40 protein-coding genes, 14 pseudogenes and 1 riboswitch (2 of these 55 running past the window's edge) are annotated in these 57,671 nt (G+C 67.3%); of the genes and pseudogenes, 35 read left to right on the forward strand and 19 right to left on the reverse strand.

Annotated elements, in window-relative coordinates; genetic code table 11:
* Positions 1 to 142: the end of an SOS response-associated peptidase gene (locus OL239_RS08200; protein WP_268911421.1), read on the forward strand. It extends 749 nt beyond the left edge of the window; 142 of the gene's 891 nt are visible here — the last part of the coding sequence; its start codon lies off the left edge, out of view; the stop codon is at positions 140 to 142.
* 78 nt (positions 143 to 220) lie between these two features.
* Here the strand turns inward: OL239_RS08200 and OL239_RS08205 are convergent.
* Positions 221 to 1,191, reverse strand: a pseudogene (locus OL239_RS08205) (aldo/keto reductase).
* Between the two features lie 159 nt (positions 1,192 to 1,350).
* Here OL239_RS08205 and OL239_RS08210 point away from each other — a divergent pair.
* The 4 genes and pseudogenes from OL239_RS08210 to OL239_RS08225 all read left to right on the forward strand — a co-directional run bounded on the left by OL239_RS08210 (position 1,351) and on the right by OL239_RS08225 (position 4,770).
* On the forward strand, positions 1,351 to 2,187 hold the full coding sequence (locus tag OL239_RS08210; protein WP_268911422.1) for an aldo/keto reductase: 837 nt from the start codon (positions 1,351 to 1,353) through the stop codon (positions 2,185 to 2,187).
* A gap of 70 nt (positions 2,188 to 2,257) precedes the next feature.
* Positions 2,258 to 3,046, forward strand: a complete 789-nt coding sequence (locus tag OL239_RS08215; protein WP_268911423.1) for a thioesterase family protein — start codon at positions 2,258 to 2,260, stop codon at positions 3,044 to 3,046.
* A 73-nt stretch (positions 3,047 to 3,119) separates the two neighbouring features.
* Positions 3,120 to 3,884, forward strand: a pseudogene (locus OL239_RS08220) (lipoate--protein ligase family protein).
* Positions 3,885 to 3,945: 61 nt separating this feature from the next.
* Positions 3,946 to 4,770 carry a pullulanase X25 domain-containing protein gene (locus tag OL239_RS08225; protein WP_268911424.1) on the forward strand — a complete coding sequence of 275 codons (825 nt, stop codon included), beginning with the start codon at positions 3,946 to 3,948 and terminating at the stop codon, positions 4,768 to 4,770.
* A 31-nt stretch (positions 4,771 to 4,801) separates the two neighbouring features.
* Here OL239_RS08225 and OL239_RS08230 read toward each other — a convergent pair.
* The 4 genes and pseudogenes from OL239_RS08230 to OL239_RS08245 all read right to left on the reverse strand — a co-directional run bounded on the left by OL239_RS08230 (position 4,802) and on the right by OL239_RS08245 (position 8,908).
* A pseudogene (locus tag OL239_RS08230) lies at positions 4,802 to 6,231 on the reverse strand (lipase maturation factor family protein).
* Positions 6,232 to 6,557: 326 nt separating this feature from the next.
* Positions 6,558 to 7,138, reverse strand: a pseudogene (locus tag OL239_RS08235) (MBL fold metallo-hydrolase).
* 66 nt (positions 7,139 to 7,204) lie between these two features.
* A complete protein-coding gene (locus tag OL239_RS08240; RefSeq protein WP_268911425.1) occupies positions 7,205 to 8,290 on the reverse strand; it encodes an S-(hydroxymethyl)mycothiol dehydrogenase in 1,086 nt (361 codons plus the stop codon).
* Between the two features lie 345 nt (positions 8,291 to 8,635).
* The gene (locus OL239_RS08245) at positions 8,636 to 8,908 is read right to left on the reverse strand and encodes a mycoredoxin (protein WP_152217934.1); all 273 of its coding nucleotides are present in this window, start codon (positions 8,906 to 8,908) and stop codon (positions 8,636 to 8,638) included.
* Between the two features lie 132 nt (positions 8,909 to 9,040).
* Between OL239_RS08245 and OL239_RS08250 the strand changes: the two genes are divergently transcribed.
* Positions 9,041 to 9,838: an SOS response-associated peptidase gene (locus tag OL239_RS08250; protein ID WP_268911426.1), complete on the forward strand. Its 798-nt coding sequence runs from the start codon at positions 9,041 to 9,043 to the stop codon at positions 9,836 to 9,838.
* A 6-nt stretch (positions 9,839 to 9,844) separates the two neighbouring features.
* Here OL239_RS08250 and OL239_RS08255 read toward each other — a convergent pair whose 3' ends face one another.
* Entirely contained in the window at positions 9,845 to 10,327 is a 483-nt protein-coding gene (locus tag OL239_RS08255; RefSeq protein WP_268911427.1) for a VOC family protein, read from the reverse strand.
* A gap of 168 nt (positions 10,328 to 10,495) precedes the next feature.
* Here OL239_RS08255 and OL239_RS08260 point away from each other — a divergent pair, with 168 nt between their 5' ends.
* The 5 genes from OL239_RS08260 to OL239_RS08280 all read left to right on the forward strand — a co-directional run bounded on the left by OL239_RS08260 (position 10,496) and on the right by OL239_RS08280 (position 13,978).
* On the forward strand, positions 10,496 to 11,188 hold the full coding sequence (locus tag OL239_RS08260) for a hypothetical protein (RefSeq protein ID WP_268911428.1): 693 nt from the start codon (positions 10,496 to 10,498) through the stop codon (positions 11,186 to 11,188).
* Positions 11,094 to 11,969, forward strand: coding sequence for an MMPL family transporter (locus tag OL239_RS08265; RefSeq protein WP_268911708.1), 876 nt, complete (start codon positions 11,094 to 11,096; stop codon positions 11,967 to 11,969). Before OL239_RS08260 ends, OL239_RS08265 begins: the two co-directional genes overlap by 95 nt.
* Before the next feature lie 184 nt (positions 11,970 to 12,153).
* Complete coding sequence (locus OL239_RS08270) at positions 12,154 to 12,918, forward strand: MMPL family transporter (RefSeq protein ID WP_268911429.1); 765 nt, start codon at positions 12,154 to 12,156, stop codon at positions 12,916 to 12,918.
* A 9-nt stretch (positions 12,919 to 12,927) separates the two neighbouring features.
* Complete coding sequence (locus OL239_RS08275; protein WP_268911430.1) at positions 12,928 to 13,269, forward strand: chorismate mutase; 342 nt, start codon at positions 12,928 to 12,930, stop codon at positions 13,267 to 13,269.
* 109 nt (positions 13,270 to 13,378) lie between these two features.
* Positions 13,379 to 13,978: a DUF2087 domain-containing protein gene (locus OL239_RS08280; protein WP_268911431.1), complete on the forward strand. Its 600-nt coding sequence runs from the start codon at positions 13,379 to 13,381 to the stop codon at positions 13,976 to 13,978.
* A 30-nt stretch (positions 13,979 to 14,008) separates the two neighbouring features.
* Here OL239_RS08280 and OL239_RS08285 read toward each other — a convergent pair whose 3' ends face one another.
* Complete coding sequence (locus OL239_RS08285; RefSeq protein ID WP_268911432.1) at positions 14,009 to 15,037, reverse strand: DUF2776 family protein; 1,029 nt, start codon at positions 15,035 to 15,037, stop codon at positions 14,009 to 14,011.
* 213 nt (positions 15,038 to 15,250) lie between these two features.
* Here OL239_RS08285 and OL239_RS08290 point away from each other — a divergent pair, with 213 nt between their 5' ends.
* From OL239_RS08290 to pdxS, 7 genes and pseudogenes are all read left to right on the forward strand, one after another.
* The gene (locus OL239_RS08290; RefSeq protein WP_268911433.1) at positions 15,251 to 18,595 is read left to right on the forward strand and encodes an MDR family MFS transporter; all 3,345 of its coding nucleotides are present in this window, start codon (positions 15,251 to 15,253) and stop codon (positions 18,593 to 18,595) included.
* Between the two features lie 188 nt (positions 18,596 to 18,783).
* Positions 18,784 to 19,095, forward strand: coding sequence for a DUF6504 family protein (locus OL239_RS08295; protein ID WP_268911434.1), 312 nt, complete (start codon positions 18,784 to 18,786; stop codon positions 19,093 to 19,095).
* A 7-nt stretch (positions 19,096 to 19,102) separates the two neighbouring features.
* Positions 19,103 to 22,595, forward strand: a pseudogene (locus OL239_RS08300) (DNA polymerase III subunit alpha).
* 77 nt (positions 22,596 to 22,672) lie between these two features.
* Positions 22,673 to 24,685 carry a threonine--tRNA ligase gene (gene thrS, locus OL239_RS08305; RefSeq protein WP_268911435.1) on the forward strand — a complete coding sequence of 671 codons (2,013 nt, stop codon included), beginning with the start codon at positions 22,673 to 22,675 and terminating at the stop codon, positions 24,683 to 24,685.
* 22 nt (positions 24,686 to 24,707) lie between these two features.
* A pseudogene (locus tag OL239_RS08310) lies at positions 24,708 to 25,315 on the forward strand (HIT family protein).
* A 3-nt stretch (positions 25,316 to 25,318) separates the two neighbouring features.
* Positions 25,319 to 25,921, forward strand: coding sequence for a phosphatidylinositol phosphate synthase (gene pgsA, locus OL239_RS08315; protein WP_268911436.1), 603 nt, complete (start codon positions 25,319 to 25,321; stop codon positions 25,919 to 25,921).
* Positions 25,922 to 26,173: 252 nt separating this feature from the next.
* Positions 26,174 to 27,012, forward strand: a pseudogene (gene pdxS, locus OL239_RS08320) (pyridoxal 5'-phosphate synthase lyase subunit PdxS).
* Positions 27,013 to 27,084: 72 nt separating this feature from the next.
* Here the strand turns inward: pdxS and OL239_RS08325 are convergent.
* From OL239_RS08325 to OL239_RS08335, 3 genes and pseudogenes are all read right to left on the reverse strand, one after another.
* Complete coding sequence (locus OL239_RS08325) at positions 27,085 to 27,513, reverse strand: GNAT family N-acetyltransferase (protein ID WP_268911437.1); 429 nt, start codon at positions 27,511 to 27,513, stop codon at positions 27,085 to 27,087.
* A complete protein-coding gene (locus OL239_RS08330) occupies positions 27,503 to 27,931 on the reverse strand; it encodes a hypothetical protein (RefSeq protein ID WP_268911438.1) in 429 nt (142 codons plus the stop codon). The genes OL239_RS08325 and OL239_RS08330 overlap by 11 nt, the downstream gene beginning before the upstream one ends.
* Before the next feature lie 6 nt (positions 27,932 to 27,937).
* Positions 27,938 to 29,954: pseudogene (locus tag OL239_RS08335) on the reverse strand (M3 family metallopeptidase).
* Positions 29,955 to 30,054: 100 nt separating this feature from the next.
* Between OL239_RS08335 and OL239_RS08340 the strand changes: the two are divergent.
* Entirely contained in the window at positions 30,055 to 31,326 is a 1,272-nt protein-coding gene (locus tag OL239_RS08340) for a CapA family protein (protein WP_268911439.1), read from the forward strand.
* Positions 31,327 to 31,369: 43 nt separating this feature from the next.
* On the opposite strand, the gene OL239_RS08345 is transcribed toward OL239_RS08340, so the two are convergent.
* Both OL239_RS08345 and OL239_RS08350 read right to left on the reverse strand, forming a co-directional pair.
* The gene (locus tag OL239_RS08345; protein WP_268911440.1) at positions 31,370 to 32,140 is read right to left on the reverse strand and encodes a type 1 glutamine amidotransferase; all 771 of its coding nucleotides are present in this window, start codon (positions 32,138 to 32,140) and stop codon (positions 31,370 to 31,372) included.
* Positions 32,137 to 33,408 (reverse strand): Mur ligase family protein, encoded by a 1,272-nt coding sequence (locus OL239_RS08350; protein WP_268911441.1) that lies wholly within the window; start codon positions 33,406 to 33,408, stop codon positions 32,137 to 32,139. The genes OL239_RS08345 and OL239_RS08350 overlap by 4 nt, the downstream gene beginning before the upstream one ends.
* Positions 33,409 to 33,490: 82 nt before the next feature.
* Between OL239_RS08350 and pdxT the strand changes: the two genes are divergently transcribed.
* The 9 genes and pseudogenes from pdxT (at position 33,491) to OL239_RS08395 (ending at position 43,711) form a co-directional block, all read left to right on the forward strand.
* Entirely contained in the window at positions 33,491 to 34,201 is a 711-nt protein-coding gene (pdxT, locus tag OL239_RS08355; RefSeq protein WP_268911442.1) for a pyridoxal 5'-phosphate synthase glutaminase subunit PdxT, read from the forward strand.
* Positions 34,202 to 34,204: 3 nt separating this feature from the next.
* On the forward strand, positions 34,205 to 34,960 hold the full coding sequence (locus OL239_RS08360; RefSeq protein WP_268911443.1) for a YebC/PmpR family DNA-binding transcriptional regulator: 756 nt from the start codon (positions 34,205 to 34,207) through the stop codon (positions 34,958 to 34,960).
* A 4-nt stretch (positions 34,961 to 34,964) separates the two neighbouring features.
* Positions 34,965 to 35,570 (forward strand): crossover junction endodeoxyribonuclease RuvC, encoded by a 606-nt coding sequence (gene ruvC, locus OL239_RS08365; RefSeq protein WP_268911445.1) that lies wholly within the window; start codon positions 34,965 to 34,967, stop codon positions 35,568 to 35,570.
* Positions 35,571 to 35,667: 97 nt separating this feature from the next.
* The gene (ruvA, locus tag OL239_RS08370; protein WP_268911446.1) at positions 35,668 to 36,297 is read left to right on the forward strand and encodes a Holliday junction branch migration protein RuvA; all 630 of its coding nucleotides are present in this window, start codon (positions 35,668 to 35,670) and stop codon (positions 36,295 to 36,297) included.
* Position 36,298: 1 nt separating this feature from the next.
* Positions 36,299 to 37,380, forward strand: a pseudogene (gene ruvB, locus OL239_RS08375) (Holliday junction branch migration DNA helicase RuvB).
* A 275-nt stretch (positions 37,381 to 37,655) separates the two neighbouring features.
* Entirely contained in the window at positions 37,656 to 38,189 is a 534-nt protein-coding gene (gene yajC / locus OL239_RS08380; protein WP_442864289.1) for a preprotein translocase subunit YajC, read from the forward strand.
* A 91-nt stretch (positions 38,190 to 38,280) separates the two neighbouring features.
* Positions 38,281 to 40,001, forward strand: a pseudogene (gene secD, locus OL239_RS08385) (protein translocase subunit SecD).
* Positions 39,998 to 41,050 carry a protein translocase subunit SecF gene (gene secF / locus OL239_RS08390; RefSeq protein WP_442864254.1) on the forward strand — a complete coding sequence of 351 codons (1,053 nt, stop codon included), beginning with the start codon at positions 39,998 to 40,000 and terminating at the stop codon, positions 41,048 to 41,050. The pseudogene secD and the gene secF overlap by 4 nt, the downstream one beginning before the upstream one ends.
* 489 nt (positions 41,051 to 41,539) lie before the next feature.
* Positions 41,540 to 43,711, forward strand: a complete 2,172-nt coding sequence (locus OL239_RS08395; protein WP_268911449.1) for a RelA/SpoT family protein — start codon at positions 41,540 to 41,542, stop codon at positions 43,709 to 43,711.
* On the opposite strand, the gene OL239_RS08400 is transcribed toward OL239_RS08395, so the two are convergent.
* The 3 genes and pseudogenes from OL239_RS08400 to OL239_RS08410 all read right to left on the reverse strand — a co-directional run bounded on the left by OL239_RS08400 (position 43,641) and on the right by OL239_RS08410 (position 46,780).
* Entirely contained in the window at positions 43,641 to 44,255 is a 615-nt protein-coding gene (locus tag OL239_RS08400) for a type IV toxin-antitoxin system AbiEi family antitoxin (protein ID WP_268911450.1), read from the reverse strand. The genes OL239_RS08395 and OL239_RS08400 overlap by 71 nt on opposite strands.
* A 200-nt stretch (positions 44,256 to 44,455) precedes the next feature.
* A pseudogene (locus tag OL239_RS08405) lies at positions 44,456 to 45,879 on the reverse strand (DUF349 domain-containing protein); the annotation flags it as partial.
* Between the two features lie 61 nt (positions 45,880 to 45,940).
* Positions 45,941 to 46,780: a peptidylprolyl isomerase gene (locus OL239_RS08410; protein WP_268911451.1), complete on the reverse strand. Its 840-nt coding sequence runs from the start codon at positions 46,778 to 46,780 to the stop codon at positions 45,941 to 45,943.
* Between the two features lie 187 nt (positions 46,781 to 46,967).
* Here OL239_RS08410 and hisS point away from each other — a divergent pair, with 187 nt between their 5' ends.
* Positions 46,968 to 48,359 (forward strand): histidine--tRNA ligase, encoded by a 1,392-nt coding sequence (gene hisS, locus OL239_RS08415; protein ID WP_268911452.1) that lies wholly within the window; start codon positions 46,968 to 46,970, stop codon positions 48,357 to 48,359.
* A 9-nt stretch (positions 48,360 to 48,368) separates the two neighbouring features.
* Here hisS and OL239_RS08420 read toward each other — a convergent pair whose 3' ends face one another.
* On the reverse strand, positions 48,369 to 49,070 hold the full coding sequence (locus OL239_RS08420) for a response regulator (protein ID WP_268911453.1): 702 nt from the start codon (positions 49,068 to 49,070) through the stop codon (positions 48,369 to 48,371).
* The gene (locus tag OL239_RS08425) at positions 49,067 to 50,452 is read right to left on the reverse strand and encodes a sensor histidine kinase (RefSeq protein ID WP_268911454.1); all 1,386 of its coding nucleotides are present in this window, start codon (positions 50,450 to 50,452) and stop codon (positions 49,067 to 49,069) included. Before OL239_RS08425 ends, OL239_RS08420 begins: the two co-directional genes overlap by 4 nt.
* Positions 50,453 to 50,575: 123 nt before the next feature.
* Here OL239_RS08425 and OL239_RS08430 point away from each other — a divergent pair.
* Positions 50,576 to 51,600, forward strand: a pseudogene (locus OL239_RS08430) (adenosine deaminase).
* A gap of 31 nt (positions 51,601 to 51,631) precedes the next feature.
* Here OL239_RS08430 and OL239_RS08435 read toward each other — a convergent pair.
* Positions 51,632 to 52,648, reverse strand: a complete 1,017-nt coding sequence (locus tag OL239_RS08435; protein ID WP_329609378.1) for a hypothetical protein — start codon at positions 52,646 to 52,648, stop codon at positions 51,632 to 51,634.
* Here OL239_RS08435 and OL239_RS08440 point away from each other — a divergent pair.
* A complete protein-coding gene (locus OL239_RS08440; protein ID WP_268911835.1) occupies positions 52,532 to 52,777 on the forward strand; it encodes a hypothetical protein in 246 nt (81 codons plus the stop codon). The two genes, OL239_RS08435 and OL239_RS08440, sit on opposite strands and share 117 nt — an antisense overlap.
* A gap of 329 nt (positions 52,778 to 53,106) precedes the next feature.
* A pseudogene (gene aspS / locus OL239_RS08445) lies at positions 53,107 to 54,883 on the forward strand (aspartate--tRNA ligase).
* A gap of 189 nt (positions 54,884 to 55,072) precedes the next feature.
* Here aspS and OL239_RS08450 read toward each other — a convergent pair.
* Positions 55,073 to 55,558 carry a flavin reductase family protein gene (locus OL239_RS08450; protein ID WP_329609379.1) on the reverse strand — a complete coding sequence of 162 codons (486 nt, stop codon included), beginning with the start codon at positions 55,556 to 55,558 and terminating at the stop codon, positions 55,073 to 55,075.
* 52 nt (positions 55,559 to 55,610) lie between these two features.
* A riboswitch (SAM riboswitch) is annotated at positions 55,611 to 55,728 on the reverse strand.
* A gap of 128 nt (positions 55,729 to 55,856) precedes the next feature.
* On the opposite strand from OL239_RS08450, the gene OL239_RS08455 reads away from it, so the two are divergent.
* From OL239_RS08455 to OL239_RS08465, 3 genes and pseudogenes are all read left to right on the forward strand, one after another.
* A complete protein-coding gene (locus OL239_RS08455) occupies positions 55,857 to 56,669 on the forward strand; it encodes a PhzF family phenazine biosynthesis protein (RefSeq protein ID WP_329609380.1) in 813 nt (270 codons plus the stop codon).
* Positions 56,670 to 56,724: 55 nt separating this feature from the next.
* Positions 56,725 to 56,904, forward strand: a pseudogene (locus tag OL239_RS08460) (nitronate monooxygenase); the annotation flags it as partial.
* A gap of 140 nt (positions 56,905 to 57,044) precedes the next feature.
* On the forward strand, positions 57,045 to 57,671 hold the 5' portion of the coding sequence (locus OL239_RS08465) for a nitronate monooxygenase (RefSeq protein ID WP_268911457.1). Its footprint extends 111 nt past the window's final position; the window shows 627 of its 738 coding nt (coding positions 1-627); its start codon is at positions 57,045 to 57,047; the stop codon falls past the right edge of the window.

Here is a 57,671-nt window from a genome sequence, read left to right on the forward strand (position 1 = left end):
TCCCCAGCTGACCGAAACAGCCGAGGTGCACCAGCTGCTGGACGCCGTGCCGGAGCCGGTCCTGACTCCGCGCGTGGTGTCAGCCGAGGTGAACTCGGTCCGCAATAACGGCCCCCAGCTGATCCTTCCGGTCCCCGGCTGATCCTGCCGGCCGGCGGCGCCGAACCCGGCGGCGCCGAACCCGGCGGCGCCGCATCCGGCGCCGCCGGTGAGCGGCGGACTACCAGGCGTAATCCTCGGGCGCTGTGCGGTGTCCGGGGAAGATGGTGTCGAGCCGGCCGAGCGTTTCCGCATCCAGTTCAACATCAAGGGCCTTGAGCGCGTCGTCGAGCTGCTCCTGGATCCGCGGACCCACAATCGGTGCGGTGACCGCAGGCTGGTGCAGCAGCCAGGCCAGGGCGAGGATACCCGGTGCAAGGCCAAGCTCATCGGCAAAGTCCTCGTACTGCTGCAGGGCATCCCGGTGGGTTTCCAGGGCCTCTTTGGCACGGCCCTCCGTCCGCCGTCCGCCCTGTTCGCTCTTCTTCAGCACGCCGCCCAGCAGTCCGCCCTCCAGAGGGGACCACGGCAGCAAACCGAGGCCGTAGTGCTGTGCCGCTGGAATAACTTCCAGCTCCACGGTGCGGCTGATCAGGTTGTAGATGGACTGTTCACTGACCAGGCCGTTGAAGTTCCGGCGCCGGGCGGCCTCCTGCGCCTGGCCGATGTGCCAGCCGGCAAAATTCGAACTGCCGTTGTAAATGATCTTGCCCTGCTGGACAGCCACGTCCATGGCCTGCCAAATCTCGTCCCACGGCGTGTTCCGGTCCACGTGGTGAAACTGGTAGAGGTCAATGTAGTCGGTCTGCAGGCGCCGAAGGCTCGCGTCGAGAGCCCGGCGGATATTCAGCGCCGACAGGAAAGTGTCGTTGGGGCGCTCGCTCATCGATCCGTACAGTTTGGTGGCCAGCACGGTGTCTTCCCGGCGGCCGCCGCCCTTGGCGAACCAGCGGCCAACGATCTCCTCGGTCCATCCCTTTTATCCCCCCATCCGTACACGTTGGCTGTGTCAAAGAAATTGATGCCGGCCTCACGCGCGGAGTCCATGATGGAGTGTGCATCGGCTTCCTCGGTCTTGGGCCCGAAGTTCATGGTGCCCAGGCAGAGGCGGGAAACGCTGAGACCGGAACGGCCCAAATGGGTGTACTGCATGAAAGTCCTCACTTGATGTAGGAAACCGCGTAAAGCGCCTCCTCGGGGAGGCGCACGGTGCAGGATTCATTCTGCGTCGCCGGGAGGTGCTCCGGCTAGGGGTACCGTGCACCCCTGCCGGGGAAATAGGGTGGAGGTCAACCTCTATGAAAGGCACCGATGACGCACCAGAATGTTCCCGGACTAACGCTGAACAACGGGGTCCGCATTCCCCAGCTCGGCTACGGAGTTTTCCAGATCCCGGGAGAGAAAACGCAGGAAGCGGTCGAAGCGGCACTCGAAGCAGGCTACCGGCACATCGACACGGCGGCCGCCTACCGCAACGAGGCAGGGGTCGGTTCCGCCATTGCGGCGTCCGGCATTCCCCGGGAGGACCTCTTCATCACCACCAAGCTTCGAAACGGCGACCAGGCCAGGGCACGGGACGCGTTTGAGGAAAGCCGGGACGCGCTGGGCCTGGAGCGGGTGGACCTGTATCTGATTCACTGGCCGGTTCCATCCCAGGGGCTGTTCCTCCAGGCCTGGAACGACCTGGAGCAGATCTACTCCGACGGGCTGGCCCGCGCCATCGGGGTCTCCAACTTCCTTCCCGACCACCTGCAGGAGCTGACCCGGGCCGCCGACGTCGCTCCCGCTGTCAACCAAATTGAGCTGCACCCCACCTTCCAGCAGCGGGCGCTCGCTGACGCCACCCGCCGCCACGGTATGGCCGTGGAAGCCTACAGTCCCCTGGGGCAGGGCGAAGACCTGTCCAACAACGCGGTGGTGGAGATTTCGCTCCGGCACCAGGCGACCCCGGCGCAGGTGGTGCTGGCCTGGCAGCTGGCCTCCGGCAACATCGTCATCCCCAAGTCGGCCACACCGCAGCGGATGCGGGAGAATCTGGCTTCGGTGAGCGTGGAGCTCACCGCCCGTGACATGGAACAGATCAATGAGCTCGACGCCGGCAGGAGGATCGGCGCGGACCCGGCCACAGCATCCTTCAGCCAGTACTGATCCGGCGGTTCGGTGGCCCGCGCTGATGTAGCCTGAGACACAAACCTGAACCTGCAAGGAGGGCACATCCGTGGCCGAGTCGTACTACCGCGCCCTGGGCGAGGACACCTTTGAAGCCACTCTCCACACACAGGGCGCGTGGAATGAGCACGAACAGCACATGGCACCGGTTGCGGGGCTCCTTGCCTACGCGCTGGAGAACTGCAGCCCCCGGGCCGAAATGCGCCTGGCCCGGATCAGCTACGACATCCTGGGCGTCATTCCCCGCGGCAGCTTCGACGTGAGGACAAAAATCCTGCGCCCCGGCCGCACCATCGAACTGCTGGAAGCGGAGCTGATTGCGGAAGGCCGGACGGCGGTGCAGGCCACCGCCTGGCGGCTGGCCGTCGGGTCCACACAGGAAGTCGCAGCCCTCGAAGACGCACGGATGCCGGGCCCGGACGGCCTGGACACCGCTTCCGGAATGACCCAGTGGCCCGGGGACTTCATCGGGTCCCTGGACTTCCGCGCAGTGGAGGGCCTGCGGCCGGGCCGTGGCCGGGTCTGGATACGAACCCCGTACGAAATGGTGGAGGGGACACCGGCCAGCGACCTCGTGCGCCTGGTGGGCCTGGTTGACACCGCCAACGGCATTGCCGCCCGGGTTCCTCCGGGTGGAGACAGCTACATGTTCCCCAATGTCGACCTGCAGATCCACCTCCACCGTTCGCCGCGGGGTGAATGGCTCGGACTGGACACCCGCGTGACCTTCGGCACCGACGGGATCGGCCTCACCTCCTCGGTGCTGCACGACGTGGAGGGCCCTTTTGGCCGCAGCGAGCAGATCCTGACGGTGCGCCGGCTCGGCGGCCGGGCCTAGGCGGCGGCTACCAGTGCCCCGGGACGTACCCCCGCCCCCGGCTGCCGCCCCCGGGCCGGTTCCACTCGCCGTCGTGCGCCAAGACCGCAGCCTTGGCGCCGCCGGCGACCTGGATTTCGCCCTGGTGATGCTGGAGGCCGCGCGTGCCGGCACCCTGGGTCCCACGCTGCGCGTGTACCGCCCCGAGCCCACGGTGGCGCTGGGCCAGCGCGATGCCCGCCTGCCCGGGTTCGCCGCCGCCGCCGGGGCCTGCTGGCAGCTCGGCTTTGAACCGCTCGTCCGCAAGGCCGGCGGACGCGCCGCCGCCTATCACCGCGGCTGCCTCATTCTGGACCACGTGGAACCCGGCGGCGGCGGAATTGCGGACTCCCGGCCGCGGTTTGCGGCGTTCGGCGAGCTGTACGCCTCGGCGCTGCGGCGGGCCGGCATCAACGCCGCGGTGGGGGAAATTCCGGGGAGTACTGCCCGGGGAGTTCACCGTCCACGGCATCACGGAGACGGGGAGGAAACTCAAGCTCGTCGGAACGGCCCAGCGTGTGGTTTCCGGTGCCTGGCTTTTTCCTCGGTGGTGGTGGTACAGAACGCCGCTCCGCTGCGCCGGGTCCTCACCGGCTGCTATTCCGCGCTGGGACTGGACTGGAACCCCGAGACTGCCGGTGCCGCGGAGGATGCGGGCGAAGCGCCGGCGGACGGCGGTGTTCTGATGGACACGGTCCTGGCGGCGCTGATCGAAGCCTATGGTGCCCGCCGTCCGCTTGCTGCCGGGAGTTTTGCAGCGCTGGCCGACTCCCTGGCTGTCGACGGCGCCGCCGCGCGAAACGCCGCCCGGGTGCACTAATCCGTGCATCGATCAGTAAGCTTGCTTAAGGTCCTGCACACCGCCGTATAAAGGAAGACCATTGGCCAAGAACAGCATCATCACGAAAACTCCCAAGAACTCCGTTGAAAACACCGCCCTGCGGCTCAAGGCAGTCCTGGAGGTCCTGGCCGCGGAGGACCCGTCCGCAGACCGGCGGATTAGCCGCGGAGAAGTGCTGGCCGCTGCGATTTCCCGGGCGCCGTTGGAAGGCCGCGAGTCGGAGCTGCTTGCCAGCGGTGCGGCACGCGGGGAGCGTGCCCTTGTCAACGCCACCAGCAAGCTGGTTAAGGCCGGGTGGATCACCAAAGAAGGCCGTGCCGGGTGGAGCATCACGGCCCATGGACGCCGCGCCCTGACGGATTTTCCGGACACAGCCGACCTGCTTGCCGCCATGGACAATCCGGCTCCGGGCACAGCCGACGCTCCCGAAACAACTCCCGAAACGGCCGTCGAAGCAGTCATCGAAGAGGCACTGCAGGAGTCCGTCGTGGAGCCGGAGGCGCCGCAGGAACAGCACGGGGCACATCAGGGCGCAGACCCGTCCGAACCGTCCTTTCCGCAGCCCGGCACCGTAGTGCTGGCCGGAAACCTGGCCGTCCCGGGGCACGCGGACTGGGACCCGGCGGACAGTGGGCTGCAGTTCACCTTCGACCGCAGCGACGAGCTGTGGAAGCTCACCGTGGACCTTTCCGCCGGCACCTATGAGTACAAGGTGGCGCTGAACGGTTCCTGGGAGGAGAACTATGGCACGGACGGGCACCGGAACGGGGCAAACCTGCACATCGTGCACGACGGCGGCCCGCTGACCTTCCTCTACGACCACGCGACCCACCTGGTCATCACCAAGCCGGACGTCACCGGATAGGGCCAGCGGAAGCCGCAGGGCTCGCCGGGTATCACCGGCCGGTTCGCTGAACCGGATCCGTGAGGAACCCGGCCGGCTCCCGCACCCACCACGCGCCGTCGGCCCGGCGTTCGGCCGGAGTGGAAAACCGGTACCGGTAGACGCGGGCCCGAACCCAGCGCGGCGGCGGCCCCGGAAAGGGGTTGCCGCCGAGCAGGGCAAGGGTCCGGCGGTCGCCGTCGAGCAGTTTCTGCAGCAGGACCGGAAACCAGGAACCGCCCGAAGCGCCCAGGGCGAGGAACCACATCAACCAGTCCAGCCGCAGGTGGTACGGAGCGAACTGGCGCGGCATCCGGGACGGATCCCGGGCTTGCCCCGAAACCCGTACTCCAGCCAGCGGGCATCCGGGCCCGGGTCATCCATGGTGCCCTCAATCACCACCTCGCTGCGCCGGCGGGTGATGCTGCCGAACGCACCGTAGGCGTTGGACAGGTGCCAGCGGTTGAAGCTCGCGTTCATCAGCTGGTCCCGGCGGAACAGGTTCCGCAGCGGCGCCCACGCCCAATAGAGCATCAGCGCCGTGACAGCCAGCACGGCGGCGGCGAACCACACGGGGGTGGCGGCGGCGTCCGGGGAGCTGGAAGCCGGCCGCGGGCAGCAGCGCCTGCACCATAGCGTCCGGGACGGAGCCGACGGCGAGCAGGATGGTCAGGACATTGAGCCAGGCAAAGTTCCTGAAAGCACGAGCCAGAGCTGGGTGATGATCACGATGAGTGCCGCAAGTCCGGCGACGGGCTGCGGAAAGAAAAGGAAGAAGGGCACCACCAGCTGCGCGAAGTGGTTGCCGAGCACTTCGGCCCTGTGGAGCGGCTTGGGCAGGTGATGGAAGTACCAGCTGGCGGGGTTGGGCATGGGCTGGGTTTCGTGGTGGTAATACAGTGCGGTCAGGTTCCGCCAGGCTTTGTCGCCGCGGATTTTGATCAGTCCCGCCCCGAACTCCAGCCGGAACACCAGCCAGCGGAAGAGGACGAGCACCGTCACCGGGGGAGCGACGTCGTTGGAGCCCAGGAAAGCGGCCAGGAAACCGGCTTCGAGCAGCAGGGATTCCCAGCCGAAGCCGTAGAACGTTTGGCCGATGTTCACGATCGACAGGTACAGGAACCAGATCAGCAGGAAGGCCGCCATCGGCAGCCAGGGCGGGCCCAGCTGCGGCAGGCCCGCAAGCAGCAGTGCCGAGACGGCCGCGCCCGTCCACGCCGCGGCGAGCAGGAACCGGTCCGAGTAATGCCAGCGGAACAGCGTGGGAATGCCGCGGCCGGCGGTCCGGGCCAGGAACTGCGGCGCCGGCAGCAGACCGCGTTCACCCAACAGTGCCGGGAACTGATTGGCAGCCGAAATAAAGGCGATCAGGTACACCGCGGCGATGCCGCGCTGCAGCACCTGCCGCGCGAATTCGTACCCTTCGGCGCTGAAAAGATCCATGGCATGTCCACCCTAGCGCCGCCGTCCCGGGCATACCTGCCGCATGCCCGTTACCCGGTTCTCAGGACGGTCCGTCAATCCCGTCGTCGAACCGGCGGCGTGCTTCTTCGATGAGTGGCATCTGAGCCGCGGATCCGGCGCGGTGTGGGTTCGTACCGGAGCTGCGGCAGGAAAGTCCGGAATGCGGGGCTGAGCTGAAGTGCCGTTTCTTCAGTGTCTTGCGGCGATACGGCGGAATCAAGGCCGGAAAGGTTCCGTGGTCTTACGCCCGCACCCCCGGGGCTGATGCTTTCTCCCGGGAAGCACCAGCCCCGCAGGGCGTTCGGTCAGTGGCCCCGCGCGATCCATTCCTCCAGCTGCGGTGCTTCCGCGCCGATGGTGGTGGCGTCACCGTGCCCGGTCAGGACCCGGGTCTCCGACGGCAGCGTGAGCAGCTGTTCGCGGATGGACTTGATGATGGTGGGGAAATCGCTGTAGGACCGGCCGGTGGCGCCGGGTCCGCCGGCGAACAGCGTGTCACCGCTGAAGAGCACCGGTGCGCCGTCGCCCGGCGCGCCGGAGGCCAGCAGGAAGCACACCGATCCGGGGGAGTGCCCCGGGTGTGCAGGGCCTGCAGGGTGATGCCGGCGACCTCGAAGATGTCGCCGTCCTCGATGACGTCGTCGGGCCCTTCGTCCGGGAATACCGCGTCCCAGAGCATCCGGTCCGCGGCATGCAGGAAGACCGGGGCGCTGAATCGGTCCCGGGCCTCGCCCACGGCGCGGATGTGGTCATCGTGGCCGTGGGTGAGCAGGATCCCCTGGACCTCGCGGTCGCCAACCGCTGCCGCCACCGCATCGATGTCGTGGGCCGGGTCAATGATGATCACCTGGGCGTCGTCGCCGACAATCCACACGTTGTTGTCCACGTCCCAGGTGCCGCCGTCGAGGGAGAACGTCCCCGAGGTGATGACGTTGTCGATGTTCACGCTCATTTAGAGGACCACCACCGAACGCAGGACCTTGCCGTCGTGCATCTTGGTGAAGGCTTCCTCAATGTCGTTCAGGCCGATGCGCTCGGTGACAAAGGCGTCCAGATCCAGGCGGCCGAGCTTGTACTGCTCCACGAGCATCGGGAAGTCGCGCGAGGGCAGGCAGTCGCCGTACCAGGAGGACTTCAGTGAGCCGCCCCGGCCAAAGACGTCCGCCAGCGGCAGTTCGATCTTCATCTCCGGGTTGGGCACGCCCACCAGGACCACGCGGCCGGCGAGGTCGCGCGCGTAGAAGGCCTGCTTGTAGGTTTCGGGGCGGCCAACGGCGTCAATCACGACGTCGGCGCCGTTGCCTTCGGTGAGGGCGCGGATGGCCTCGACCGGATCCTCTTCCTTGGAGTTGATGACGTGGGTGGCACCCTGCGCCTTCGCCAGTTCCAGCTTCTTGGCGTCAATGTCCACGGCAATGATGGTGGTGGCTCCGGCCAGCTGCGCGCCGGCGACGGCGGCAATGCCCACGCCGCCGCAGCCGATGACGGCCACGGATTCGCCGCGCTGCACCTCCCCGGTGTTGATGGCGGCACCGATGCCGGCCATGATGCCGCAGCCGAGCAGGCCCACGGCGGCGGCGTCGACGTCGTCGTCCACCTTGGTGCACTGGCCGGCGGCCACGAGGGTCTTCTCCGCAAACGCGCCGATGCCCAGCGCGGCCGTCAGCTCGGTGCCGTCCTCAAGGGTCATCTTCTGGGTGGCGTTGTGGGTGTTGAAGCAGTACTGCGGTTCGCCCTTGCGGCAGGCCCGGCACTCGCCGCAGACGGCGCGCCAGTTCAGGACCACGCGGTCGCCGGGGGCAACTTCGGTGACGTCGGGGCCGACGGCGGAGACCACGCCGGTGGCTTCGTGGCCGAGCAGGAACGGATAGTCGTCATTGATGGCGCCCTGCTTGTAGTGCAGGTCGGTGTGGCAGACGCCGCAGGTGAGGATGTCCACCAGGGCTTCGCCGGGGCCGGGGTCCGGAACCAGAATGGTCTCCAGAGAGACCGGGGCGTTCTTTTCCTTGACGACTACTGCCTGAACCTTGTGAACCATATGCGTTGTGCTGCCTCTCGGGGGTGTCCGGGCGGGGCGCCGAAGTCCGGCATCCCGCATTCCATCCTATGAAGCGGGACGGTTGAGCGCGAAGTTGACGTGCGTTCCACGCCCGTGCGGATGGGGCCTGTGCCCGGTGCGTCAGGGCAATCCGTTGTACAGATACGGGTTTGCACAATTCCGTTGTACAGATAACGGGTTTAAACGCGGAGTTTGGCCCCGTTATCTGTACAACGGACGGGTGAGGGCGGGGTTTGGCCCCGTTATCTGTACAACGGACGGGTGAGGGCGGGGTTTGGCCCCGTTATCTGTACAACGGACCAGGAAGCGGCCCTCAGTGGAGGCTCAGAGGCCCAGGCGGGACTTCACTTCCGCGGCGGACGGGTTGGTGGCCGAGGAACCGTCCGGGAAAATCACGGTGGGCACGGTCTGGTTGCCGCCGTTGATTTCGGCCACCAGCTCGGCGGTGCCGTCCACGTCTTCGATGTTGACCTCGGTGTAGCCGATGCCGGCCGTGTCCAGCTGCGACTTCAGACGGCGGCAGTAGCCGCACCAGGAGGTGGAGAACATGGTGATGGACCCGGCGTCGGGGGTGAATGCTTCTGCTGTGGCGGCCATGGAGGGCTCCTTCTGCTGGAAATTCAGGGACTGCCCGGTACAACCGCGCAGCTGCCCTTCAATTCCCGCGCCCCGGCGCCCGGGCACGCCAACACCGGCAGCGGCCGGCTCAGGGGCTGGCACACTGGAAGCATGTGCGGACGTTACGTAATGGCAAAGACGACGGCGGACCTGGTGGCGGAAGCCGAAGCGGAAGCTGATGCCAACCTGGAGCTGCGCCAGTCCTGGAACGTGGCACCGACGTCGGACGTGCCGGTGGTGCTGGAACGCTTCATCGGCGGGCCGGCGGGAAACGGGCGTCCCGTGCGCCAGGTGCATGTGGCGCAGTGGGGGCTGGTGCCCGGATGGGCCCCGGACGCTTCGGCGGGGGCCCGGGCCTTCAACGCGCGCAGCGAAACGGTGCTGGAAAAGCCGACCTTCCGCGAAGCTGTTCGTTCACGCCGCTGTGCTGTCCCGGTGCAGGGATACTACGAATGGAAAGCCGGTCCGGGAAAAACCAAGCGGCCGTTTTACGTCCACCGGGCCGACGGAGCGCTGACGTTTTTCGCGGGTCTGTATGAATGGTGGCGCCCCGCGAGAGTTCCGGGCGAGCCGGGCAGCTGGCTGCTCTCGACGTCGATCCTGACCACTGCCGCACCGGACCCCGCGGACGTTCGTGCCGCCGGGGAACCTTCTGTGCTGGCCGAGCTGGGGGAACTGCATGACCGGCTGCCGGTGCCGCTCACCCGGCAGGGAATGGCCGCGTGGCTGGACCCCGCCGCAGGCAACCCCGCGGCGCTGGTGCACCGGGTGGTTTCCGAGGCTTACACCGCTGCGGCGCAGTGGACCCTGGCCGAGGTGGGGCCTGCGGTGGGCAGCGTCCGCAACGACGGGCCCGGGCTGCTGGCCGCCCCCGGCCCGGACCCGGCCGCTGAGCCTGCACTGTTCTAGCGGGCTTCAGCCCGGCTGATCGCTCGCCGCTGCCGGCACCGGCCCGGCAGCGGCGGCCTCGACTACCTCAAGGATGACCTTGCCGTTCGCGTCGATGCGCAGTCCGGGGTTGTAGCAAACCTCCCAGCGGTAGCCGTCGGGATCGGTGAAGTAGCCCGAATAGCCGCCCCAGCTCATCTGGGTTCCCGGGGCCGTAATGGATCCGCCTGCCGCGGCGGCTTCAGCCAGGACGGCATCCACTTCGGCGGGGGAGCCAACGTTGTGGCCCAGAGTGACCGGAGCGGCGCCCGCCTCGCCCATGGGACCGGCCTCGGCAGCCAGATGGTCACGGCGGAAGAAGGCCAGCAGAAGCCCGGGACCGACCTGGTAGAAGATCACTTCTTCCGGCACGTACTGGGCGGTCTCCCAGCCCAGCCGGGAGGAATAGAACGCGTACGTTACCTCGAGATCCCGTACGCCTACGGTAATCACGGATAGAGAAGATTGCATCCCCTGATCCTGCCACCGCCGGGCGGATATGTTCCCATTTTTACGCAGCGGATCAACGCACCGCTCTGCACCGGCCGGGGACGCGCATGGGTCACCGCCACGAATAGTGCATCCTGCGCGGCCCGCCCGCGGCCGGACAGTTGACGCGGTCCAAGGGAGCGGGCTGTCATGGACGTAGAGCCCGGCACGATTTCCGGCAGCGACCGCGGACCCGTTCCAGATTCCCGGCGCCGGGAAGCTGCGGCCAGCCCTCCAATACGAGAGGCCCAGCTGTCCATGAACGATTCCGCACCCAGTCATCCGGCGGGCAGCCACCGGGCAGCAGGTGCTGCCGGCGAACAGCAGCCCGGTGAACATCCTCCGCGCGGCGGCAGTGCAGGGCGCACGGTCTGGGCCCGGTTCCTGATCCCGGTGGCGCTGATCGTGCTCTGGTTTGGAGCGGGGGCCATTGGCGGTCCCTACTTCGGGAAGATCAGCGAAGTGGCCGACAACAACCAGACCTCCTACCTGCCGTCCAGTTCCGCCTCCACGCAGGTGGCAGAGCTGCAGGAAAAATTCACCGACAGCGATGCCATTCCCGCCGTGATTGTCTACGTGAACGACGGCGGCCTCACCGAGCAGGACCGAAGCTTCATCGACGGGCGAGTCCCGGCCTTGTCGGAGGTCAACGGCGTGGCCGGGGGAGTCTCGCCGGCGCAGATTTCAACGGACGGCCAGGCGGCCGAACTTTGTGCCGGTCCAGGACAACGACAACGCCTCCACCACGGTGGAGGACCTGCGCACCGCCGTCACGGACGGAATTCCCGCCGGGCTGGCGGGCTACGTCACCGGGCCGGCCGGGCAGCTTGCCGACATCAGTGAAGCCTTCAGCGGCATCGACACCTCGCTGCTGCTGGTGGCCGGGCTGGCGGTCTTCGTGATCCTGGTGGTCGTTTACCGGTCCCCGCTGTTGCCGATCCTGGTGCTGTTGACCTCGATCCTGGCACTCTCCGCCGCCATCCTGGTGGTCTACTTCCTGGCCAGGGACGGCATCCTCACCATTAACGGGCAGGTGCAGGGCATCCTGTTCATCCTCGGCATTGGTGCCGCCACCGACTATTCGCTGCTGTATGTCTCCCGCTACCGGGAATCGCTCCGGGACCACGCCGGCCGGTGGGACGCCACCCGGGCCGCGCTGAAGGGCACCTTTGAACCGGTTCTGGCCTCGGCCGCCACGGTCACCGCCGGCCTGCTCTGCCTGCTGCTCAGCGACCTGAACTCCAACAAGGCGCTGGGCCCGGTGGCCGCCATCGGCATCGGCTTTGCCTTCCTCGCAGCAATGACGCTGCTGCCCGCACTGTTGATGCTCACCGGACGAGCTGCGTTCTGGCCCCGCCGGCCGCAGTTCGGTTCCCCTCATCCGGACCGCGACGGCGACGCCCCCAGGGGATCTGGCCGCGGGTGGCGCGGGTCATCAGGGCCCATCCGCGGCGGGTGTGGGTCATCCCCGCCGTGCTCCTGCTGGCTGCGGCCGCGGGCATGCTGCAGCTGCGGGCTTCCGGGGTGCCGCAGAGCGACTTTGTGCTGGGCGAGACGTCCACGAAGGAAGGCCAGCGGGTGCTGGGGGAGCACTTCCCCTCCGGCTCCGGCAGCCCCGCGCTGATCGTGGCCCCGGAAGGTGAGCTCGACGCCGTCGCGCGCGCCGTACTGAACGTATCCGGCGTCCAGGCACTGACAGTGGACGCCACGGGAACCCCGCGGGCACCCTGCCGGTCACCGACGCCGGCCTCCAGCCGTCTCCGGTTCCCGGCAGCTCCGCGGCAGCGCCGAAAGTCGTTGAGGGAAAGGTGCTGCTGGAAGCCACACTGGCCGAAGCGGCGGAGTCGGACGCCGCGGAACAAACCGTGCAGACGATGCGCGACGACGTTTCCGGCATCAGCGGCGTGCTGATCGGCGGAGTCACGGCCACCACCATTGACACGAACGCTGCCGCCGTCCATGACCGGGACCTGATCATCCCCGTGGTGCTGGTGGTCATCCTGATCCTGCTCATGCTGCTGCTCCGGTCGATCCTGGCCCCGGTGCTCCTGATCCTGACCGTGCTCCTGTCCTTCGGCGCGACGCTGGGGATCTCCGCCCTGATGTTCAACCATGTCTTCAACTTCCCCGGAGCCGACCCGGCCGTGCCGCTGTACGGGTTCATTTTCCTGGTGGCACTGGGAGTGGACTACAACATTTTCCTGATGACCCGCGTGCGCGAGGAGAGCCTGCTGCACGGCACCCGCGACGGAGTCATCCGGGGGCTGATGATCACCGGCAGCGTTATCACCAGCGCCGGCATAGTCCTGGCCGCCACCTTCGCGGCGCTGGGCGTGATTCCCGTGCTGTTCCTGGCGCAGCTGGCCTTCATTGTGGCGTTCGGCGTCCTGCTCGACACGCTGGTGGTGCGGTCCCTGCTGGTGCCCGCCCTTTCCTATGACATTGGCCGCAGGATCTGGTGGCCTTCCAAGCTGTCCCGGTCGTCTCCGGGCCGGCACCGGACCGGGCCCGCCGGGCATGGCGCGGCCGCCGGCCACGGCCCGGGAACGGCGGGAGCATCAGAGGCCGGTTAGTCTGAAGGCATGGAAACCCATGATCAGCACCGATCCATGTCCTGCCAGCTCGACGACATCCGCACCGCGATAGACGAGATCGACGAGGAGATTGTTGCGCTGATCTGGCGCCGGGAGCGCCTGGTGCGGCTGGCCGGGCCGCTGAAGGACAACGATGCGCAGGTGAAGGCACCGGAGCGGGTGGAAGAGGTCCTTGAGCACGTACGCACTGCCGCGGGGGCCCAGGACGGAGACCCGACGGTGGTGGAGGCAACCTACCGGGCCATGATTAACGCCTTTATCGACTATGAGCTGAAGGTTCGCCGCCAGGCCGAAACCCAGGCGAAACTGGACGCCTTCGCGCGGAGCTAACGGAAAACGTAGTCCCGGAACGCCTCCGGGAGGCGGCCGGCGTGGGGTAGGGTACTTCCACATCACCGGTGCCCGCACCGTGACAGCACCCGGGGGGAGAGGGGCAGCGATGGACCAGGAGCAGCCGGCGGCGCCGGAACAGACACCGGCAGGCCTTGCGTCGCCGGAACAGTGGCGTGCCGTCGCGGCTGCGCTCGCCGATGAGCGCCGGCTGCGGCTGTACGCGCGCATCATTACAGCCGCGGAGCGGGGAACGCCGCTGGACGGGCAGGACCTGGAGCCCAAGGAACGCAAATCCCTGGCCGCGCTGCAGAAAGCCGGACTGGTGTCCGCCGGCGTATGCGATGTCCAGCCGGTGGCCGGCGTGTTTGCCCGGCTGCTGGCCGGCGGCAAGGAACCGCCCGAGACCTCAGTGCAGCGCTTCCTGGTCAACGGAAAGATCACGGCTTATCCGCGGCGGCAGGCCGACCGCTTGGAGCTGCTTCACTACATTGCCGGGCACGTCTTCGAAACAGCCCCGGCCCCGCCCGGAGAGGTGCCGGTGCTGAACGAACGGCAGATCACCGAACGCCTGGGCGGCTACTCGGCGGATCCGGCCGGAGTTCGGCGCTACCTGGTCGATGAGGGCATCGTCCGGCGTAATCGGGAGGGGTCGCGCTACTGGCTGGCCAGCCCGCGGCCTGCGGACGGCTGGGAATTCGCCGGCTGAGGAGCAGGCCCGCTCCCGGCTCGGAAGCTGCTACGACGTTCCCTCTTCGAGGATCGACACGATCGAGAAGAGCGTGAAGCAGACAGCTCCCAGTCCCACCAGTACATGCGCGGGGACAAAAAACGCCGGGTCAGTGCCTGCGGCTTCAAAGAGGAACGCGGCGAAGAACAGGCAGGTGAGCGCTGTTCCGACGGGCAGAAGCGGGATCCGGTTGGCCAGGGCAAACGTGCGGCGCCAGACAAGGGCGAGCAGCAGCACCTTCGACAGGATGCTGAAGCAGATCAGCCCGAGGCCGATCAGCACACACCCCGGGGCCAGCCGGTAGGGTTCGTGTGAACTGAACAGCACGAACAGCCCGAGCAGCAGGTTGACCGTACCCGCGGCAGCTACGAGCCAGGCCCAGGCGAAACGCTCGCGGTCGCTGAATTCGTTGCGCACCTGGCGCACGATGCTCGCGACGAGAGCGATGAGCGACGCGCAGATCGCCGACAGGCCGATTAGAACGTGGCCGGCCACGAAGCCGGGAGGGTCTCCGCGCACCAACAGCCCGGCCGCGAGGGAGAAACCGGCGGCGGCGGACACAGCCGGAACCGCGATCATCACCCCGCCGAGAGTGCGGGAGTGGGCGCCGTCCGGCGGACCGCCCAGAGGCTCGAGTAACTGTGCTGACTGGATCAGCGTAAATTTTGTGGACGCGGCCGCTACGGTGCTGACGCACGCGGCGACGAAGCCAACGCCAACCACCACGAAACCCGCCGTGAGGTTCTCCGCGGTGCTGTCCCGATTGACCAGGACAATGCCCCAGATGACGGCGGCGGCAGCAGCCACGTAGCCGGAGAGCGGCAGGACGATGCCCCACACGCGCCCGTAACGGCCGATGAGCTGCCGGATGATGGTGGCCGCCGTCGTGAACAGCGCATAACAGATGGCGGTCAGCCCGACGTTGACGTGTCCGGCGACAAAGTGATCGGCATCATCGGGCCCGGCCAGGATGTAGAGGCCGTAGGACAGGCAGACAGCGCCCATGAGAAGCGGTATGGAGCGAAAAATTATGCTCATTGTCCGGTTCATGCGTACCTCGGGGGAAACATGGATTCCGTGCGGCTGCGGCCTGGCGGCCGGTCCGCGTTTAGTGCCAGTTTGCGCCCGCCGTCCCCGCGGAACAACGCCGGAGGCCGCGGCGGACCGTTGACTTGGCAGTACGGCGGGCGTCGAATGGAAAGTGCAGCCCGGACTGCCGTCATCGGGGCGGAAACTTCCAAGGAGATGCACATGGCCGAGAGGTTTACCGCCCGCGGAACAACAGCAGCCCACCCGGCAGCAGGGATGACCGGCGCGATGGGCGCCCCCATCAACACCGTGGCGCTGGCGGCCCACTCCGGCGCGGCACTGGCCCCTCCGGCACCGCCGCATCCGGGCGCTCCGGCGGCAGGCACCGCCTCCCCGGACCTGCCCTCCGGCCGGCAGCCGGCACCGGAGCACTCCCGCCGCCGCGTCGCCCTCATCTTCGCCGGCCTGATACTTTCGGTGCTGCTCGCCGCCCTTGACCAGACCATCGTCTCCAGTGCACTGCCCACCATCGTGGGGGACCTGCACGGTCTGGACCATCTGTCCTGGGTGATCACCGCCTACCTGCTGACCTCCACCATCGGCCTGCCGATCTACGGCAAGCTCGGTGACCTGCTGGGGCGCAAGAACATCTTCATCTTCGCCATCGTGGTTTTCCTGGCCGGCTCGGCGTTGTCCGGCCAGTCGCACAGCATGGCCGAACTGATCACCTACCGGGCCATCCAGGGCGTGGGCGGCGGCGGGCTGATCATCGGCGCGCAGGCCATCATTGGAGACATTATTCCCGCCCGCGATCGCGGCAGATACATGGGCCTGATCGGCGCCGCGTTTGGCATCGCCTCCGTCAGCGGGCCGCTGCTGGGCGGGTACCTGACGGACAACTGGTCCTGGCGCTGGGTGTTCTACATCAACCTTCCCATCGGCCTCATTGCCCTGGCCCTCATCATCGGATCCCTGCACCTGCCGCGGAACAGCGCAAAGGGTATCCGTCTGGACTATGCCGGCGCCGCGCTGCTGGCCGTCGGCACAGCCGCCCTGGTACTGCTGACCAGCTGGGGCGGCAACAACTATGCCTGGACCTCGCCGACCATCCTGACACTGGGAGCGGTTTTCGCCGTCGCCGTCGCCGTGTTCATCCCCGTGGAGCTGCGGGCGAAGGAACCGATGCTGCCGCTGCGGCTGTTTTCCATCCGGAACTTCTTGATCTGCACACTGGTGGGCCTGGCCGTGGGCCTGGCGATGTTCGGGTCCATTGCCTACCTGCCCACCTTCCTGCAGATTGTCAACGGTGCATCCCCCACCATGTCCGGGCTGATGATGCTGCCCATGACCGCAGGCGTGCTGATCACCTCCGTCGGCACGGGCCAACTGATTTCCCGCACCGGCAAGTACAAGATCTATCCGATCCTGGGATCGGCGACCATGGTCCTGGGGCTGATCCTGCTCTCGCGCATTACGAGTACGACGCCGTATTCCTTCACTGCCCTGGGCATGGTGGTGCTGGGGCTGGGCATCGGAGCCCTGATGCAGAACGTGGTCCTCATTGTGCAGAACAGCGTCCCGCCCAATGACATGGGCACCGGGGTGTCCACGGCCAACTATTTCCGGCAGCTGGGCGGATCGCTGGGGATTGCCCTCTTCGGTTCCCTGTTCATCCGCCGGCTCAATGACCAGCTGGCCTCCGCGCCCCCGGGGCAGGTGATCCGGCCTCCGGCGGAGCCAACTCGATCAGCCCGGAGGCCATCAAGGCGCTTCCGGCCCCGGCCCAGGACTTCATCAAGTCCGCCTTCGGTGAAGCCCTGCCGCCCATCTTCCTGCTGGGAGTACCCGTCCTGGCCGCGGCATTCATCCTCACGCTCTTTATCGTGCAGCAGCCGCTGTCCAAAACCGCCCGCGTGGAGGCGGCAACAGAGTAGAACGCAGTCCAGCGAGGAGAACCAGTTCCTGATGTCCCACAAAGCCTTTACGCCGCGTGTTGCGGCGGTCCCGCCCCGTCCCCTGTCAGCAGTGCCCAGGCACCGGGGGGAAGCCGCCCGGGAGGAGGCGCCGAAACGGAACCTGCCCTTCGTCCTCACCGGTCTGTTGCTGTCCGTACTGCTGGCGGCACTGGACCAGACCATCGTGGCCACCGCGCTGCCCACCATCGTGGGCGACCTCAACGGGCTGGAGCACCTGTCCTGGGTGGTGACCGCCTACATTCTGGCCGCAACCATCGGACTTCCGGTCTACGGAAAACTCGGTGACCTGTTCGGCCGCAAGAACATCTTCATCTTCGCCATTGCCGTGTTCCTGCTCGGGTCCGTGCTGTCCGGCCTCGCGCAGAACATGGGACAGCTGATCGGATTCCGCGCCCTGCAGGGCCTGGGCGGCGGCGGACTGATGATCGGCGCCCAGGCCATCCTGGGGGACCTGGTGTCTCCCCGGGAGCGCGGGAAGTACATGGGCCTGATCGGAGCGGCGTTTGGGCTTGCCTCGGTGGGCGGACCGCTGCTGGGCGGATGGATCACCGATGCCTGGTCCTGGCGGTGGGTGTTCTACATCAACCTGCCGATCGGAGCCGTGGCACTCGCCGTCGTCATCGCCTCGCTGCACCTGCCCAAGCCGCGGGGCGGACGGCCGAAGCTGGACTACGCCGGCGCCGCGCTGCTCGCGCTCGCGAGCGCCGCCCTGATCATGCTGACCACCTGGGCGGGCACCACCTACGCCTGGTCGAGTCCGCAGATCCTAGGACTTGCGGCGCTGACCCTCGCCGCGGGTACGGCCTTTGTCCGGGTGGAAGTGAAGGCTGCGGAGCCAATCATGCCGCTGGGCCTGTTCCGCAACCGGAACTTCCTGCTGCCGGTGCTGGTGGGCATTGCCGTTGGCATCGCCATGTTCTCCACCGTCTCCTACCTGCCCACCTTCCTGCAGATGGTCAACCGGGCCACTGCCACCGAATCCGGACTGATGATGCTGCCCATGATGGGCGGTCTGCTGCTGACTTCGATCGGCACCGGGCAGCTGATCTCCCACACGGGGAAGTACAAGATCTATCCGATCCTGGGCTGTGCGGTGATCATGGCCGGGCTGGTGCTGCTGTCCCGGATTTCCGACACCACTCCGTACCGCTTCACGGCGCTCGGCATGCTGGTGATGGGGCTGGGGATCGGCATGCTGATGCAGAACCTGGTGCTTATTGTGCAGAACAGCGTGCCGGGCCGGGATATGGGGGCGGCAATTTCGGCGGCGAATTATTTCCGGCAGATCGGGGCGTCGTTTGGCATCGCCCTGTTTGGCTCGATTTTCATCCACCGCCTGGGCAACGAGATTGCTGCGGCTCCGGCAGGGGCAGGGGCGTCCCTCGGGGGCGACATCAATTCCCTGAGTCCTGCTGTGCTGCGCGGGCTGCCCGCCCCGGTGCAGGATTTTGTCGCCTCGGCCTTCGGGCACGCGCTGCCGCCGATCTTCCTGCTGAGCGTGCCCGTGGTGGCTGCGGCCCTGGTGCTGTGCCTGTTTATCCGGGAGGTGCCGCTGTCCACGGCGGTGCGGGCGGAAGCGGAGGTGGAGTAGAACATCCGGGGTTTGGCCCGGGCGGGCGGAAAAGACCACTACGTGGTGACGATTCCCAGCTGCTGGCCGTACACTGGACGATGTTCGAACATACGTTCGAAAGAGAGTGCCGTCTAGAACCAGATACGGCCGCAGGCAGTGGGCCAACGGGGCGCGGGTGCGCGCCTGCCCGGCGGGGAGGAACGGAAATGGGTGTCTTCAGCGAAGCACTGGAGGTGGTGTGCTCGCCTGCGGGCCAGCCCCTGCGGCTGGTCTGGAGCGGTCAGACCTACAAAGTGGCTGCGGATCCGGTGCGCTGGTATGAACGCCGGAACTGGTGGGACGAAGCGGCCCGGGCCGAACGCGGGCACGGCCCGGGACTGGTGGACTCGGAAATATGGCGGGTCCAGGCCCGGAAAACCCCGCGCTCGCCGCTGCGCACCCTGGACATCTCCCATGACATTGCCAGCGGCCGCTGGCGCCTGATCCGTATCCACGACGCCCTGCGGGAAAGTGCCTAGGAACCCCGTGAGCTTTACCCATCTGCATGCCGCCACCGCCTTCAGCGCACACTACGGGGTGTCCTGGCCGGAGGAAATGGCGCAGGCCGCCGCGGCTGACGGCGCCGACGCGCTGGCCTGCACCGACCGGGACGGCCTGTACGGAACGGTCAAGCACCTGCGCGCCTGCATGGAGGCCGGAATCGATCCGATTGTGGGGGTGGACCTGGCGGTGCTCGGCGAACCGGATGCCTCCGGCGCCCTGCCGGTGACCGGGCGGGTGGTGGTCCTGGCCCGCGGGCACCGCGGCGGAGCCGGCTACCGGGCGCTGTGCCGGCTGATCTCCGATGCCCACGCCGGCACGTCGGCATCAGCGGCACGCAAAAACAGCAGGCCGGTGGGCGTGACCATGGCGCAGCTGGCCTCGCGGGCAGCGGGCGACGGCGGCGGCAACCGAAGCGGCGGCGAAGGAAGCGGCGTCAGCGGGGATGCCGGCCGCGGGCCGGTCCTGACCGTACTCGTGGGTCCCCATTCCGACGTCGGCACCGCCATGCGCAGCCGCAGCTACGCCGTCGCCCGGACGCTTTTCGCCGCTGGCAGGCGCTCCTGCCGCGCGAAGCGCTCGCCGTGGAGGTGGTGACCCACCTCAGCGCACCGGGGGCCACCCTCAGCCTGGCCCACGCCGTGCGCATGTTCCGGCTGGCCGATGAAATGCAGCTGCCGGCCATCCTTACCAATGCCGTGCGCTATGTCGACGCCGACGGCGCGGCCACCGCCGATGTCCTGGACGCCGCGCGCGCCCTGACCGCCATGGCCCGGCTGGGGGACCTGCAGCCCAACGGGCAGGGCTGGCTAAAAACGGCGGAACAGATGAAGGCCCTGGCCCGGGAAATCAGCGCCGGAGCCGGATACGGGGAGCGGGAGCCGCGAAGCTGCTCCGCGACACCGAAGCGCTCGCCGATGCCTGCCGGATGGACCCGGTCACGGACATGGGCTGGAAGCAGCCGGTGGTTCCGGAAGCCTCGGTCATCGGCATCACCTCCGAACCCATGGCCGAGCTGGTGGGCCGCTGCGAAGCGGGCATCAGCCGCAGGTTCCCCGCGCTGGACGCGGGTGCCGGGGCACGCCTGCGCAACCGGCTGGCCCATGAACTGGGCATTATTGAACGGCTCGGCTTTGCCTCGTACTTCCTGACCGTCGCCGAAGTCTCCGCCATGATCACCGGGATGGGGGTGCGCGCCGCGGCCCGGGGATCCGGTGCCTCCTCGCTGGTGAATTACCTGCTGGGGGTCAGCCATGTAAATCCGCTGGCCCACGACCTGATCTTTGAACGTTTCCTCTCGCAGGACCGCTCCACCCTGCCGGACATCGACATTGACGTGGAAAGCGCGCAGCGGCACAACGTCTATCACCGCATCTTTGAACGCTTCGGCGCTGAACGGGTCACCCTGATGAGCATGCAGAACGGCTATCGTGCCCGTGGCGCTGTGCGCGACGCCGGTATGGCCCTTGGCCTGGCCGAGGAGGACATCGGGGCCGTGGCCAAACAACTGTGGCGCTTTTCCGCCCGCAAGTTCCGGGAGGCGCTCGCGGAAAAACCCGAACTGCGCGAGGTTGCCGAACGGGTCGAAGGCAACCGGCAGCTGGACCTGCTGGTGGACCTGACCGAACGGCTGGACCGGCTGCCCCGGCACATTTCCATGCATCCGTGCGGCGTGATCCTGGGGGATGCGTCCCTGTTGGACCGCACTCCTGTGCAGCCGTCCGGGCTCGGCCTGCCCATGTCCCAGTTCGACAAACACGACATGGACCCCATGGGCATGCTCAAGCTCGACGTGCTGGGAGTGCGGATGCAAAGCGCCATGGCCTACGCCCTGCAGGAGGTCCGGCGGCTGCATCCGACCAAAGCGGACACTGTTGCCGCCGGTGCCCATCCGCCCGGACCGGACGGGCAGGGGCCTGACTATGTGCGGGAGGACGGCTCGATCGAGCTCGACGCCGTGCCCCTGGACGATGCGCCCACCTATGACCTGATCTGCAGCACCTACACGCTGGGATGCTTCCAGATTGAATCCCCGGGCCAGCGGGAGCTGATCGGCAAGCTCGCTCCGCGCGAGTTCAATGATCTGATCATCGACATCTCGCTCTTCCGCCCCGGCCCGATGAAATCGGACATGGTCCGTCCCTTCCTGGAGCACCGGCACGGCTGGTCGCCGGAGGTGTATCCGCATGAGGCCCTGCGGCCGGTCCTGGCGGAAACCCATGGGGTGACAGTGTTCCATGAACAGGTGCTGCGGACCTTTGACGTGTTCACCGGCTGCGGACTGGCCAAGGCCGATGAGCTGCGCCGGCTGCTGGGCAACGAGGATGCCGAATCGTCGGTGGAGGACTATTTCCGCACCGAAGCCGGCAAGCGCGGATATGGCGCCGAAGTCATCGACAAGGTCTGGGGCACGCTGAAGGCGTTTGGCAGCTTCGGATTCTGCAAGGCCCACGGTGCCGCCTTTGCGGTGCCCACCTACCAGTCCGCGTGGCTGAAGGCCCACCACCCCGAAGCCTTCCTGGCCGGTATCTTCGAACACGATCCGGGCATGTACCCCCGCCGGCTGCTGGTGGCCGAGGCCCGGCGGATGGGCATTCCCATCCTGCCGCTGGACATTAACCGCAGCGGCGCGCAGTACCGGGTGGAACGGGTGCCGGCCGTCCCGGCAACTCCCGGACACCCGGCCCGGCCGGAGAAGCTGGGCATCCGGCTGAGCCTGGCCGGGATCTACGGCCTCTCGGCGGCGGAGCTGCGGCGCATCACTGCCGGCCAGCCCTATGACTCGCTGGCTGACCTGCGGGCCCGGGCACGGGTGGGCCGGAAAACCCTGCAGCGCCTGGCCTCGCTGGGCGCCTTCGACTCCCTGGCCCGGGACGCCGGCACGGGAGCATCCCGCGCGGATCTGCTGCACCACCTGGATGCTGCTCCGCCCCGGCCGGCGGCGCGGAAGTACGATCCGATCCCCGGCCAGCTGGCGCTGCCGCTGGGCGACACCGAACTGGAAAACCTGCACCCGGCCCTGCCCGAACCCACCCTGCGCGAGAAGGTGCGCACTGAACTGGATTTGCTGTCGGTGGACGTCAGCGCCCACCTGATCGACAGCTACGGGCCGCTGCTCGCGGAGCTGGGGGTGACCAAGGCCCGGGACCTGATGGAGCTGCGCAACGGTTCCGAGGTGCTGGTGGCGGGCATCCGGGTGGCCACCCAAACTCCGCCCATGCGCGGGGGGCGCCGCGTGGTGTTCATCAGCCTCGACGACGGCACCGGCTGCGTGGACTGCACCTTCTTCACCGAGGCCCAGGAAAAGACCGGCCCCCTGCTCTTCGGCACCCAGCTGATGCTGATCCGCGGCCTGACCCGCCGCACCGGGCCGCGCGGGATCAGCATGCAGGCCCTGGAAGCCTGGGACCTAAACGACACGTCCTCCCTGCCCCGTCCCCAGCGCGGCAGGTTGGTGGGGCCCAACTCCAGCGGATAACATCGAAGGGGCGCAGAAGGAGCCGGTCATGTCCTGACCGGTCCAGGACGCCGCACAACGAAATCTAGGAGACAACCGTGTCAGTGCCAGAGAAGTTCACCCTCATCGTCGACGGCGAAGAGACCACGGTGGATACTGGCACCACAGGTGCTCAGCTGTTCTTCGACCGCCGCGACGTCGTCGTGATGCGCGTAGACGGCGTCCTGAAGGACCTGGACACGAAGCTGGCCCCGGGCTCCGCTATCGAAGCCGTGACCATCGAGTCCGAGGACGGCCTGAACGTCCTGCGCCACTCCACCGCGCATGTCATGGCTCAGGCCGTGCAGCAGCTGCGCCCGGACGCCAAGCTGGGCATCGGCCCGTACATCAAGGACGGCTTCTACTTCGACTTCGATGTGGCCGAGCCGTTCACGCCCGAGGACCTGAAGACCCTCGAGAAGATGATGCAGAAAATCATCAACTCGAACCAGAAATTTGCCCGCCGGGTGGTCACCGAAGAAGAGGCCCGCGACGCCATGGCCAATGAGCCGTACAAGCTGGAACTGCTGGGCAAGAAGGACGGCGCCGACGAAGCCGGCGAAGGCGCGAACATCGAGGTCGGCGCCGGCGAGATCACCATCTACGACAACGTGGACCGCAAGTCCGGCGACGTCGTGTGGTGCGACCTGTGCCGCGGCCCGCACCTCCCCAACACCAAGCTGATCTCCAACGCCTTTGCGCTGACCCGTTCCTCCGCCGCCTACTGGCTCGGTGACCAGAAGAACCAGCAGCTGCAGCGCATTTACGGCACCGCCTGGCCCACCAAGGACGCCCTGAAGGCCTACCAGGAGCGCCTGGCCGAGGCCGAACGCCGCGACCACCGCAAGCTGGGCACCGAACTGGACCTGTTCTCCTTCCCGGATGAACTGGGTTCGGGCCTGCCGGTGTTCCACCCCAAGGGCGGCATCATCCGCAAGGCCATGGAGGACTACTCCCGCCAGCGCCACACCGAGGCCGGCTACGAGTTCGTTTACACCCCGCACATCACCAAGGGCCACCTGTACGAGGTGTCCGGGCACCTGGACTGGTACCGCGACGGCATGTTCCCTCCCATGCACGTGGACGAGGTCACCGACCCGGAGACCGGCGAGGTCACCAAGCCCGGCCAGGACTACTACCTGAAGCCGATGAACTGCCCCATGCACAACCTGATCTTCCGCTCCCGCGGACGGTCCTACCGCGAACTGCCGCTGCGCCTGTTCGAATTCGGCTCCGTGTACCGCTACGAGAAGTCCGGCGTGATCCACGGCCTGACGCGCGTGCGCGGCATGACCCAGGACGACGCCCACATCTACTGCACCCGTGAGCAGATGAAGGACGAGCTGACCACCACGCTCAACTTTGTCCTGGACCTGCTCAAGGACTACGGCCTGGATGACTTCTACCTGGAACTCTCCACCAAGGATCCGGAGAAGTATGTCGGTTCCGACGAGGTGTGGGAGGAAGCCACCCGCACCCTCGCCGAGGTGGCCGAAGCTTCCGGACTGGACCTGGTTCCGGACCCGGGCGGAGCCGCCTTCTACGGCCCGAAGATCTCCGTCCAGGCCCGCGACGCCATTGGCCGCACCTGGCAGATGTCCACCATCCAGCTGGACTTCAACCTCCCCGAGCGCTTCGAGCTGGAGTACCAGGCCGCCGACGGCACCCGCCAGCGACCGGTGATGATCCACCGCGCCCTGTTCGGTTCCGTGGAGCGCTTCATGGCCGTGCTCACCGAGCACTACGCCGGTGCGTTCCCGGCCTGGCTGGCACCGGTGCAGGTGGTCGGCATCCCCGTGGCCGAGGCGTTCAACGACTACATGTTCGACGTCGTCGATAAGCTCAAGGCGCACGGCATCCGCGCCCAGGTGGACACCGGCACCGACCGCTTCCCGAAGAAGATCCGCACCGCGTCCAAGGACAAGATTCCGTTTGTCCTGATTGCCGGCGGTGACGATGCCGACGCCGGCGCAGTGTCCTTCCGCTTCCGCGACGGCAGCCAGGACAACGGCGTGCCCGTGGAAGAGGCCGTCAAGCGGATTGTCGAAGCCGTCCGGAACCGGGACAAGTAGGGCGGCGGCGGCAGGAGTGCAGATGGAAAACAGCAGCCGGGACGACGGCGGCAGTCCCTATCCGGGCGATGCCGCGGTCACCGATCCCTTCGAGCTTCCCGGGGTGCCGGATTCCTTTGCGCGCCTGTGGACCCCGCACCGGCTGGCGTACATCAAGGGCGGGCAGGAGCAGGTCTCCTCGGAGCACAACTGTCCGTTCTGCGCGGCGCCGTCCCGCAGCGACGAAGAGTCCCTGATTGTGCACCGCGGGAAGTACGCCTTTGTCATCCTGAACCTGTTTCCGTACAACGCCGGTCACCTGCTCGTTTGCCCGTACCGTCACGTCCCCGACTACACGGACATCGACGGGCAGGAAACGGCCGAAATTGCGTCCCTCACGCAAACGGCAATGCGGGTGCTGCGGAAGGTGTCCAACCCCAGCGGTTTCAACCTGGGCATGAACCAGGGTGTTACCGGGGAGCGGGAATCGCAGCCCATCTGCACCAGCACATCGTGCCGCGCTGGGGCGGGGACGGTAACTTCCTGCCAATCATTGCCCAGACCAAGGCCATCACCCAGACCCTGGGAGATGTCCGGCAGCAGGTGGCCGATGCCTGGCCGCAGGCTGACCCAGCGGCAAGCGAGGACTGAGCGGTGCTGAACAAATACGCGCGGGGCTTTTTCACCGGCCTGTTCACGCCGCTGGCCGCGTGGCTGCTGAAGCGGGGCGTCAGCCCCGACGCCGTCACCATCCTGGGCACCCTGGGAGTGATGGTGGGCGGGCTGGTCTTTTATCCGCTGGGGGAGCTGTTCTGGGGAACCCTGTTCATCACGGCGTTTATTTTCTCCGACGTCATTGACGGCATCATGGCACGGCAGCAGGAACGGTCCGGAAAATGGGGAGGGTTCCTGGATTCCACCCTGGACCGCTTTGCTGACGGCGCCCTGTTCGCCGGCGTCAGCATCTGGTTCTTCACCGGGGGCGGCAACGACGCCATTGGCATCGCCGCCATCATTTGCCTGGTGCTGGGCATGCTGGTTTCCTACATCCGCGCCAAGGCCGAGTCCCTGGGCTTTACCGCCAACGTGGGGATCGCCGAGCGCGCCGAGCGGCTGGTGTCCCTGCTGGTCGCCACCGGACTGGTGGGACTGGGAGTCCCCGAGGTGCTGCTGCTGGTGGTCCTGCTGCTCCTGTGCGCAGCCAGCTGCGTGACCATCGCGCAGCGGATGCTCGCCGTGCACCGGCAGGCTGCCTGAGTTCCGAACCCCCGCCCGCCGCAGAGTAACTTTTCAGCCCGCCCGTCATCGGAAGCAACCCGGTGGCGGGCTGGCCGTTCAATGGCCGCCGAGCCCCTAGACTGGGTGCAGCAGTACTCCCCGCCCGATTTCCCCGCGAAGGTGAGCTCCATGAACAGCCCAGAGTCCCACGGCGCAGCTGCGCCTCTTTCTCCGTCCGGATCACTGTCTCCGGTCACCGGCAGCAGCCGGGTCAAACGCGGCATCGCCGAGATGCTCAAGGGCGGAGTGATCATGGACGTGGTGACCGCCGAACAGGCCCGGATTGCCGAAGACGCCGGAGCAGTGGCGGTCATGGCCCTTGAGCGGGTTCCCGCCGACATCCGCGCCCAGGGCGGAGTCTCCCGCATGAGCGACCCGGACATGATTGACAGCATCATCAACGCGGTGTCGATTCCGGTCATGGCCAAAGCCCGGATTGGCCATTTCGTGGAAGCCCAGGTCCTCCAGTCCCTCGGCGTCGACTACATTGACGAATCCGAAGTCCTGACTCCGGCCGACTACACCAACCACATCGACAAGTGGAAGTTCACGGTCCCCTTCGTCTGTGGTGCCACCAATTTGGGCGAGGCGCTGCGCCGCATCAATGAGGGCGCCGCCATGATCCGGTCCAAGGGCGAGGCGGGCACGGGCGACGTTTCCAACGCCACCATGCATATGCGCGCCATCCGCACCGAGGTGGCCCGGCTGTCCTCCCTGCCCGAGGACGAGCTTTACGTCGCCGCCAAGGAACTACAGGCGCCGTACGAGCTGGTTCGGGAAGTTGCCGCGGCCGGCAAACTGCCCGTGGTCCTGTTCACCGCCGGGGGCATTGCGACCCCGGCCGACGCCGCCATGATGATGCAGCTGGGGGCCGACGGCGTTTTTGTCGGCTCGGGAATTTTAAATCCGGCAACCCCGCCCAGCGTGCCGCCGCCATTGTGAAGGCAACGACCTTCTACGACGACCCCGACGAAGTGGCGAAGGCTTCGCGGGGGCTGGGGGAGGCCATGGTGGGCATTAACGTGGACGAACTCCCGCAGCCCCACCGCCTGGCCGAACGCGGCTGGTAAACCGCGCCGGCATCAGCGCCACCGCGCCGGCATCAGCGCCACCGCGACCGCATCAGTTCCACCGGGCGGGCTTCAGCGCAGGTCGAGGGTCAGCTGCTGGCCGCGGCCGATCAGCTCAAAGCCCCGCGCTGCACAGAGCTCGGCGCCCAGAGGTGCTGCGTTAATGGCCAGCCGGTCCGCACCGGCGGTGGCGGCGACGCCGGCGGCCCTGCTCAGCAGGGCCGTCCCGTAACCCCGGCGCCGGCTGGAAGGCCCAACGGCCAAACCGAAAACGCCGCCCAGCGAACCGGAGACCGGTTTCCGGGGGCCGGCGCCGCAGGACTCTCCGGCACCGGGCGGTGTGCGGCGGGACGTCCACCTCCGGCGGGCACACGCCCGGCCTGCCGGCGCTGCTCCGCCTGCTCCCGTAGCCGGCGCTGTTCCTGCTGCGCCTGCTGCGAGGGGACGAACACCCAGGCCCGCCCGGTCAGCGTTCCCTCGCTGCGGGTGGTCACATGCCATGCGGTCCGGGGTGGCCCCGCCCGGCGGCGAGTTCCTCGGCGTCGGGCCCGGAGACCTCAGCCGGCTCCGGATCGAGAGCCGCCGCTGCGGCACTGTACTGCTTCGGTGCGGAGACCGGCGCACTCATCCACATCGGCTGCGGGCCCCGCCGGAACCCAAACGCCTCCAGCGGGGCGTAGCTGACCGCGTTGTTCAGCCACACGGACACGCTCTGGGCGCCCAGCCGCATGCCTTCGGCCAGGCCCGGGCGGATCCCGGCCGGTGCGATCCGCTGCGGATACAGCAGCACCAGCTGCCTCCGGGCCGGCAGCCAGACCCATTCCGATTCATGCGTGGAGAAGGTCCGCCCGCCGGTAGCGCCGGCCAGGTTCTTCAGCCAGTCCTGGTGAAGCTCCTGGCAGGCGGCAATAGTCACCATGAAGGATCAGGCCAGCCCGCGGCGGTGCAGCAGCGGCTCAATGGCAGCATCCCGGCCGCGGAAGTTCCGGAACGCCTGCAGCGGGTCGATGCTGTTACCGCGGGCGAGCAGTTCGCGGCGGAACCGGTCCCCGTTTTCCCGGGTCAGGCCGCCGTTCTCCTGGAACCACTCCACCGTGTCCGCGTCCAGCACCTCGCTCCAGATGTAGGCGTAGTACGCGGCCGCATAGCCGCCGGCGAAAATATGCTTGAAGTAGCCCGAGCGGTAGCGCGGGGGCACCAGATCCAGGGCAACACCGGCGCGCTGCAGGGCCTCAGCCTCGAAGGCCTCCGGGTCCTGCACGGTTTCACCGGGCGCGAGCTCATGCCAGGCCAGGTCCAGCAGGGTGGCTCCGAGGTACTCGGTGGTGCCGAAACCCTCGCCCCAGGTGGAAGCCGCCTCGATGTTATCGATGGCATCCTGGGGGAGCGGTTCACCCGTCACATGGTGCTTTGCGAAGTTGGCAACGACCTCGGGCCACAGCATCCACATCTCGTTGACCTGGGAGGGGTATTCCACAAAGTCGCGGGGAACAGCGGTGCCGGAGAACTGGGGGTAGGTGACCTCCGAGAACAAACCGTGCAGGGCATGGCCGAATTCGTGGAAGGCCGTCACCACTTCGTCAAAGGACAGCAGCGTGGGTTCGCCGGCGGGCGGCTTGGGGATATTGAGGTTGTTGACGACCACCGGCTGCATGCCGAGCAGCGCGGACTGGTGCACCAGGGAGTTCATCCATGCGCCGCCGGCCTTGGTGTCACGCGTGTAGTAGTCGCCCAGGAACAGTCCCAGCCCCGAGCCGTCCTCATTCTTCACTTCCCAGATCCGGACGTCGGGATGATAGCCGGCGAGATCCGGACGCTCGGTGAAGGTCAGGCCGTAGAGCCGGTTCGCGGCGAAGAAAACACCGTCAGTCAGGACCCGTTCCAGCTCGAAGTATGGCCGCAGGGCAGCGCGGTCAACACTGAACTTCTCTCGGCGCACCTGCTCGGAGTAGTAGGACCAGTCCCAGGCCTGCAGGTCTTCGATGCCGTCACGGGCGGCTGCTTCGCGCAGCAGCTCCGCCTCGGCGTGCGCATTGCGGACCGCGGGAGGTGCGAGCTTGCCGAGCATGGCGTGGATGGCTTCCAGGGAGGGAGCCGTCTGGTTGTCGGTGGCGAACTCCGCGTGGCTTGCGAAGCCCAGCAGTGCGGCGCGTTCAGCCCGCAGCGCGGCCATTTCGGCGGCCAGGGACAGCGTGTTCTCCCGTTGCCGCGGAAGCCGCGGTTGAGCGAGGCCGTCAGGAGGCGGCGGCGGGTTTCGCGGTTAGTCAGCGATGCGAGGGCCGGCTGCGGGGTGGGCAGAACCAGGGACAGGAGGTAGCCCTCCTGCCGGCCTCCGCCGCAGCTGCGGCTGCCGAAGCGATGTCGTCCGCGGACAGGCCGTCCAGTTCCGCCGCATCCGTGACCGGCAGCGCGGATTCGTTGGTGTCCTTGAGCAGTTTCTGGGAGTACTCGGTACCCAGCACCGACAGGCGCGAGTTGAGTTCGCGCATCCGGGCCTGGCCGCCGTCGTCGAGCCGGGCACCGGCGCGGATGAAGGCGCGTCGGTACTCGGATACCAGCCGGACGGATTCCTCGTCCAAACCCTCCGTTAACACGGCGTCGACCCGCTCGAAGAGGGCTTTATTGAGATAGATGCTGTCCTCGTGGGAAGCCAGTTGCGGGCCGACCTCCTGCTGGATCGCCTGGATCCGGTCCGTCGCATCCGCTGCAGCAAAGGTGAAGAAAACAAGGGCCGTGCGTGCCAGGGTTTGCCCCGCCCGCTCCATCGCCGCGATCGTGTTTTCGAAGTCCGGTGTCTCCGGATTTCCAAGGATGGCGTCAATCTCCGCGAGGTGTTCCTCGAACCCGGCCTTGAAGGCGGGCAGGAAATCATCCGGGGTGATCTGCTCAAACGGAGGGAGCTGGTAGGGCAGGGTACTGATACTTCCGAAAGGGTTACTCATAAGCGTCAAGACTCGCACATGCAAAGTGAGGCGAACAACAGAAACGCCGTCGTACGCTTGGCACAGCTGCGCCGGGCGGCGTGCGGACGGGCGGAAAATCATGGGTGCACGCAGAATCGGATCCACCGCGGTGCTGGCGCTGCTTCTGGCGGCCGGCGCCGCCGGCTGTTCCCCGGCCTCCGGGCCCGGCGGCGCATCATCCGCACCGGCGGATCCGGCGGCATCCGCCACGTCCGGTACCACTGGCGGCGCTGCCGCGGGGTCGCCTTCAGCATCCTCCGTTCCGTCGCCGGTTCCGCAGCCGACCCCGGGCACGGGCCCCGAATGCGCGGCCGTGCGGTGCTTTTCGATGATGGTGGCCGGTGACCTGCTGGTGCATCCGCAGCTGTGGACCCAGGCCGAAGCCGACGCCGCCGTGTCCGGAAGAACGCCGCTGGACTTTGCGCCGCTTCTGGCGGGCAAGAAGACCTACCTGGACCGGGTGGACCTGGGCATATGCCATCTGGAGACGCCGGTGGCCGAGGCGCAGGGACCGTACGCCGGGTATCCGCTGTTCAACGTGCCGCCGCAGATCCTCTCTGCTGCCAAGGAGGTGGGATATGACGCCTGCACCACGGCCAGTAACCACACCGTCGATGCCGGGACGGCCGGGCTCAACCGCACACTTGGCGTGCTGGATGCGCTGGGCCTGGAACACACCGGTTCCTACGCCACCGAGGCGGACGCCGCGAAACCGATGATTCTGTCCACCCCGGCGGCAAAGGTGTCGGTGATCGAAGCCACCTACGGGCTCAACGGCATGACCGCCGACTTCGACTGGCAGGTGGACCTGCTGGATCCGGCGGACATGATCGCCCGGGCGCAGGCTGCCCGGGCGGCCGGCGCCGACGTCGTCGTTGGGGCCGTCCACGCCGGGGACGAGTACGCGTCGGCGCCCAATGCCCAGCAGGTGGAAACAGCGCACGCCCTGGCCGACAGCGGCGAGTTCGATTTCATTTACGGCCATCACAGCCACTCCGTGCTGCCGGTCGAAAACTACAACGGCACCTGGATCGCCTATGGTCTGGGCAACGCCGTTACCGAGCTGTCCCCCTGGTATGACGTGAACAATGAGGGCCTGATCCTGCGCGCCCAGTTCGGCCAGGACGGCGCCGGTGCATGGTCGGTTACGGACCTGTCCTGGGCCCCGTCCGTCATCGTCCGGGACCCGTACCGCTGGTGTTCCGTCGCCGCGGACCTGCCGCAGGGGGCCTGCGCACCATCGGAACAGCAAGCTGCGGTGCGGGCGCGGACCATTTCCGTGGTCGAATCGATGGGTGCGGCCGACGCCGGTTTGCACGAGTGGCTGGTGAGCACGGACCCCGGGCGCTAGCCGGGTTTCTGGTCCAGGGCGCAGCCGGCGGCGGCCTTGGGCACTACCGCGGGCGCTGCGAGGCGTGCTGCCGGGCCAGCTCGGACAGCCGTGCCAGCTCGTCCAGGTCGGATGCCGATTCCGGACGCGGCTCAAAGGCACCGAATTTTCGGATCACGGCCTGCTGCAGCAGGAAGTCGGCAATGGCCGGGTTCTTGGGCAGCAGGGAACCGTGCAGGTAGCTGGCCACCACGTTGCGGTAGCGGGCACCCTCCCAGGTGTCCTTGGAATTGTTGCCCTCGCCCTTGCGGACCTGGGCCAGCGGCTTTACCCCCGGACCGAGGAACGTCTGGCCGGAGTGATTCTCGTAGCCGTGGATCTCGCCAAATTCCTCGGACACCGACAGCACGTTGCCGATCAGCCGTTCGGTGCCGCCGTGGGTTTCCAGGTCCAGCAGGCCGATGCCCGGAATGACCGTGCCGGTGTGCGTCTTGAAGAACCGGCCAAACAGCTGGTAGAGCCCGCAGATGGCGAGCATCGGCACGTCATCCTCGGCCATGGCGCGCAGGGCCGGAGCAATCGTCTGCAGGTCCTCCTGGATGACCACCTGGCCGCTGTCCTGTCCGCCTCCGCCCACCAGCAGGTCCACATCCGCCGGGAACCCGTCGCCCGGGTTGTAGTCCAGGACGTTGGCGGTGTAGCCGTGCCACTTCAAGCGCTGCTTCAGGACCAGGACGTTGCCCCAGTCACCGTAGATGTTCATGTCCCGCGGATACAGCTGCAGGATGTTGATGGTCCGGTCGTCGCCGGCCGCGGGGTTCAGCGTCTCGCTCATGAGACCACCTCTACTGTCGTGATCTTGGAAAGTTCCCGCCGCACGGCGAGCATGGCCGTGTACGTGCAGAAGATGCGCATGGGCGAGGGCCCGGAGGATACGATGAACTTCTTCAGCGCATCGGTGATGTCCGGGTCAATGGCCGCCACCGGCACGTCGTCGTACTTCAGCCGCAGCGCCATGTCGTAGGCGCGCACGCCGGTGACCATGTCCACGCCGTTTTCCGCGAGGGTCTCGAATTCCACGTCCCACAGCCAGGACATGTCCCGGCCGTCGGCGTAGTTGTCATTGATCGCGATCATGGTGGAGTACCCGTGGGCCGCGAAGGACTTCAGGCCCAGCCGGAAACCGCTGGGGTTTTTCACCAGCACCAGTTCCAGCGGCTGGCCGTTGACCACCAGCGACTCGCCGCGGCCAAACGCGGGTTCCACGTTGGACAGGGCGGTGAACAGGGCGTCGTTGTTGGCCTGCGGGCCGGCGATCACGCGGGCCAGCGCCAGCGCGGCAGCGGCGTTGAAGATGTTGTAGACCCCGCGCAGCTTCAGCCCGGTGGTGACCACGGTGCTGTCCACGCGGAAGTCGGCGTCGGTTTCGGCCACGCGCTCCAGCACGACGTCGGCGGGCAGCACGGCGGCGGCCGCTTCGGCCGGGGAGCCGCGCATCTCGTCGTCGTTCGGGAAGGTGCTGCGCAGGGACTCGTGGAGGCCGAAGTAGCGGACCTCCTGCCGATCCAGGGAGGCGGCGATGGAGGCCACCCGGGGATCCTCGCGGTTCAGGACCACGGTCCCGGTGGTGGCCTTGGCAATGGCCTCCAGCAGGCGGGTGGTCTTATCAATTTCACCGAAGCGGTCCAGCTGGTCCCGCAGGACGTTCAACAGCAGCGAATAGCGCGGCTGGATCAACTTCACAAAATGCACGGCGTGGGCTTCGTCCAGTTCCAGGACGGCGACGTCGGCATCCAGGCGTCCGCGCCAGTCCACTTCACCCAGCAGGGCGGCGGCAACGCCGCGGGTGAAATTGCTGCCCGTGCGGTTGGTAAAGACCTTCAGGCCCTGGCTCTCGAGCAGCTCCACCACCATTTTAGTGGTGGTGGTTTTGCCGTTGGTGCCCGAAACCACGGCAACGCCCAGCGGAAGGCCGGCCAGGGTGCGGCGGATGAAATCGGGATCGATTTTCTCCACCACCAGGCCGGGCAATGCGGAGCCGCCGCCGCGCAGTTTGGAGGCACTGCGGACCAGCTTGCCTGTCAGGACGGAGAAAGAACTCATGGTGTATGAATATATCGCAACGAGCCCGCGTGGCCTTTCCCGCTGCACTGCCTCAGCCGTCCCCGCATCGTAGACTTGCACGATGACTGAAGCCGGCCCGCCAACCTTCCGCCGCCCGGGGCGTTCCCTGCGCATCGGCGTCCTGGCCCTGCAGGGCGGTGTCCGGGAACACGTGCGCAGCATCGAGGCGGCCGGAGCCGATGCCGTCCCCGTGCGCCGGCCCGGCGAGCTGGACGGCCTGGACGGACTGGTGCTGCCCGGCGGTGAATCCACCACCATGGACAAGCTGATGCGGGCCTTTGGCGTGTATGCCCCGCTGCAGGAGGAGATCCGCGGCGGACTGCCGGTGTACGGCTCGTGCGCCGGAATGATCCTGCTGGCCGACCGGCTTTCGGACCCGGCACCCGACCTTTCGGGAGCGCCGCAGCAAACCCTGGGCGGGCTGGACATCGAGGTCCGCCGCAATGCCTTCGGACGCCAGCGGGAATCCTTTGAAACCCTGGTGGAGTTCCGGGGGCTGGAAACCCTGCCCTCCGCCTCCGCTGCCGGAGTTTCCGCGCCGGTCCACGCCGTTTTTATTCGGGCGCCCTGGGTCGAAAAGGTCGGCGGTTCCGTGGACGTACTGGCCCGGGTTCCGCCGCAGGAGCGCGGTCATGCGCCTGCTGACGATTTCGTCGCTAGAATTGTGGCAGTGCGTTCGGGAAATCTTTTGGCCACCTCGTTCCATCCGGAGGTAACGGGGGAGAGCCGCATTCACGAACTTTTTATCCAGATGATCAGAGGAGAAGCGTAGAGCATGTCGGGCCACTCTAAATGGGCAACCACTAAGCACAAGAAGGCGGTCATTGACGCCAAGCGTGCCAAGTCGTTTGCCAAGCTGATCAAGAACATCGAAGTTGCGGCCCGCGCCGGCGGAGCGGACATGGCGGGAAACCCGGGCCTTGAGCTCGCCGTTGCCAAGGCCAAGAAGACCTCTGTCCCCATCGACAACATCAACCGTGCCGTCAAGCGCGGCGCGGGACTCCTGGGCGAGGCAGTCGACTACCAGACCATCATGTACGAGGGCTACGGTCCGCAGGGAACCGCCCTGTTGATCGAGTGCCTGACGGACAACAAGAACCGCGCCGCTTCCGAGGTCCGCCTGGCAGTCACCCGCAACGGCGGCAACATGGGCGATCCCGGTTCGGTGGCCTACATGTTTACCCGCAAGGGCGTGGTCACGCTGCCGAAGAAGGACCTCACCGAGGACGACCTCCTGATGGCAGTGCTCGACGCCGGCGCCGACGAGGTGAAGGAATCCGGAGACAACTTCGAGATTATCTCGGAAGCGGCGGACCTGCGCGCCGTCGTCGCCGCGCTGGAGGAAGCCGGCATCGAGTATGAGAGCGACGAAGCCGAATTCCTGCCGTCCATGCATGTGGAGCTGGAAGCGGACAGCGCCCGGAAGTTCCTGAAGCTCGTCGACGCGGTGGAGGACCTGGACGACGTCCAGAACGTGTACTCCAACGCCGACATTCCCGCAGAGGTCTTCGCCCAGCTCGAAGACGACTAAGCGGGTGGGCCTGCGCGTCCTGGGTGTCGACCCGGGCCTGACCCGGTGCGGGCTGGGCGTGGTCGACGTCGAACGCAACCGCCGCGCCACCCTGGTGGCTGTGGGCGTGGTCGGCACCGAGGCGGGAACCGCCCTGGACGGCAGGCTGCTCGTCATCTCCGACGCCATCGAGCTGTGGCTGGACACGCACAGACCGGATGTCCTCGCCGTGGAGCGGGTGTTCAGCCAGCTCAATGTGAGCACGGTCATGGGCACCGCCCAGGCCTCCGGCGTCGTGATTGCGGCCGCGGCGCGGCGGGGTATTCCGGTGGCCCTGCACACTCCGACCGAGGTCAAGGCGGCGGTCACGGGATCCGGCGGAGCCAACAAGGATGCCGTGGGAAAGATGGTCACCAAGATCCTCCGCCTGGCGGAACCGCCCAGGCCTGCCGACGCTGCCGACGCGCTGGCGCTGGCCATCACCCACGCGTGGCGGCGCGGTGTCGCCGGCCCGGGGCAAACGACGGCGGGATCAGCCTCCGGAGCCCGCGCGGTCCGCCGGCCGGCTGCTGCGGGCCTGACGCCGGCGCAGCGCCTGTGGGCCGAGGCCGAGGCCCGTGCCCGGCGCTGACCGGCGTGGGTCCGGCCGCGCGCCGGAACCGCGCAACACGCGCGGCACGCAGTAGGGTATTCGTAGATATGTTCTACACAGCCTCTGGAGTTTTGTCATGATCGCATCCCTGCGCGGGACTGTAACGCACGTCGGCCTGCACTCGGCGGTGATCGACGTCAACGGGATGGGGATGCTGGTGCAAGCTACGCCGCAGACACTCAGCTCCCTGCACGTGGGCCGTGAAGCCCTGGTGCAGACGGCGATGATCGTCCGCGAGGACTCCATGACCCTCTACGGGTTCACCGATGCAGACCAGCGCGAAGTGTTTGAAACACTGCTGAGCGTCAGCGGGGTCGGCCCCCGCATCGCCCTGGCCGTCCTGGCCGTCCACAGCCCCGAAGCGATCCGGATCGCCGCTTCCACCGGAGACGACAAAGCCTTTAGCAAGGTCTCCGGCATCGGTCCCAAGGGCGCCCGCCGCATTGTGCTGGAACTGGCGGACAAGCTGGTGCCGCTGGGCACGGCCGACAACCCGGCGGCCGCGCGCTGGCAGGACCAGGTCCTGGCGGCCATGACCGGCCTGGGCTGGTCGGAGAAGGACGCCGCCGCCGCCATCGACGCAGCCGTTGCCGAGGCTCCGGACACCGCCGCCGAGGGCAACGTGGGGGAGATCCTCAAGCTGACGCTGCGCCGCCTGGGCACCGACGGCTCCCGCGCACGTGCTCCCCGCCAGCAGGTGGGCTGACATGTCGGCACTGTCCGGCGACGGGCTGGTGGCCCCCACCGGAGACCCTGACGACAAAGCCATCGAAGCCGCCCTTCGGCCGAAGAATCTCGACGACTTCGTCGGCCAGAAGCGGGTGCGCGAGCAGCTGTCCCTGGTCCTGGAAGCCTCCCGTCTGCGCGGCCGCAGTGCCGACCACGTGCTGCTCTCGGGTCCTCCCGGCCTGGGCAAGACCACCCTGTCCATGATCATCGCCGCCGAGATGAACGCACCGCTGCGCATTTCCTCCGGCCCGGCCATCCAGCACGCCGGTGACCTCGCCGCGATCCTGTCCTCGCTCACTGAGGGCGAGGTGCTGTTCCTGGACGAAATTCACCGCATGTCCCGCCCGGCAGAGGAAATGCTCTACATGGCCATGGAAGATTTCCGGGTGGACATCATCGTGGGCAAGGAGCCGGAGCCACCGCCATTCCTCTGGACCTGCCGCCCTTCACGCTCGTGGGCGCCACCACGCGGGCCGGCCTGCTGCCGGGCCCGCTGCGCGACCGCTTCGGTTTCACGGGCCACTTGGAGTTCTATTCCACCGCCGAACTGGAACTGGTGCTGCGCCGCTCGGCGATGCTGATGGACATGAAGGTCAACTCCGCCGGATTTGCCGAAGTCGCAGGACGTTCCCGCGGTACTCCGCGCATCGCCAACCGCCTGCTGCGCCGGGTGCGGGACTGGGCCCTGGTGCACGGCGTGGACCAGATTGATGCCCGCACGGCCGGAGCTGCCCTGGACATGTACGAGGTGGACGCCCGCGGACTGGACCGGCTGGACCGCTCGGTGCTGCGCGCCCTGGTGACCAAGTTCAACGGGGGACCGGTTGGCCTGTCCACCCTGGCCATCGCCGTCGGGGAAGAACCGGAAACCGTGGAAACCGTTGCCGAACCGTACCTGGTCCGCGAAGGGCTGCTGGGCAGGACGCCGCGCGGACGGGTGGCCACCCGTGCAGCCTGGGAGCACCTGGGCCTGGAAATGCCCGAGCATGTTGCCGCGGGCCTGCCGGAGAACATGTTCTCCGGTCCCGGCACCAACACCTCAGGCGGCGGCGAAGCCTAGTTCCGGCCCGGCAGCGGTTCGTCCTTCCGGTCCGGACTTGAGGCTGCCGGTGCACGGAGGGACAATGAACAGGGAATCCGGAAAAGTACAACCCCGGCGGCAACTTTTCCGCCGCGGCGGACGTTTTACCTTTAGACTGGTCATTCGTTGGGCCGGGCCGCGCTGCCCGGTTACGCCAACGGATCAGGCAGCACCGGAACCGGTGACAGCCGTGCCAGCGTTACCTGCACATCAATTTCCAACAGAAACGGAACCACTCTGTGTTCTTAAACATCATGGCCCAGACCACCACGGAACAGGCCCCCGCCGGCTTCTCGTTCTCCAGCCTCCTGCTGCCGATCCTGCTGGCACTGTTCATCTTCATGATGTTCCGCAAGCAGAAGAAGACGCAGAAGACGGTCCAGGAGCAGCGGACCCAGATGGTGCCCGGAACCGAAGTCATGACCCAGTTCGGCCTGTTTGGAACGATTGTGTCGATCAACAGCGAAGAGAACAAAGCCGTCATGGAGCTTTCCCCCGGCAACACTGCCACGGTGCACCTGCAGGCTCTGACCAAGGTGGTCACGGCGCAGCCGGCCGCTGAGGAAGAGGCCCCGGTTATCCCGGACGACGCGTCGTCGCTCACCGCCGGTGACCGCAGCGGCGATGCCGCCCGTCCCGCCGGCGACCGCAGCGGCGATGCCGCCCGTCCCGCCGGCGCTGCGGCTGCCGGCGATGATCTGCCCGCCGACGAGTCGGCGGCGCGCGCCGATGAGACTCCCGAGGAAACGCTCGAGCGCCTGAACCGCGAAAACAAGAAAGAGAACTAGACTCTCCACGGGCCTGCGGAGGATGAGTCTCCGCAGGCTGGCCGGGGCCGACTACGCCTCCGGTGTCTCACCCCTGTAAGGACTACCCTCTATGCCTCGTACCGGCCCCGGCTCGGCCGCAAAAAGACGCTCCTCTGGTTGGGCGTCATTTTTGCTGCTCTGGCCCTTTTGCTCGGCGGCGGTTCCATGTGGAGCAATGCCAGCTGGACCCCAAAACTCGCCCTGGACCTTGAGGGCGGAACCGAAATGATCCTCGCCCCGCAGGTGCAGGGCGGCGCCGAGATCAGCCAGGAACAGCTGGACCAGGCCGTGGAAATCATCCGCCAGCGGGTGGACGGCAGCGGAGTATCCGAAGCCGAGATCACCACCCAGTCCGGGCGAAACGTCGTTGTTTCGCTGCCTGGCGTTCCGTCGGCTGAAACCCGTGAACTGATCCAGGCATCCGCAGCCATGGAATTCCGGCCGGTTATCACCGTCGGCGCGGCGTCCCCGGCGGCCGAGCCGCTGCCGGACGAGCAGCTGCCGGCCCCGACCGCCGAACCCGCCAACGCCTCCGACGACAACTGGATCACTCCGGAGCTGTACCGCGAATTCGAGAGCACGGACTGCCTGGACCCGGCCACCCTGGAAGCCTCGGTTGAGTCAGCTCCGGCCGACCAGCCGATGATTGCCTGTGAGCCGTCCGCCGGCGCCAAGTACATCCTGGGGCCCGTCGAAGTACCCGGCACCAACATTGAAACCGCCACGTTCGGACTGTCCCAGAGCGGACAGGGCGCCTCCATCAACGAGTGGGGCGTCAACATCGAATTCAACAGCGAGGGCACCCAGGTCTTCCGCGAGGTCACCGAGCGCCTCTTCGCCTTCCAGCAGGGCGACCCGCACAACCAGTTCGCCATTGTGCTGGACGGACAGGTCATTTCCGCTCCCACGGTCCAGGGCGTGATCACCGACGGCCAGCCGCGCATCACCGGACAGTTCACCCAGGAATCCGCCCAGGCCCTGTCCGAGCAGCTGAAGTACGGGGCCCTGCCAATCAGCTTCGACATCCAGAGCGAACAGCAGGTGTCCGCAACGCTGGGCACCGACCAGCTTCGGATGGGCGTTATTGCCGGCCTCATCGGGCTGGCGCTGGTGGCGGTCTACTCGCTCTTCCAGTACCGCGCCCTGGGCTTCGTCACCATCATCTCGCTGGTGGTGGCCGGCGTGCTGACCTATCTGGCCATCTGCCTGCTGGGCTGGTCGCAAAACTACCGGCTGTCCCTGGCCGGCGTCGCCGGTTTGATTGTAGCCATCGGCCAGACCGCCGACTCCTTCATCGTCTACTTCGAACGAATACGAGATGAGCTGCGCGACGGCCGCGGTCTGGTGGCGGCCGTGGACAACGGCTGGAAGCGTGCCAAGCGCACCGTCCTGGCGTCCAAGGCAGTGAACGTGCTGGCCGCCGTCGTGCTGTACTTCGTTGCCGTCGGCAACGTGCGCGGCTTCGCCTTCACCCTGGGCCTGACCGCGATCGCGGACCTCATTGTGGTGTTCATGTTCACCCATCCCACCATGGTGGCGCTGGCCAGGACGAAGTTCTTCGGCGAGGGCCACAAATGGTCCGGCCTGGACACAACCCGGCTGGGAGCCGTTCCGCTGTACCGCGGCGCCGGCCGCATCCGCGAACCCGGCGACGCGCCGGTGCGGACCAAAAACAAGGCAGCCTCCAGGGAAGCGGAGCGCCGCATGACCATTGCCGAACGGCGCCAGGCCGAGAAGCAGGAATCACTGGCCGGAACCGGCCGCAGCACAGAGAAGGAGGGCGGGGAATGAGCAAGCTGCCCAGATTTGCCACGTTCGGCAACGAGCTTTACACCGGCAAGCGTTCCTACCCGTTTGTGCCCAAGGCCAAGCTCTGGTTCCTGATCGCCGCGGTCGCCGTCGTTCTTTCCATCCTGATCCCGGTGGTCAAGGGCGGCTTTAACCTCGGCATCGATTTCCGCGGCGGGTCCGAGTTCACCGTCTCCGGTGCTGCCGGCACCGAGGTCAGCACCGGCGAGGAGGCCGTGGGGGAGATCGCCAGCGAAGCGAGGGTCATCAACATTGCCCCCGGCACCATGCGGGTGCAGACCGAACAGCTCAGCGACGACCAGACGCTGGAGGTCAAGGGCAACCTGGCCGAAGCCTACGGAGTCGACGACGAACAGGTCACTTCAACATTCATCGGCCCGCGCTGGGGCGAGGATGTCAGCCGGCAGGCACTGATCGGACTGGTGGTCTTCGTGGCGCTGGCCGCAGTGCTTATGGCGCTGTACTTCCGGACCTGGAAAATGTCCGTCGCCGCCATCACGGCGCTGCTGGTGGTCATGGTGACCACTGCGGGCCTCTACTCGCTCAGCGGGTTCGAGGTGACGCCGTCGGCCATTATTGGCTTCCTGACCGTGCTCAGCTACTCGTTGTACGACACGGTGGTGGTTTTCGACAAGGTCCGCGAAAACACCAAGAACCTGGACAAGAGCACCAAGCGCACGTTTATGGAGCAGGTGAACCTTGCGGTAAACCAAACCCTGGTCCGTTCCATCAACACCTCGGTGGTCGCAGTCCTGCCGGTGGCGTCCGTGCTGTTCATCGGCGCATTCCTGCTGGGGGCCGGCACGCTGAAGGACCTGTCCCTGGCACTGTTCATCGGCATCATCCTGGGAACCGTGGCGACCGTCTTCATTGCGGCTCCCATGTATGCCTGGCTGCGCCGCAACGAACCTGACATCGTGCGCCAAGCCAAGCGCGTGAAGGAACGCCGCGCACAGGAGGCCAAGGAGGCCGCGGCCGCGGCTCCTGCCGGAACCCCTTCGGGGGCGACGGAGGTCACCGCCACAAGCTGACCCGAAACCGGGTTCAGCGGCACAACGGTTCCGCAGGCCGGTCTGCGCGGGGGTTGCCCTGCTGCGCCCCGGGCTGCGGAACCGATGGTTCTAACCGGCGGCCGGTACGGCTTAGACTTGAACGGACGGCCAGTTCACCGGGCGTCCCGTGCGGGGAGGTGGAATCGCAATGGTGAAAAAGGCCGAATACGTCACAGAGAGGGCAGCAGTGGGCGAGAACGCGACACCGGCCGACAAGGCCGGCGCAGGAAGGGCCCCGGGAACACCTGCTCCGGCAGCACCCGGTGCTCCGGCTCCTGCTGCGCCCCGGACAGCGAGGGCCGCCAAACCGCGCGCCAGCCCCAGCCGGAGAAGGCAGCCGCGAAAGCGTCCGACGCTCCCGCTCCCGGTGATCCGAACGTCCCCGCCCGGCCGGTCCCGGGCCGCCGCACCTCCACCCGCGCCCGGCTGGCCCGGCTCGCCGGCCGCAGCAATCCGGGCTATTCGCCCATGCTCGAGCCGCTGCTGCGCACGGTCAGGGTCAACAACCCCAAAGAAGACCTTGACCTCATCCAGCGCGCCTACCTGGTAGCCGAACGCAGCCATGAGGGGCAGAAGCGCAAGAGCGGCGATCCCTACATCACGCATCCGGTGGCCGTCGCCACCATCCTGGCCGAACTCGGCATGACCGGAACCACGCTTGCCGCCGCACTGCTGCACGACACGGTCGAAGACACCAGCTACACCCTGGACGAGCTGCGCCGCCAGTTCGGCCCCGAAGTCGCGATGCTTGTTGACGGCGTGACCAAGCTGGACAAGGTGACGTTCGGTGACGCAGCGCAGTCTGAAACAGTGCGCAAGATGGTCGTGGCCATGGCCAAGGACATCCGTGTCCTGGTCATCAAGCTCGCTGACCGGCTGCACAATGCCCGCACCTGGCGCTTCGTATCGCAGGAATCCTCCGCCCGCAAAGCACGCGAAACCCTCGAGATTTTCGCTCCGCTCGCGCACCGCCTCGGGATGAACACGATTAAGTGGGAGCTGGAGGACCTCTCCTTCGCGGCGCTGCACCCCAAGGTGTATGACGAAATTGTCCGCATGGTCGGAGACCGCACCCCTGAACGCGAGAAGTACCTTTCCACCGTCCGCACGCAGATCGCCGACGACCTGCATGCGGTGAAAATCAAGGCCACCATCACCGGCCGCCCCAAGCACTACTACTCCATCTACCAAAAGATGATTGTCCGGGGCAAAGACTTCGACGATATCCACGACCTGATGGGCGTGCGCGTGCTTGTCGATTCGGTCCGCGACTGCTATGCGACCCTCGGGGCCCTGCATGCGCGGTGGAACCCCCTTCCGGGGCGGTTCAAGGACTACATCGCGATGCCCAAGTTCAACATGTACCAGTCACTGCACACCACGGTGATCGGCCCCGGCGGAAAGCCGGTGGAGATCCAGATCCGCACCCACGACATGCACCGCCGGGCGGAGTACGGCGTGGCCGCACACTGGAAGTACAAGGACGGCTCGAAAACGCCTGCCGGCTCCGAAAACAACGACATGGGCTGGCTGCGTTCGCTGGTGGACTGGCAGCAGGAAACGTCGGATCCGGACGAGTTCCTGGATTCGCTGCGCTTCGAGATCAACGCCCGCGAAGTCTTCGTCTTTACGCCCAAGGGTGAGGTCATGGCCCTTCCCGCCGGATCCACGCCCGTGGACTTCGCCTACGCCGTCCACACCGAAGTGGGTCACCGGACCATCGGGGCGCGCGTCAACGGAAAGCTCGTGCCGCTGAACAGTGAGCTTCAGCACGGTGACTGGGTGGAGATCTTCACTTCCAAGGCCGAAGGTGCCGGTCCGAGCCAGGACTGGCAGGGCTTCGTCAAGAGCCCCCGGGCACGGAACAAGATCCGCCAGTGGTTCACCAAGGAACGCCGCGAAGAGGCCATCGACAAGGGCAAGGACCTGCTGACCCGCGGCATGCGGAAGCAGAACCTGCCGCTGCAGCGGCTGATGACGCACGATGCGCTGGTGGCGGTGGCCCAGGAGCTCCACCACCAGGACATATCGGCGCTCTACGCGGCGGTGGGCGACGGCCACACATCGGCGCAGAACGTCATCGAGCATCTGGTCTCGCTCATGGGCGGGCACCAGGGGGCCGAAGAGGACCTGGCGGAAACGCCGGTGTCGACGGCGGCCCGCCGGCCCAAGTTCTCCGATTCCGGTGTCACGGTCCGCGGCGTGGGCGACGTTTGGGTCAAGCTGGCCCGCTGCTGCACACCGGTTCCGCCGGATCCCATCATCGGCTTCGTCACCCGCGGCTCCGGCGTTTCGGTGCACCGCAGCGACTGCCGGAACGTTTCCGAACTCATGGACCAGCCCGACCGCATCGTGCCGGTGGACTGGGCGCCCACGCAGTCGTCGGTGTTCCTGGTCGAAATCCAGGTGGAGGCCCTGGACCGCAAGAGCCTGCTGTCCGACGTCACGCGGGTGCTCTCCGAGAACCACGTGAACATTCTGTCGGCGAGCGTCAATACCTCGAGCGACCGGGTGGCCATGTCAAAATTCGTGTTTGAGATGGGCGATCCAAAGTACCTGGACCATATCCTCAGCGCGGTGCGGAAAATCGACGGCGTCTTCGACGTATACCGCACCACCGGGTCCCAGCGCCGGGTCTAGCCGGCTGCCGGGCCCGGCCGGGGCCCAGGGCGGCGTCCGCCGCCAGCTGCAGGGCGGCATCCACGCACTGCAGGGCCGCCGCTTTTCCCGGCAGCCGGACCTGGGACTCGAGGTGGCTGCGGACGTCCCCAAGCGGACAGCGCAGCACCGGGTCGGTGCCGAGGGCCAGCACGGCATCAACGGCAGGTCTTCCGGTGCCGTGGCGTGCGATGTCCACCGCGGTCCGCAGGGGAGTGGTGACGGTAACGCCGGCGATGTCCATGCCCTCCGCCGGGCCCAGCTGCACTTCGTGCAGGACGGCGGCGGTGAAGGGCGGCAGGGCGGTGGTGCGGCGGGCATGGTCGACCAGCAGCTGCAGCTGCCGCGGCGCCGGCGCGCAGCCGTAAATCCAAGCGGCGGTGAAGCGGCCCAGCACGGTCCGCTCCCGCAGCCGCTCCGTCATGCAGTGTCCTGCCGCGAGGGCCCGGCACACCGGATCCGGTTCAATGTCCCACCGGACATACGTGTGCGCGTACACCTGCTTCAGCAGCCCGTCGGCGGCCATGGCCTGCAGCTCGACGGCGGAGAAATCGCCTCCCGCGGTAAAAATGGCGCCGCCGGTGGAAGTGACTGTCGGCAGCACACCGGGGTAGGGGAACAGTGTTGCCGCCATGCATCCACTTTTGCCCATGTCCGGATTAAGCGAAAGACCCCGCCGGCCCGTTGTGGAAAACGTGCCGGCGGGGCCTTCAGGCCGCGGTGCTGGGAGAAGTCCTGAGCCGATTTCTGCAGCATGGCCAGCCACTGCTGGCGGGCTTCAAGTGCTTCCCGGGCGTCCGCGGTCTTCTTCGCGTTGCCGGCCTTCTCGGCGGTCGCCAGGTCCTCTTCCAGCGAAGCAATGGTGGCTTCAAGCTGGCTCAGGGCACTGTTGGTGCGGGCCTTGGTTTCCGGGTTGCTCTTCTGCCAGTGCTCGTCTTCGGCAGCTTTGACGACTTCCTCGACCTTGCGGATGCCCGCTTCCATCCGTCCCATGTCCGCGCGCGGAACCTTGCCGGCGTCCTCCCAGCGGTCACGGATCGAGTTCAGCGCTTTGCGGGCGGCGGTGAGGTCGCGCACCGGAAGGATGCCCTGGGCTTCCTTCAGCAGTTCCTCCTTGACCGTCAGGTTGGCGGCGAACTCTTCGTCGATGACCTCGTTGGCGGCCTGGCGTGCGGCGAAGAACGTGTCCTGGGCGGCACGGAAGCGCGCCCAGAGAGCGTCGTCATCCTTGCGGCTGGCCCGCTTGGAAGCTTTCCACTCGTCCATCAGCTGACGGTACTCGGCGGCGGTGCTGCCCCAGTCAGTGGAGGTGGCCAGCTCCTCGGCGCGCGCGATCAGCGCTTCCTTGGCACGCTTGGCCGCGGAATTCTCGCTGTCCAGCTGCGAGAAGTAGGCGCGGCGGTGACGGTCAAAGACGGTGCGGGCGGAACGGAACCGCTTCCACAGGCTGTCTTCATTGCTGCGGCCCAGGCGCGGACCGTTCTTCTGCGCCGCCTTCCAGGCCTCGAACAGCTCGTTCATCCGGTTGCTGCTGGTCTTCCACTGGATGGTGGCGGGATCCTTGGCGGCAATCTCCTCGGCCTCGGCCACGATGGCTTCCGGGCTGCGAGCTCGCGGGCTTTGACGGCTTCAGCTTCGGCGCGCTCCGCGGCCTCGGCTTCCTTGATGCTGGTGCGCAGGGTTTCGATCTGTGCATCGAGAGCCAGCACGTCACCGACCATCTTGCGTTCGGCCACCTGCTCGCCAAGGTGCTTCAGGGTCTTGAGCATGTCGGTGGTGGGTGCCTTGGCCTGCACCCGGGCTTCCAGCAGCGCAAGCTGGCTGGCGACGTCGTCGTACTTGCGCACGAAATAGGCCAGGGCCTCGTCGCGGCTGGCGTCCGGATACTGGCCGACCGGGAATTCCTCGCCGTTGACGATGAGGAAAACGTGGCCGTCCTCCTCGACCCGGGCAAAGCGGGCCGCTTCCTCAAGCGACGTTGAATGCACAGGCGGAGCCGCAACTACGGGCTTGGGCGCCGCCTGCGCCGGGCTGCCGGGCGCAGGGGCCGGATGCCGGGCAGCGAAAGCCGCCGGGCTGGGCGCCGCGGGCCGCTGCGTGTCGGGAGCCTCCGGGGCGGGCCGGGAAACTGTTTCGTCGGATTTCTGACTGTCTGTCACCGCTAAAAGTCTTTCACTCGAGGTTTGGCAGTGTGCGAGCCCGCGCTGCCATTTACTTCAGGGTAAACGAGTCTATCGTCACCGGGGTTTTCGGCTGGCCGTCCGCAGTTTCCGCACCGTCCTTCACAGCTCCCTGCGCGGCGACCGATTCCAGAACATCCAGCCCTGAGGTTAGCTTACCCATGATCGTGTAGCCGCCCGCATCCTGCGGAAGAATCGAGTCCTTGTAAACGAGGAAGAACTGTGTGCCGTGGCTGTCCGTGGTGGCCGCCCGGGCCACTGCGACGGACCCCGCCGGATACACGCCGTCGGCCGGCGTGTTTTCAACGGGACCCCACTGGTAGCCGGGCTGTCCGGCGCCGTCACCGTTCAGGGATCCGCACTGCAGGATGCCCATGGTCTCCGCCGTGGTCAGCCGGTGGCACGTTTTCCCGGCAAAGAACCCGGAATCCGCCAGTGATTTAAACACTGCAACCGCCTGCGGGGCCACGGTGCCGTCGAGTTCGACGCCGAGATCCCCGGCGCTGGTGGCCAGCGTTCCGGAAAAGACCCGGCCCTCGGCCAGCGACTTGTCCGGGATTTCCGCGGGTGCTGCGGCCGGTGTCCCGGACGGCCCGGGGGCGGGCTCATCGGCGTCGCCGGGTGTGGGTTCGGCGGATGAACCGGCGGCGGCCGCCTGCTGCTCGATGAGCCGGGTCTCCTCCGGCGTGGGATTGGAGGAAAACCACGTCACCTGCAGCGCCAGTGCAAGCGCGAGGGCCAGGGCAGCGGCGGCGCCGGCAAAGAGGTTGTCCCGCGTCCGGCGCCCGGCCTGCGCCTGCTCCAGTCCGCGCCTGGCCTTGATCCGGGCGATGCGCCGCCGGGTTTCGCGGTCTTGTCGGGTCGCGGCCACGGGTTTTCCTCTCGGAGCGTGCGGACATCGGCGGGCGTGCCGGCAGCGCCGGCACGGAGGCGGCGGTGCATCCGGTTCGCCTTGGCGCGCGCGGAAGACCTAAAATGAGTGCCGCACTTAGTTTAGGCACCCGGCAGGCCATTTCCCTGCAGCGGACTGCCCCCATCCGTAGAAGGAGCTCGCCCGCATGGCACGCAAGGCCTCACTGTCCGGTTTCCCCGAATGGCTACCGCAGGAGCGTCTCGTCGAACTCCACGTCCTGGACGTCCTGCGGCGCACCTTCGAACTGCACGGGTTCACGAACATTGAAACGCGCGCGGTGGAAACCGTGGGACAGCTGCTGCGCAAGGGCGAGATCGACAAGGAAGTCTACGCACTGAGCCGGCTGCAGGCGGAGGAAGGGGAAGCCTCCGGCAAACAGGATCCCCATCAGCTGGCACTCCACTTTGACCTGACCGTCCCCTTCGCGCGCTACGTCGTGGAGAACGCCGGGCACCTGGCGTTCCCCTTCCGCCGGTACCAGATCCAGAAGGTCTGGCGCGGAGAGCGTCCGCAGGAGGGCCGGGCCCGCGAATTCACCCAGGCGGACATTGATGTGGTGGGCGACGGCGAACTTCCCTTCCGGTACGACGTCGAGTTGGCGCTGGTGATCGCCGAGGCGCTGGGCGCCCTGCCCATTCCCGATTTCAAGATCCGGGTCAACAACCGCAAACTGGCCGAAGGCTTCTACCGGGGCATGGGGCTGGAAGACACCGCCGGCGTCCTGCGCAGCATCGACAAGCTGGAGAAGATCGGCGCTGCCCGTGTTGCCGAACTGCTGCAGGAGGAGCTGGGCGCCACGCCCGGGCAGGCCGAGGCGGCCCTGAAGCTGGCCTCCATCCGGGCCGAAGACCTCTCCTTCGCGGAGCAGGTGCGCGCCCTGGGCGTCAGCAATGAACTCGTCGAAGAAGGCCTGGACGAGCTGTCCCAGGTCATCGGTGAAGCCGTGAAGCGGGCTCCGGGCAAGGTGGTGGCTGACCTGAGCATCGCCCGCGGCCTGGACTACTACACCGGCACCGTGTACGAAACGGTGCTGGTGGGCCACGAGTCGCTCGGATCGATCTGCTCCGGCGGGCGCTACGATTCCCTGGCCGCCAAGGGCAGCCGGACCTTCCCCGGCGTCGGCCTGTCCATCGGCGTGACCCGGCTGGTCATGCGCATCCTGAGCCAGAACTTTGCCGAGTCCAGCCGCAGCGTGCCCACCGCCGTCCTGGTGGCCCTCGCCAATGACGATTCTTGGTCCGCAGCGCAGGACATCGCAGCAGAACTGCGGGGCCGCGGCATTTCCGTGGAAGTTGCCGCGAAGGCGGAGAAGTTCGGCAAGCAGATCAAGTACGCTGACCGCCGCGGCATTCCGTTTGTCTGGTTCACCGCCGAAGACGGCAGCCACGAGGTCAAGGACATCCGTTCCGGCGAGCAGGTACCGGCCGATCCGCAGACCTGGACGCCGCCCGCTGAGGACCTTCTTCCGCAGGTCACCCGGGCCGCCGCTCCCGGGAGTAGCCCGGCGCATCAGCGCCGCCGCGCTCCCGGGGAGTAGCCCGGCGCATCAGGCGCCGCCGCGCTCCCGAAAAGCAATGGCAGCCTGGACCCTGGACTGCACCCCCAGCTTCGCCAGGACCCGTGACACGTGGGTCTTCACGGTTGTTTCGGCAATCGCCAGGCGGCGGGCAATCTGCCGGTTGGACAATCCTTCGCCCAGGCAGGCCAGGACAGCCTCTTCGCGGGCGGTCAGCGCCTCGCCCGGCAGGCCGGGGCCTGCGGCTGCATCCGCGGATCCGGGCACCGCGGAGCCGGGCACCGGGGGACGGGGCCCGGCAACGAACGCCGCGATCAGGGTCCCTGTCACCTCGGGCGACAGCACGCTGTCGCCGCCGGCCAGGGACCGGACCGCCCGCACCAGTTCGGCCGGTTCCACTGATTTCAGCACGAAGCCCGCTGCGCCGGCCCGCAGCGCCCCGAACACATAGTCATCCAGATCGAACGTGGTCAGCACCAGCACTGCGGAGAGCGCTTCGGTGACGATCTGCGTGGTGGCTGCGATTCCGTCGGTTCCGGGCATGCGGATATCCATCAGCGTCACGTCCGGCCGCAGCGCGCGGGCCATTGTCACTGCCGTGGCACCGTCGGCCGCCTCACCCGCAATGTCAAAGCCGCCCGCTGTTTCCAGGATCATGCGCAGACCGGTCCGGATGGCGGCGTGGTCATCGGCCAGGAGGATCCGGAGCGGAGCTTCCGCCGGCCCGGTCACTGGGCTCCGTCCAGAGGCAGCCGGACTTTTACCTGCCAGGTGTCCGCGGGGGCGTCCGGCCGCGCAGGGCCGCTTCCGCCGTCGTCGTCCCGGGTCCTGCCGGCACTGAACACGCCGGAGAGCTGGGCCGTGCGCAGCGCCATATTGCGCAGGCCGGTGCCGTTGCCGCCGGGCGCTGTTCCGCCGGATGTTCCGGCCGGGCCTGGACGGCCCGCCGCGTCCGCTGCGGCGGGCAGGCTGTTGCTGACGGTGAGCTGTACCTCTCCGGCCTCCTGCCGCAGCACCACCTTCACCGGCTCGCCCGGGGCATGCCGAACGGCATTGGTCAGCGATTCCTGCACGATCCGAAAGATGCTGCTCTGCAGCAGGACCGGAAGCTCCGGATCGGCGTCAAGCGTCAGCTCCGCCGGGTTGCCCGCCAGCCGCGCCGATTCGGTCAGCGACCGCAGCTGCTCCAACCCGCCGGCCATCGGCACCCGGCCGGCAAAAGGTGAAACGGCCACAGGGTTTGCCCCGGCGGCGGAAGGTCCGCTGCCGCGGGACTGCAGAAGCTCGATCATGGCGCGCATCTCCTCCAGCGCGTGGACGCTCTCGCTGCGCACCTGCGCCAGTACCTGCCGGTCCAGCGCACTGTCGGCGGCTGACAGCGCGGCCGCTGACTGGAGCGCGACGGCGGACAAACGGCCGGCAATGGCATCATGCAGTTCACGGGCCATCGCTGCGCGCTCGGAGGCCAGTGCCACCTGGAGGGACAGCTCAGCCATTTCCGCCGCCCGCTCCGCGTTCAGCCGTTCGGTTTCCGCGCGGGTCCTTTCCTGCTCGGCGCGGTCGGCCTGCCGGCGCAGGGTTCCGGCCCACCACAGGGGCATGAGGCAGGTGAGGGTCGCCTGCACAACGCCCACCAGGAGGAAGGCCCAGTCGCGGTGGACCGCGCTAACGGCGGCCACTATGAAGGCAGCGGTGGCCAGGGCGGCTTTTTCCAGTGCACGGCTGAGCCGGGGCGAGCCGAACAGGATGCCGGAGTAGAAGAATTCGAAGAGCAGCAGGTAGTTGATGAGCCCGGCGCCGGTCAGGACGCCCGCGGCGATGGCAGTACCGGTCACGGCGAGCATGAGGGACACGCGGCGGCGCCGAAACAGGGTTCCGGCGCACCCCAGAACCAGGATCGCGAACCATACGGGGACGGGCGCCTCCAGCACCGGAGGCAGCATGTCAAGGGAGTTGACCCCGGCCGCTTTCAGCACGAGACCCGCCGCAAGGTAGGCAGCGGCGGTGGCGGCGCCCGTAGGCCAGATTCCGCTGCCCCACGAATCCAGGGCGCCGGCCCGGCCCGCTTCCGCCGCGGAACTTTCGGCGGTGTCGGGCGTCGGGGGAGGCAGCATGAGTCCAGAGTAGCGACCGTTGCGGGCCGTCCGCCGCGCCTGCAGCCCGGAGTCCTCCCAAATGATGAGGACCGGCTGCCGGCCCCGCGGACGGGAGGGCCCGCCGGGACCTAGGCTTAAACCATGTCGACTTCCCCTGCCGCAGCCCTGCTGCCCTGCGCCGAACTCCACCTGCACATTGAAGGAACCCTGGAACCTGAACTGATTTTTGAACTCGCCGCCCGGAACGGCCTTTCGCTTCCCTACGCGGATCTCGCGGAGCTGCGCGCCCGGTACGAGTTCACGGATCTGAAGTCCTTCCTGGACCTGTACTACGCCAACATGGAGGTGCTGCGGACCGAGGCCGACTTTGCGGACATGACCCGCTCCTATCTGCGCAGGGCCGCCGCCGCCGGCGTCCGGCACGTGGAAATGATGGTCGATCCGCAGGCGCACCTGCTCCGCGGTGTTCCGCTGGAAACCTGCATTCACGGTGTTGCCGGCGTGCTGGCCGGCAGCCTGGAGGAGTTCGGGGTGTCGTCCGAACTGATCGCCGCGTTCCTGCGGGACCGTCCCGTTGCCGAAGCCGAAGACGTGCTGCGGCAGCTGGTGGCCATGGAGGCGCCGATTGTGGGGATCGGGCTGGACTCCGCGGAAGTGGGCAACCCGCCCGAGGGCTTTATCGAGCTGTACCGGATGGCCCGGGATGCCGGCCTCAAGTGTGTGGCCCATGCCGGGGAAGAAGGCCCGTCGCATTACATCGAGCAGGCCCTGGACCTGCTGCTGGTGGACCGGATCGACCACGGTATCCGCTGCCTGGACGATCCGGCCCTGGTGGAGCGCCTCGTGCGTGACCGGATTCCCCTGACCATCTGCCCGCTCTCCAACGTCCGGCTGCGGTCGGTGGACACGCTGGCAGACCATCCGCTGCCGCAGATGCTGGCCCGGGGCTCAACGTATCGGTGAACTCTGATGATCCGGCGTATTTCGGCGGTTACATTGACGATAATTTCCGGCTCCTGCAGCACACCTTCGACCTGTCTGTGGAGCAGCTCGCGGAACTGGCGGTTAATTCCGTGGAAGCGTCCTTCGCTCCGCCGGCCCGCCGCGCCGAACTGCTGGACCTGATCCGGTCCTGGCACAGCGCACAGGACGGGGCGCGTCCGTAGCGTTCCCGCGGCTCCTACTGTGCCGCCGCTGCTACTGCGGTTCGCCCGGGCCTGACAGGCCGGCGGGCGCGCCCGGATCCTTCGGGCGGCGCACCGTCAGCCGCACGACGAGCCCGGACAACAGCACGATCAGCATCAGCAGAATGGCAAACGGCGGCAGGCTCAGGGCCGTCACCAGGGCTCCGGCCAGGCCGGCGAGGTTCACGGCCCGGGGCGTGAACCAGCGGCGCTGGTCCAGGGCATAGCCGCACAGATTGGTGATGGCCGCGTGTAATAACAGCCCAAAGCAGGCCAGGGCCAGCAGCGTGACCAGTTCCGCCGTCAGCACCAGGACGACGACGGCGGCGCCCGCCGCGGCTGCGGCCGGCCACGGTACCTGCCGGGACCCGCCGGTGCGGCCGAACAGCCGCGGAAGGTCGCCGTCGCCGGCCATGGCTCCGGCCGTCCGGGCCGTTCCTTCGACCAGTACCCATACCCCCGACAGGGCCGCCGCCGCGGCGGCAACGGCAACGGCTCCGGTGCCGATGCCCAGCCCCACCACGGCCACCGGCTCCCGCAGCGGAGCCGGCGACTGTGCCAGCGCGCCGGCTTCGGAGAACCATGCCAGCAGCGACTGCCCCACCAGGATGTACAGGCCCAGAGTGACCAGGACCGCCGCTGGAAGCACCCGGGGAATGAGGCGGTCAGGTTCCCGGACCCGAAAGCCCATGGCGGCCAGCCGGGCGTACCCGGCGAACGCGAAGTACGCGAAGCCCGCCCCCTGCAGCAGCCCTGCCGTCGGCGTGGCGTCCTCGAGGACCCCGGCGGCGGGGGCTGCCCGCCGGCTTCGTTGAACGCAACCACGACGGAAAAGCCCAGCACCGCGATGACGAAGGCCAGCACGAAACGGATCACCCAGGTGCCGCGGGGTACACCGAAGAGGTTCAGGGCGGTGCCCGCTGCTGCCGCCGCGGCCGCTCCCGCCCGTGCGTACTCCGGCACCGCATACAGGCCGAAGGCCAGCGCCAGCACCGCGGCCGAAGGCACCAGGGCACACAGCAGGGTCCACCCGGTGAAAAACCCCATGTACGGCCCCAGCAGGACCCGGGCCGCCGAGCGCGTTGTTCCGCCTTCATTGGTGTGGCCCGAGTTGCGCAGCCCCGCGCTGAGCAGGAACGTGGACGCCGCCGAACAGTAGGCCACCAGCGCCGCCAGGGCCAGGGCGGCGGGGAGGGCGGAGCCGGCGGCGCCCGCCACCGGCGGCAGCACCACGAAGATGCCGCCGCCCACCATGCAGCCCACGCCCACCGTGGTCGCGTCGAAGCCGCCCAGCGGGGGAGTGTCTGCGGAAGTCCCGGGCACGCACCGCTCCAATCAGTCGGGCCCGGGCCGTGCCGCGGCCGCCTGCGGCTGCACGGCGGTGCCATGGCTGGGAAAGGATGTGAACACCGGTAAACTCATGAAGAGACCTTGTATTCACAATGAGCGGGAACAGAGTTTTCCGCAAGCAATCTTGAAAGGACTGCTGTGCTGCGCACTCATGCCCTTGGTTCCCTGAGGGCCGAGCATATTGGACAGACCGTCACTCTCACCGGCTGGGTGGCCCGGCGCCGGGACCACGGCGGGGTTGCCTTCCTCGATCTCCGTGACGCCTCCGGAGTCGCCCAGGTCGTCGTTCGCGAAGAGGACGTTTTCCACGGCCTGCGCAATGAATACGTCCTGCAGATCACCGGCACCGTGCAGAAGCGCCCCGAGGGCAACGAAACCCCTCCCTCGCCACAGGAGCCGTGGAAGTCATTGCGGACAAGGTGGTTGTCCTGAACACTTCCGACCCGCTGCCGTTCCAGATCGACGAGCACGTTGAGGTTGGCGAAGAGGCCCGGCTGAAGCACCGCTACCTCGACCTGCGCCGTCCGGCCCCCGCAAAGAACATGCGCCTGCGCTCGGAAGCCAACCGGGTGGCCCGCAACCTGCTGCATGACGAAGGTTTCGTGGAGATCGAAACCCCCACGCTGACCCGTTCCACTCCCGAAGGCGCCCGCGACTTCGTGGTCCCGGCACGCCTTGCTCCGGGATCCTGGTATGCCCTGCCGCAGTCACCGCAGCTGTTCAAGCAGCTGCTCCAGGTGGGCGGGTTCGAAAAGTACTACCAGATCGCCCGTTGCTACCGCGACGAGGATTTCCGGGCGGACCGCCAGCCGGAGTTCACCCAGCTGGACATCGAAGCCAGCTTCGTCGAGGAAGACGACATCATTGCCCTCGGCGAGCAGATCGTGAAGTCGCTCTGGAAGCTGATCGACGTCGAAATCCCCACCCCGATCCAGCGCATGACCTACGCCGACGCCATGGCCCGCTTCGGTTCGGACAAGCCGGACCTGCGCTTCGGCCTGGAACTGACCGAGCTCACCGAGTTCTTCAAGGACACCACCTTCCGCGTCTTCCAGGCCCCCTATGTGGGCGCCGTCGTCATGCCCGGCGGTGCCTCGCAGCCACGACGCACGCTCGACGCCTGGCAGGAATGGGCCAAGCAGCGCGGCGCCAAGGGCCTGGCCTACGTCCTGGTCCAGGAGGACGGCACGCTGACCGGCCCCGTGGCCAAGAACCTCACCGACTTTGAGCGGGAGAACCTGGCCGCGAAGGTGGGCGCCAACCCCGGCGACTGCATTTTCTTCGGTGCCGGCGAAAAGAGCGAGGCGCGCGCCCTCCTCGGTGCCGCCCGCGTGGAGATCGGCCACCGCACCGGCCTGATCGATCCCAACGAGTGGGCCTTCGTGTGGATTGTCGACGCGCCCATGTTCGAGCCGGCGTCGGCTGCCGTTGCTGCCGGTGACGTTGCCGTGGGCGGCGGCGCCTGGACGGCGGTGCACCATGCCTTCACCTCGCCCAAGCCCGAGTTCATGGACACCTTCGACACCGATCCGGAGTCGGCTCTGGCCTACGCCTACGACATTGTCTGCAACGGCAACGAAATCGGCGGCGGTTCCATCCGTATCCACCAGCGCGACGTGCAGGAACGCGTCTTCAAGGTCATGGGCCTTTCGCAGGAGGACGCGCAGGAAAAGTTTGGCTTCCTGCTCGAAGGCTTCAAGTACGGCGCCCGCCCCACGGCGGCATTGCCTTCGGCTGGGACCGCGTGGTGGCCCTGCTGGCCGGCACCGAGTCCATCCGCGACGTCATTGCCTTCCCGAAGTCCGGCGGCGGCTACGACCCGCTGACCGCGGCACCGGCTCCGATCACCGCGCAGCAGCGCAGGGAAGCCGGCGTTGACTTTAAGCCCAAGCCGAAGGAAGAAGCCCAGGGCTAAGGCCGGCGTTTCCCCGGTAACCTGAGCGGGCAAAGCCCGGCTGCCGTCCGCAGCCGGGCTTTGTGCTGTCCGGATCCCCTCCGTTTTGGGAAGAATCGGCCGGTCCGCAGCGGAGGGGTTTCCCAAACCGGAGGGATTTCCCAAACCGGAGGGAACCCGGGCCAGCCGGTCAGGCGAAGGCGGGAACCGTCAGGTGCCGGAAGGCCGAGCCGTGGAAGACCAGCGGTTCGTGGGCGTCGTCGTGGGAAGCATGCCCGTGGACGCGCAGCAGTACCACCGCATGGTCCCCGGCAGGATCTCCTTTTCCACGGAGCACTCGAGCCACAGGGCGGCCCGGTCCAGGAAGAGTGAGCCGGAGTTGTCAGTGTGCAGGCTCAGTCCGGCAAAGCGGTCCCCGGACTTGGACGCAATCTGCCTGCAGATGCCCTCGTGTCCGGCCCCGAGAATCGACACTCCGATCCGCCCGGAACCGCGCAGGACGGGCCAGGTCCTGGAGGTGTTCTGCACCGCGAACATCACCAGCGGCGGATCCATGGAAACCCCGACAGTGAAGGAAGACGCCACAAGGCCCTGCGGCTCTCCATCGATCACTGCGCACAAAGCTGCAACGCCGGAGGGGAAACGGGAAAAGGCCCGCCGCAGCGCAGCGGGCTGAAGGTCGGTCAAAAGTGTCATGCGCAAACATCCTCTGCCTCAAGCGCCCGGCCGGAAAAGAAAGAACGGCGGAACGCAGTACTTGCCGCGCCGGAATGGGTTCGGACGGCCGAATCGTCACCTGGAGCACCCCGCTACGGCGAGAGGGTTGCCGTCCAGCCGGCCAGGGCCAGTGGCTGGAACTCTTGATTCCTGCTCCAACCTAGGGCGGCCGGCATGGGAGCGCAAACCCCCGCCACAGTTCGTAAACTCCGCTTCATAAAAGTCACGGGGATGAAGGGATACAGTGTGAAGAATGAGACAGCGGTGGTTTAAACAGGTGGATGTTTTTGGCAATGAGCCGTATTTGGGCAACCCGCTGGCGGTGGTGCTTGACGCGGAAGGGCTCACGGATTCCGAGATGGCCTCCTTCGCCCGGTGGACCAATCTTTCCGAGACCACGTTCATCCTGCCGCCCACCGTTGACGGCGCCGACTACCGGGTGCGGATCTTCACTCCGGGCGGAGAGATTCCCTTCGCCGGACACCCCACGCTGGGCACCTGCCACGCGTGGCTGGAATCCGGGGCAAAACGCCGCTACCCCGACGTCGTCGTGCAGGAATGCGGTATAGGGCTGGTGACGCTGCACGCCAACGCCGGCATTGCCGCCTTCGCCGCGCCGCCGCTGCTGCGCTCCGGTGAGCTGGAGGAAGAGGTCCTGGACCAGGCGCGGCGGGCGCTGAACCTGGAACCGGGGCAGGTCCTCGCCTCCAACTGGATCGACAACGGACCCGGCTGGCTCGGCCTCCTGCTGCCGGACGCTGCCACCGTCCTGGCGCTCACACCGGACCCGGCGATCATGGGCAGCCTCCGCGTGGGTGTCATCGGTGCGCAGCCGGCCGATGCGGAAACGGACTTTGAAGTGCGGGCCTTCGTACCTGACCTCGGAATCAGTGAGGATCCGGTCACCGGCAGCCTCAATGCCGGACTCGCCCAGTGGCTGATCGGAGCCTCGCTGGCTCCGGAACGCTACGTCGTCACACAGGGAACTGCCGTCCAGCGCTCCGGCCGGGTCCGCGTCTTCACCCGCGACGGCAAAATCTGGGTGGGCGGCTCCACGGTCACCTGCATCGACGGCACCGTCACGCTGTAATCCGGTCGCGATGTTCACGCTCAACTCGCTTCCCCTTCCGGTCATTGGTGCGCCCATGGCCGGAGGGCCTTCAACCCCGGAGCTGGCTGCCACCGTCGGGGAGGCCGGGGGGCTCGGCTTCCTGGCCGCGGGTTACAAGAGCGCCGGAACCGTGGCGGACCAGATCACCCAGCTGCGCAGACTGAGCGCCAGACCCTTTGGCCTGAACCTTTTCGTTCCGGATGCTGCCAACACCTACTCGGTCCCGCCGCAGGATCAGGCCGCGGGGAAGGCGGCAGCCCAAGCCCGGAAAATCGAAGCGGCCCGGACCTTCCGCAAGGACCTGACCGCAGCAGCAGGAAGGAGCCTGCCGCCACCGCGGTCCCCGAACCTGGTATGCCGGACCCAAACGACGACGACGGCTGGCAGGCCAAGCTGGAACTGGCGCTTCGGGAGCGGGTCCCGGTGGCGTCCTTCACCTTCGGACTGCCGGAGCCGGCGGTCTTTGCGGAGCTCACCGCGCAGGGAATCTGCAGCGTGGTGACGGTCACCGATGCCGGCGAGGCCCGCGCGGCGGCAGAAGCCGGAGCGCACATCCTGTGTGTGCAGGGCCCAAAAGCCGGCGGGCACCGCGGAACCCTGGACAGCGGGAAGGTGCCGGGTGAGGTCCCATTGGGTGACCTGCTGGACCGGGTTCGAGACGTCTGCGCGCTCCCGTTAATTGCAGCGGGAGGGATTTCCACACCGGGGGAGGCCTCCGCCGCTTTAGCCGCCGGGGCCGGTGCCGTCCAAGTGGGAACCCTGCTGCTGCTCAGCGACGAAGCCGGGACCAGCAGGGTGCACCGCGGCGGTTTGATAGATGCCGTCCAGGGCCGCAGGGAGGCCGAGACTGCTCTGACGCGGGCCTTCTCCGGCCGTCCGGCCAGAGGGCTGACCAATGACTTCATGCGCGCCCATCCGGATGCTCCGGACGCGTATCCATACATCAATCACGTCACCGGCCCGCTCCGGGCGGCCGCCGCG

Source organism: Arthrobacter sp. ATA002 (assembly GCF_026898095.1).
In the GTDB taxonomy this organism is placed as follows: domain Bacteria; phylum Actinomycetota; class Actinomycetes; order Actinomycetales; family Micrococcaceae; genus Arthrobacter_B.

Coding starts and splice junctions, on each gene's coding strand:
- OL239_RS08210 (WP_268911422.1), top strand. CDS start 1,351: ATGACGCACCAGAATGTTCCCGGACTAACGCTGAACAACGGGGTCCGC.
- OL239_RS08240 (WP_268911425.1), bottom strand. CDS start 8,290: ATGGTTCACAAGGTTCAGGCAGTAGTCGTCAAGGAAAAGAACGCCCCG.
- OL239_RS08245 (WP_152217934.1), bottom strand. CDS start 8,908: ATGGCCGCCACAGCAGAAGCATTCACCCCCGACGCCGGGTCCATCACC.
- OL239_RS08250 (WP_268911426.1), top strand. CDS start 9,041: ATGTGCGGACGTTACGTAATGGCAAAGACGACGGCGGACCTGGTGGCG.
- OL239_RS08255 (WP_268911427.1), bottom strand. CDS start 10,327: ATGCAATCTTCTCTATCCGTGATTACCGTAGGCGTACGGGATCTCGAG.
- OL239_RS08260 (WP_268911428.1), top strand. CDS start 10,496: ATGGACGTAGAGCCCGGCACGATTTCCGGCAGCGACCGCGGACCCGTT.
- OL239_RS08275 (WP_268911430.1), top strand. CDS start 12,928: ATGGAAACCCATGATCAGCACCGATCCATGTCCTGCCAGCTCGACGAC.
- OL239_RS08280 (WP_268911431.1), top strand. CDS start 13,379: ATGGACCAGGAGCAGCCGGCGGCGCCGGAACAGACACCGGCAGGCCTT.
- OL239_RS08285 (WP_268911432.1), bottom strand. CDS start 15,037: ATGAGCATAATTTTTCGCTCCATACCGCTTCTCATGGGCGCTGTCTGC.
- OL239_RS08290 (WP_268911433.1), top strand. CDS start 15,251: ATGGCCGAGAGGTTTACCGCCCGCGGAACAACAGCAGCCCACCCGGCA.
- OL239_RS08295 (WP_268911434.1), top strand. CDS start 18,784: ATGGGTGTCTTCAGCGAAGCACTGGAGGTGGTGTGCTCGCCTGCGGGC.
- OL239_RS08325 (WP_268911437.1), bottom strand. CDS start 27,513: ATGGCATGTGACCACCCGCAGCGAGGGAACGCTGACCGGGCGGGCCTG.
- OL239_RS08330 (WP_268911438.1), bottom strand. CDS start 27,931: ATGGTGACTATTGCCGCCTGCCAGGAGCTTCACCAGGACTGGCTGAAG.
- OL239_RS08340 (WP_268911439.1), top strand. CDS start 30,055: ATGGGTGCACGCAGAATCGGATCCACCGCGGTGCTGGCGCTGCTTCTG.
- OL239_RS08345 (WP_268911440.1), bottom strand. CDS start 32,140: ATGAGCGAGACGCTGAACCCCGCGGCCGGCGACGACCGGACCATCAAC.
- OL239_RS08350 (WP_268911441.1), bottom strand. CDS start 33,408: ATGAGTTCTTTCTCCGTCCTGACAGGCAAGCTGGTCCGCAGTGCCTCC.
- pdxT (WP_268911442.1), top strand. CDS start 33,491: ATGACTGAAGCCGGCCCGCCAACCTTCCGCCGCCCGGGGCGTTCCCTG.
- OL239_RS08360 (WP_268911443.1), top strand. CDS start 34,205: ATGTCGGGCCACTCTAAATGGGCAACCACTAAGCACAAGAAGGCGGTC.
- ruvA (WP_268911446.1), top strand. CDS start 35,668: ATGATCGCATCCCTGCGCGGGACTGTAACGCACGTCGGCCTGCACTCG.
- yajC (WP_442864289.1), top strand. CDS start 37,656: ATGGCCCAGACCACCACGGAACAGGCCCCCGCCGGCTTCTCGTTCTCC.
- secF (WP_442864254.1), top strand. CDS start 39,998: ATGAGCAAGCTGCCCAGATTTGCCACGTTCGGCAACGAGCTTTACACC.
- OL239_RS08395 (WP_268911449.1), top strand. CDS start 41,540: ATGCTCGAGCCGCTGCTGCGCACGGTCAGGGTCAACAACCCCAAAGAA.
- OL239_RS08400 (WP_268911450.1), bottom strand. CDS start 44,255: ATGGCCGCCGACGGGCTGCTGAAGCAGGTGTACGCGCACACGTATGTC.
- hisS (WP_268911452.1), top strand. CDS start 46,968: ATGGCACGCAAGGCCTCACTGTCCGGTTTCCCCGAATGGCTACCGCAG.
- OL239_RS08425 (WP_268911454.1), bottom strand. CDS start 50,452: ATGCTGCCTCCCCCGACGCCCGACACCGCCGAAAGTTCCGCGGCGGAA.
- OL239_RS08450 (WP_329609379.1), bottom strand. CDS start 55,558: ATGACACTTTTGACCGACCTTCAGCCCGCTGCGCTGCGGCGGGCCTTT.